Source organism: Streptomyces sp. NPDC058701, assembly GCF_042715295.1.
Lineage (GTDB): Bacteria > Actinomycetota > Actinomycetes > Streptomycetales > Streptomycetaceae > Streptomyces.
This window is the reverse complement of record NZ_JBHXSY010000039.1, coordinates 1-55,508: the sequence shown is the minus strand read 5'-3', so window position 1 is coordinate 55,508 and position 55,508 is coordinate 1. Positions and strand designations below refer to the sequence as shown.

Annotated in this window: 55 protein-coding genes and 3 pseudogenes (1 of these 58 running past the window's edge); 22 read left to right on the top strand and 36 right to left on the bottom strand. The window is 72.4% G+C overall.

The genetic code is table 11. From position 1 onward, the window contains the following. A protein-coding gene (locus tag ACFWW8_RS30375; RefSeq protein WP_386533750.1) for an ATP-grasp domain-containing protein crosses the window boundary here: on the bottom strand, nt 1–282 show its 5' portion. It extends 963 nt beyond the left edge of the window; 282 of the gene's 1,245 nt are visible here — the first part of the coding sequence; it begins with the start codon at nt 280–282; its stop codon lies beyond the left edge, outside the window. Between the two features lie 136 nt (nt 283–418). Here ACFWW8_RS30375 and ACFWW8_RS30370 point away from each other — a divergent pair, with 136 nt between their 5' ends. After that, nucleotides 419–1,489, top strand: a complete 1,071-nt coding sequence (locus tag ACFWW8_RS30370; protein ID WP_386533748.1) for a LuxR C-terminal-related transcriptional regulator — start codon at nt 419–421, stop codon at nt 1,487–1,489. Here ACFWW8_RS30370 and ACFWW8_RS30365 read toward each other — a convergent pair. After that, on the bottom strand, nt 1,461–2,399 hold the full coding sequence (locus ACFWW8_RS30365) for a LysR family transcriptional regulator (protein WP_386533787.1): 939 nt from the start codon (nt 2,397–2,399) through the stop codon (nt 1,461–1,463). The genes ACFWW8_RS30370 and ACFWW8_RS30365 overlap by 29 nt on opposite strands. A 98-nt stretch (nt 2,400–2,497) precedes the next feature. Here ACFWW8_RS30365 and ACFWW8_RS30360 point away from each other — a divergent pair, with 98 nt between their 5' ends. From ACFWW8_RS30360 to ACFWW8_RS30350, 3 genes are all read left to right on the top strand, one after another. Beyond that, nucleotides 2,498–3,850 carry an MFS transporter gene (locus ACFWW8_RS30360; RefSeq protein ID WP_386533745.1) on the top strand — a complete coding sequence of 451 codons (1,353 nt, stop codon included), beginning with the start codon at nt 2,498–2,500 and terminating at the stop codon, nt 3,848–3,850. Nucleotides 3,851–3,941: 91 nt separating this feature from the next. Then, complete coding sequence (locus ACFWW8_RS30355) at nt 3,942–4,649, top strand: L,D-transpeptidase family protein (RefSeq protein WP_386533743.1); 708 nt, start codon at nt 3,942–3,944, stop codon at nt 4,647–4,649. Between the two features lie 75 nt (nt 4,650–4,724). Further along, on the top strand, nt 4,725–5,711 hold the full coding sequence (locus ACFWW8_RS30350; protein WP_386533740.1) for a sigma-70 family RNA polymerase sigma factor: 987 nt from the start codon (nt 4,725–4,727) through the stop codon (nt 5,709–5,711). 298 nt (nt 5,712–6,009) lie between these two features. Here the strand turns inward: ACFWW8_RS30350 and ACFWW8_RS30345 are convergent, their stop codons facing one another. From ACFWW8_RS30345 to ACFWW8_RS30290, 12 genes and pseudogenes are all read right to left on the bottom strand, one after another. Continuing rightward, nucleotides 6,010–6,600 (bottom strand): Uma2 family endonuclease, encoded by a 591-nt coding sequence (locus ACFWW8_RS30345; RefSeq protein ID WP_386533739.1) that lies wholly within the window; start codon nt 6,598–6,600, stop codon nt 6,010–6,012. Between the two features lie 94 nt (nt 6,601–6,694). After that, the gene (locus ACFWW8_RS30340; protein ID WP_386533736.1) at nt 6,695–7,972 is read right to left on the bottom strand and encodes a thymidine phosphorylase; all 1,278 of its coding nucleotides are present in this window, start codon (nt 7,970–7,972) and stop codon (nt 6,695–6,697) included. 101 nt (nt 7,973–8,073) lie between these two features. Continuing rightward, a complete protein-coding gene (locus ACFWW8_RS30335) occupies nt 8,074–8,481 on the bottom strand; it encodes a cytidine deaminase (protein ID WP_386533734.1) in 408 nt (135 codons plus the stop codon). Further along, nucleotides 8,478–9,740, bottom strand: coding sequence for an ABC transporter permease (locus ACFWW8_RS30330; protein WP_386533731.1), 1,263 nt, complete (start codon nt 9,738–9,740; stop codon nt 8,478–8,480). Before ACFWW8_RS30330 ends, ACFWW8_RS30335 begins: the two co-directional genes overlap by 4 nt. Next, nucleotides 9,737–10,852, bottom strand: coding sequence for an ABC transporter permease (locus ACFWW8_RS30325; RefSeq protein WP_386533728.1), 1,116 nt, complete (start codon nt 10,850–10,852; stop codon nt 9,737–9,739). Before ACFWW8_RS30325 ends, ACFWW8_RS30330 begins: the two co-directional genes overlap by 4 nt. Next, nucleotides 10,849–12,552, bottom strand: coding sequence for an ABC transporter ATP-binding protein (locus tag ACFWW8_RS30320; RefSeq protein ID WP_386533785.1), 1,704 nt, complete (start codon nt 12,550–12,552; stop codon nt 10,849–10,851). Before ACFWW8_RS30320 ends, ACFWW8_RS30325 begins: the two co-directional genes overlap by 4 nt. A 222-nt stretch (nt 12,553–12,774) precedes the next feature. Then, complete coding sequence (locus ACFWW8_RS30315) at nt 12,775–13,845, bottom strand: BMP family protein (RefSeq protein WP_386533726.1); 1,071 nt, start codon at nt 13,843–13,845, stop codon at nt 12,775–12,777. Between the two features lie 229 nt (nt 13,846–14,074). After that, nucleotides 14,075–15,319, bottom strand: coding sequence for an amidohydrolase (locus ACFWW8_RS30310; RefSeq protein WP_386533782.1), 1,245 nt, complete (start codon nt 15,317–15,319; stop codon nt 14,075–14,077). Between the two features lie 137 nt (nt 15,320–15,456). Beyond that, complete coding sequence (locus ACFWW8_RS30305; protein ID WP_386533779.1) at nt 15,457–16,650, bottom strand: hypothetical protein; 1,194 nt, start codon at nt 16,648–16,650, stop codon at nt 15,457–15,459. Nucleotides 16,651–16,741: 91 nt separating this feature from the next. Next, on the bottom strand, nt 16,742–17,656 hold the full coding sequence (locus tag ACFWW8_RS30300; RefSeq protein WP_386533777.1) for an N-acetylneuraminate synthase family protein: 915 nt from the start codon (nt 17,654–17,656) through the stop codon (nt 16,742–16,744). 456 nt (nt 17,657–18,112) lie between these two features. Then, a pseudogene (locus ACFWW8_RS30295) lies at nt 18,113–18,484 on the bottom strand (cytidylyltransferase domain-containing protein); the annotation flags it as partial. Nucleotides 18,485–18,510: 26 nt separating this feature from the next. Further along, nucleotides 18,511–19,887, bottom strand: a complete 1,377-nt coding sequence (locus tag ACFWW8_RS30290; RefSeq protein ID WP_386533723.1) for a DUF6716 putative glycosyltransferase — start codon at nt 19,885–19,887, stop codon at nt 18,511–18,513. 176 nt (nt 19,888–20,063) lie between these two features. On the opposite strand from ACFWW8_RS30290, the gene ACFWW8_RS30285 reads away from it, so the two are divergent. Beyond that, entirely contained in the window at nt 20,064–21,059 is a 996-nt protein-coding gene (locus ACFWW8_RS30285) for a glycosyltransferase family 2 protein (protein ID WP_386533720.1), read from the top strand. Then, nucleotides 21,059–22,483 (top strand): polysialyltransferase family glycosyltransferase, encoded by a 1,425-nt coding sequence (locus tag ACFWW8_RS30280; protein ID WP_386533717.1) that lies wholly within the window; start codon nt 21,059–21,061, stop codon nt 22,481–22,483. The genes ACFWW8_RS30285 and ACFWW8_RS30280 overlap by 1 nt, the downstream gene beginning before the upstream one ends. Here the strand turns inward: ACFWW8_RS30280 and leuE are convergent. Further along, nucleotides 22,476–23,126, bottom strand: coding sequence for a leucine efflux protein LeuE (gene leuE / locus ACFWW8_RS30275; protein ID WP_386533715.1), 651 nt, complete (start codon nt 23,124–23,126; stop codon nt 22,476–22,478). The genes ACFWW8_RS30280 and leuE overlap by 8 nt on opposite strands. 554 nt (nt 23,127–23,680) lie before the next feature. Here leuE and ACFWW8_RS30270 point away from each other — a divergent pair. Then, a complete protein-coding gene (locus ACFWW8_RS30270; RefSeq protein WP_386533712.1) occupies nt 23,681–24,529 on the top strand; it encodes a peptidoglycan-binding protein in 849 nt (282 codons plus the stop codon). Nucleotides 24,530–24,743: 214 nt separating this feature from the next. On the opposite strand, the gene ACFWW8_RS30265 is transcribed toward ACFWW8_RS30270, so the two are convergent. Together ACFWW8_RS30265 and ACFWW8_RS30260 are read right to left on the bottom strand one after the other, a co-directional pair. After that, entirely contained in the window at nt 24,744–25,838 is a 1,095-nt protein-coding gene (locus ACFWW8_RS30265) for a hypothetical protein (protein ID WP_386533710.1), read from the bottom strand. Further along, nucleotides 25,838–26,602 carry an RNA polymerase sigma factor gene (locus tag ACFWW8_RS30260; protein ID WP_386533774.1) on the bottom strand — a complete coding sequence of 255 codons (765 nt, stop codon included), beginning with the start codon at nt 26,600–26,602 and terminating at the stop codon, nt 25,838–25,840. The genes ACFWW8_RS30265 and ACFWW8_RS30260 overlap by 1 nt, the downstream gene beginning before the upstream one ends. Nucleotides 26,603–26,987: 385 nt before the next feature. On the opposite strand from ACFWW8_RS30260, the gene ACFWW8_RS30255 reads away from it, so the two are divergent. The 9 genes from ACFWW8_RS30255 (at nt 26,988) to ACFWW8_RS30215 (ending at nt 33,789) form a co-directional block, all read left to right on the top strand. Further along, nucleotides 26,988–27,620 (top strand): 2-oxo-4-hydroxy-4-carboxy-5-ureidoimidazoline decarboxylase, encoded by a 633-nt coding sequence (locus ACFWW8_RS30255; RefSeq protein ID WP_386533707.1) that lies wholly within the window; start codon nt 26,988–26,990, stop codon nt 27,618–27,620. A gap of 152 nt (nt 27,621–27,772) precedes the next feature. Then, nucleotides 27,773–28,153 carry a succinate dehydrogenase, cytochrome b556 subunit gene (sdhC, locus tag ACFWW8_RS30250; RefSeq protein WP_078892868.1) on the top strand — a complete coding sequence of 127 codons (381 nt, stop codon included), beginning with the start codon at nt 27,773–27,775 and terminating at the stop codon, nt 28,151–28,153. 5 nt (nt 28,154–28,158) lie between these two features. Then, complete coding sequence (locus ACFWW8_RS30245; protein ID WP_386533704.1) at nt 28,159–28,641, top strand: succinate dehydrogenase hydrophobic membrane anchor subunit; 483 nt, start codon at nt 28,159–28,161, stop codon at nt 28,639–28,641. Between the two features lie 23 nt (nt 28,642–28,664). Beyond that, nucleotides 28,665–30,419, top strand: coding sequence for a succinate dehydrogenase flavoprotein subunit (gene sdhA, locus ACFWW8_RS30240; protein ID WP_386533703.1), 1,755 nt, complete (start codon nt 28,665–28,667; stop codon nt 30,417–30,419). Then, complete coding sequence (locus tag ACFWW8_RS30235; RefSeq protein WP_267723222.1) at nt 30,419–31,186, top strand: succinate dehydrogenase iron-sulfur subunit; 768 nt, start codon at nt 30,419–30,421, stop codon at nt 31,184–31,186. Before sdhA ends, ACFWW8_RS30235 begins: the two co-directional genes overlap by 1 nt. Before the next feature lie 154 nt (nt 31,187–31,340). Then, nucleotides 31,341–31,883: a hypothetical protein gene (locus ACFWW8_RS30230; RefSeq protein WP_386533700.1), complete on the top strand. Its 543-nt coding sequence runs from the start codon at nt 31,341–31,343 to the stop codon at nt 31,881–31,883. A gap of 304 nt (nt 31,884–32,187) precedes the next feature. Next, the gene (locus ACFWW8_RS30225) at nt 32,188–32,592 is read left to right on the top strand and encodes a hypothetical protein (RefSeq protein WP_351272302.1); all 405 of its coding nucleotides are present in this window, start codon (nt 32,188–32,190) and stop codon (nt 32,590–32,592) included. Nucleotides 32,593–32,614: 22 nt separating this feature from the next. Next, the gene (locus ACFWW8_RS30220; RefSeq protein ID WP_386533698.1) at nt 32,615–33,043 is read left to right on the top strand and encodes a thiol-disulfide oxidoreductase DCC family protein; all 429 of its coding nucleotides are present in this window, start codon (nt 32,615–32,617) and stop codon (nt 33,041–33,043) included. Between the two features lie 11 nt (nt 33,044–33,054). Further along, the gene (locus ACFWW8_RS30215) at nt 33,055–33,789 is read left to right on the top strand and encodes a TetR family transcriptional regulator (protein ID WP_386533695.1); all 735 of its coding nucleotides are present in this window, start codon (nt 33,055–33,057) and stop codon (nt 33,787–33,789) included. Between the two features lie 121 nt (nt 33,790–33,910). Here the strand turns inward: ACFWW8_RS30215 and ACFWW8_RS30210 are convergent, their stop codons facing one another. Both ACFWW8_RS30210 and ACFWW8_RS30205 read right to left on the bottom strand, forming a co-directional pair. Then, nucleotides 33,911–35,218: a metallophosphoesterase gene (locus ACFWW8_RS30210; RefSeq protein WP_386533692.1), complete on the bottom strand. Its 1,308-nt coding sequence runs from the start codon at nt 35,216–35,218 to the stop codon at nt 33,911–33,913. Between the two features lie 119 nt (nt 35,219–35,337). After that, nucleotides 35,338–35,571 (bottom strand): annotated as a pseudogene (locus ACFWW8_RS30205) (SCO4848 family membrane protein); the annotation flags it as partial. A 121-nt stretch (nt 35,572–35,692) separates the two neighbouring features. On the opposite strand from ACFWW8_RS30205, the gene ACFWW8_RS30200 reads away from it, so the two are divergent. Next, a complete protein-coding gene (locus ACFWW8_RS30200) occupies nt 35,693–36,934 on the top strand; it encodes a D-alanyl-D-alanine carboxypeptidase family protein (protein ID WP_386533689.1) in 1,242 nt (413 codons plus the stop codon). Nucleotides 36,935–37,026: 92 nt separating this feature from the next. Here ACFWW8_RS30200 and ACFWW8_RS30195 read toward each other — a convergent pair whose 3' ends face one another. From ACFWW8_RS30195 to glyA, 4 genes are all read right to left on the bottom strand, one after another. Continuing rightward, on the bottom strand, nt 37,027–37,980 hold the full coding sequence (locus ACFWW8_RS30195) for a YihY/virulence factor BrkB family protein (RefSeq protein ID WP_386533687.1): 954 nt from the start codon (nt 37,978–37,980) through the stop codon (nt 37,027–37,029). A gap of 157 nt (nt 37,981–38,137) precedes the next feature. Next, the gene (locus tag ACFWW8_RS30190) at nt 38,138–38,734 is read right to left on the bottom strand and encodes a 2'-5' RNA ligase family protein (protein ID WP_386533684.1); all 597 of its coding nucleotides are present in this window, start codon (nt 38,732–38,734) and stop codon (nt 38,138–38,140) included. Nucleotides 38,735–38,819: 85 nt separating this feature from the next. Continuing rightward, entirely contained in the window at nt 38,820–39,833 is a 1,014-nt protein-coding gene (gene trpS, locus ACFWW8_RS30185) for a tryptophan--tRNA ligase (protein WP_386533681.1), read from the bottom strand. Between the two features lie 227 nt (nt 39,834–40,060). Then, complete coding sequence (gene glyA / locus ACFWW8_RS30180; RefSeq protein WP_386533678.1) at nt 40,061–41,329, bottom strand: serine hydroxymethyltransferase; 1,269 nt, start codon at nt 41,327–41,329, stop codon at nt 40,061–40,063. Nucleotides 41,330–41,573: 244 nt separating this feature from the next. On the opposite strand from glyA, the gene rocD reads away from it, so the two are divergent. Further along, entirely contained in the window at nt 41,574–42,779 is a 1,206-nt protein-coding gene (gene rocD / locus ACFWW8_RS30175; RefSeq protein ID WP_386533675.1) for an ornithine--oxo-acid transaminase, read from the top strand. Nucleotides 42,780–42,789: 10 nt separating this feature from the next. Here rocD and ACFWW8_RS30170 read toward each other — a convergent pair whose 3' ends face one another. Together ACFWW8_RS30170 and ACFWW8_RS30165 are read right to left on the bottom strand one after the other, a co-directional pair. Beyond that, nucleotides 42,790–43,992: a glutathionylspermidine synthase family protein gene (locus ACFWW8_RS30170; RefSeq protein WP_386533672.1), complete on the bottom strand. Its 1,203-nt coding sequence runs from the start codon at nt 43,990–43,992 to the stop codon at nt 42,790–42,792. A 13-nt stretch (nt 43,993–44,005) separates the two neighbouring features. After that, the gene (locus ACFWW8_RS30165; RefSeq protein ID WP_386533670.1) at nt 44,006–44,305 is read right to left on the bottom strand and encodes a hypothetical protein; all 300 of its coding nucleotides are present in this window, start codon (nt 44,303–44,305) and stop codon (nt 44,006–44,008) included. A 112-nt stretch (nt 44,306–44,417) separates the two neighbouring features. Between ACFWW8_RS30165 and ACFWW8_RS30160 the strand changes: the two genes are divergently transcribed. After that, a complete protein-coding gene (locus ACFWW8_RS30160; protein ID WP_386533772.1) occupies nt 44,418–45,257 on the top strand; it encodes a hypothetical protein in 840 nt (279 codons plus the stop codon). On the opposite strand, the gene ACFWW8_RS30155 is transcribed toward ACFWW8_RS30160, so the two are convergent. Genes ACFWW8_RS30155 through ACFWW8_RS30140 form a run of 4 tightly spaced genes read right to left on the bottom strand, consistent with a single transcriptional unit; the run spans nt 45,241 to nt 46,669 of the window. Further along, complete coding sequence (locus ACFWW8_RS30155; protein WP_386533668.1) at nt 45,241–45,429, bottom strand: DUF397 domain-containing protein; 189 nt, start codon at nt 45,427–45,429, stop codon at nt 45,241–45,243. The two genes, ACFWW8_RS30160 and ACFWW8_RS30155, sit on opposite strands and share 17 nt — an antisense overlap. Beyond that, nucleotides 45,426–45,608 (bottom strand): DUF397 domain-containing protein, encoded by a 183-nt coding sequence (locus ACFWW8_RS30150; protein WP_386533665.1) that lies wholly within the window; start codon nt 45,606–45,608, stop codon nt 45,426–45,428. The genes ACFWW8_RS30155 and ACFWW8_RS30150 overlap by 4 nt, the downstream gene beginning before the upstream one ends. A gap of 36 nt (nt 45,609–45,644) precedes the next feature. Further along, a complete protein-coding gene (locus tag ACFWW8_RS30145; protein WP_386533662.1) occupies nt 45,645–45,845 on the bottom strand; it encodes a DUF397 domain-containing protein in 201 nt (66 codons plus the stop codon). Then, on the bottom strand, nt 45,842–46,669 hold the full coding sequence (locus ACFWW8_RS30140) for a helix-turn-helix domain-containing protein (protein WP_386533660.1): 828 nt from the start codon (nt 46,667–46,669) through the stop codon (nt 45,842–45,844). Before ACFWW8_RS30140 ends, ACFWW8_RS30145 begins: the two co-directional genes overlap by 4 nt. A 108-nt stretch (nt 46,670–46,777) precedes the next feature. On the opposite strand from ACFWW8_RS30140, the gene ACFWW8_RS30135 reads away from it, so the two are divergent. Then, nucleotides 46,778–47,224, top strand: a complete 447-nt coding sequence (locus ACFWW8_RS30135; RefSeq protein WP_386533658.1) for an ATP-binding protein — start codon at nt 46,778–46,780, stop codon at nt 47,222–47,224. Here ACFWW8_RS30135 and ACFWW8_RS30130 read toward each other — a convergent pair. Then, a complete protein-coding gene (locus ACFWW8_RS30130; protein ID WP_386533656.1) occupies nt 47,205–48,608 on the bottom strand; it encodes a PLP-dependent aminotransferase family protein in 1,404 nt (467 codons plus the stop codon). The genes ACFWW8_RS30135 and ACFWW8_RS30130 overlap by 20 nt on opposite strands. Before the next feature lie 47 nt (nt 48,609–48,655). Here ACFWW8_RS30130 and ACFWW8_RS30125 point away from each other — a divergent pair, with 47 nt between their 5' ends. Then, nucleotides 48,656–49,174, top strand: coding sequence for a carboxymuconolactone decarboxylase family protein (locus ACFWW8_RS30125; protein WP_386533653.1), 519 nt, complete (start codon nt 48,656–48,658; stop codon nt 49,172–49,174). Here the strand turns inward: ACFWW8_RS30125 and ACFWW8_RS30120 are convergent, their stop codons facing one another. The 6 genes from ACFWW8_RS30120 to ACFWW8_RS30095 form a co-directional block, all read right to left on the bottom strand. Continuing rightward, complete coding sequence (locus tag ACFWW8_RS30120) at nt 49,175–50,044, bottom strand: hypothetical protein (protein WP_386533650.1); 870 nt, start codon at nt 50,042–50,044, stop codon at nt 49,175–49,177. A gap of 2 nt (nt 50,045–50,046) precedes the next feature. Next, nucleotides 50,047–50,463 carry a hypothetical protein gene (locus tag ACFWW8_RS30115; protein WP_386533648.1) on the bottom strand — a complete coding sequence of 139 codons (417 nt, stop codon included), beginning with the start codon at nt 50,461–50,463 and terminating at the stop codon, nt 50,047–50,049. Next, nucleotides 50,453–52,186, bottom strand: a complete 1,734-nt coding sequence (locus ACFWW8_RS30110) for a hypothetical protein (RefSeq protein ID WP_386533645.1) — start codon at nt 52,184–52,186, stop codon at nt 50,453–50,455. The genes ACFWW8_RS30115 and ACFWW8_RS30110 overlap by 11 nt, the downstream gene beginning before the upstream one ends. 141 nt (nt 52,187–52,327) lie before the next feature. Continuing rightward, nucleotides 52,328–53,317 carry a malate dehydrogenase gene (locus ACFWW8_RS30105; RefSeq protein ID WP_267723196.1) on the bottom strand — a complete coding sequence of 330 codons (990 nt, stop codon included), beginning with the start codon at nt 53,315–53,317 and terminating at the stop codon, nt 52,328–52,330. A gap of 247 nt (nt 53,318–53,564) precedes the next feature. Further along, nucleotides 53,565–54,137 carry a DUF3017 domain-containing protein gene (locus ACFWW8_RS30100; RefSeq protein ID WP_386533642.1) on the bottom strand — a complete coding sequence of 191 codons (573 nt, stop codon included), beginning with the start codon at nt 54,135–54,137 and terminating at the stop codon, nt 53,565–53,567. Next, complete coding sequence (locus tag ACFWW8_RS30095; protein WP_386533639.1) at nt 54,127–54,987, bottom strand: bifunctional methylenetetrahydrofolate dehydrogenase/methenyltetrahydrofolate cyclohydrolase; 861 nt, start codon at nt 54,985–54,987, stop codon at nt 54,127–54,129. The genes ACFWW8_RS30100 and ACFWW8_RS30095 overlap by 11 nt, the downstream gene beginning before the upstream one ends. Before the next feature lie 244 nt (nt 54,988–55,231). Between ACFWW8_RS30095 and ACFWW8_RS30090 the strand changes: the two are divergent. Next, nucleotides 55,232–55,508: pseudogene (locus tag ACFWW8_RS30090) on the top strand (hypothetical protein); the annotation flags it as partial.

The following is a 55,508-nucleotide window of genomic DNA, read 5'->3' as shown; positions in this document are numbered from 1 at the left end:
GCGGGCGGCCGCCAGGGCCGAGGCCGCGTCGAAGCCGAAGACGGCGGCGCGGCCCTCGCGGACCTCCTCCATCCGGCCGACGGCGCCGACGAGGCGGCGGTGGTCGCGCCAGTCCGCCCGTACCCGCCGCTCCGCCCCCTCACGGTCGGACGGCACCGGTGGAACCGGCGCGACCACCACGGTGCGCGCTCCCGCGCGGCGGGCGGCCGCCACCACGGCGGGTCGAGGGCTCAGCAGGACGGCAACGGGCTCCCGCCCCTCGATGGGTGTCCGCTGCCGCATACCGCGCTCCCCCTCACGCCGTGCGACCACTGTGCCGCTTCGGCATATGCCGGTAGCGGCCGGGCACGCGTCGTCTTGCCGCCTTGCGGGAACACGAGGGGTTTACAAACGGACACACCCCGGGACGAATACGCATATGCCAGCCGACCCACCCGGAGAGCACGAGGAGCTGAGCCCCACGGCCCGGCGCCTCTACGCGTACGCCGTCGAGCGGCACGACTTCGGCGCCGCCGAGGCGACCGAGGCCCTCGGCGTGCGCGCGGCCGCCGCGATCACCGAGCTGGCGGCCGCGCACCTGCTCCAGCGGGCGCCCGGCGGCGCGCCCGACCGGTGGAGCGCGGTCGCGCCCCGCGCGGCGGCGGCCCGGGCGCTGGCCCCGCTGGCCCTGCTCGTACGGGAGACCCACGACGAGATGGACCGGCTGCGGGGGCGGCTGGAGGCCCTGGTTCCGGCGTACGAGGCGGGGGCCGCGCACCGGGACCCGAGCGGTGGTTCGGGGCGGCTGGAGCTGGTGACCGACCTGGGCGCCGTACGGGGTCTGATCGCGGAGCTGGTCGCCTCCTGCGAGCGGGAGCTGCTGACCTCCCAGCCGGGCGGCGGCCGGCCGCTGGAGACGCTGGAGGAGTCGATCGGGCGGGACGAGTCGCTGCTGGCGCGCGGGGTCCGGATGCGGACCATCTACCAGCACACGGCGCGCTACTCGCGGCCCACGGCGGCGTACGTGGAGCGGGTGACGGCGCTGGGCGCGCAGGTGCGGACGCTCGGCGACGGGCTGATGCGGATGCTGGTCTTCGACGCGCACACGGGCCTGATGGCGGTGCCGGACCGCAGCGGGGCGGCGCTGGTGGTGCGGGAGCCGAGCGTCGTGCACTTCATGACGGCGGCGTTCGAGCGGTCCTGGCTGGGGGCCCAGCCGTTCCCGGTGACGGTGAGCCCGGAGGCGGCCCGGTCGATCTCCGACGAGCTGCGGCAGACGATCGTGCGGCTGCTGTCGGAGGGGCTGGAGGACAAGGTGATCGCCCGGCGGCTCGGCATGTCCGAGCGGACGTGCCAGCGGCACATCGCGGAGATCATGCGGGCGGTGGGGGCCAAGTCCCGCTTCCAGGCGGGATTCCTGCTGTCCGCGCACCCGGTGCCGGATCCGGAGCGGGAGCGGGAGCGGGAAGGGGGGACGGAACCTACGCCGGTGGCTCCAGCTCCGGGATGAGGCGGCCGCGGCGGGACAGCAGGAAACGCTTGAACTCGGCCACCGGCGGGGTGTCCGGGTGGCCGTCGAGCCAGGCGACGCCGATCTCGCGGACCGCGCGCGGGGCGGTGACCGTCAGCTCGACGACTCCCGGGCGGGCCACGGCCGGGGGCGGCAGCAGGGCCACGCCGAGTCCGGCGGCGACCAGGCCGCGCAGGGTCTCGGCCTCCTCGCCCTCGAAGGCGACCCGGGGCGTGAAGCCGGCCTCGGCGCACAGGTCGTCGGTGATGCGGCGCAGGCCGTAGCCGGGCTCCAGGGTGACGAAGGTTTCCTCGGCGGCCTCGGCGAGGCGGATGCGCTTGCGCCCGGCGAGGCGGTGGTCGTCGGGGACGACCAGGCGCAGCCGCTGCTCGTCCAGGCGGCGGGCGACGAGGTCGGGGGCGTCGGGGAGGGGCGAGGTCAGGCAGAGGTCGAGCTCGCCGGCGCGCAGCCGCTCCAGCATGGCCTCGCCGTAGTTCTGGACGAGCGAGAAGCGGATGCGGGGGTGGTCGGCGCGGAAGGCGCGGATCAGGCCGGGCACGGTCTCGGAGCCCAGGGTGTGCAGGAAGCCGAAGGCCACCTTGCCGGCGGTGGGGTCGGCGTCCTGCTGGACGGACTCGGCGGCGCGGGCGATCCCGTCGAGGGCCCGCTCGGCGGAGGCGAGGAAGGTGTGGCCCGCGGTGGTGAGGGCGACCGTACGGCCCTTGCGGGCGAACAGCGCGACGCCGAGGTCCTGTTCGAGCCGGACCATGGCCCGCGACAGGGTCGACTGGGGGACGCCGAGCTCGTGCGCGGCGCGGGTGACGTGCTCGTGCCGGGCCACGGCCGCGAAGTACGCGAGGCGCGGGGCCAGCAGGCGTGTCATCGCCATGTCTTCTTCGTAACGGTTCATCGACATGCGCCGTCCTGAGCTGTGCTGATGCGTGAGTGGAACGATTATCACGAATCCGTGCATTGGACGCATGAAAACCACGGGCCTACCTTCGACGTATGCCTCCCGCTCATACCGGGGCACCCGTCATCCCGGGTGCCTCCACCTCGTCGTTCGCCGAACCCGCGCCGGAGCCGGCGCCCGCATCCGCGCCGCGGTCCGCGCCGCGGTCGGCGCCGCCCGCCGCCGCCCCCGAGGGCCGCGAGCCCGGCCGCCCCGGTTACCGCCGCATGAGCCTCGCGCTCTTCGCCGCCGGCCTCGCCACCTTCGCGCTCCTCTACTCCACGCAGGCGCTGCTGCCCGCCGTCTCCGCGGGCTTCGGCGTGACGGCGGGTCAGGCCAGCTGGACGGTGTCCGCGGCCACCGGCGCGCTCGCGCTGTTCGTCCTGCCGCTGAGCGCGCTGTCCGAGCGGTTCGGACGCACCCGGATGATGACCTGGTCGATGGTGGTGGCCGTGGCCGTGGGCCTGCTGGTGCCGTTCGCGCCGAGCCTGGAGTGGCTGGTCGTCCTGCGCGGCGTCCAGGGCGCGGCGATCGCCGGCATCCCGGCCTCCGCGATGGCGTACCTCGCGGAGGAGGTGAAGCCGAAGGCGCTCGTCGGCGCGATCGGCCTGTTCGTCGCGGGCAACTCCATCGGCGGCATGAGCGGCCGTCTCGTCACGGGCTGGGGGGCGCAGCTGGGCGGCTGGCGGGTGGGCCTGCTGTCCGTGGGCCTGTTGTCGCTGGCCTGCGCGGCGGCCTTCCTGGTGCTGCTGCCCCGGGCCCGGTTCTTCCGGCCGGCGTCGCTGAACCCACGCGCGGTGGGCCGTACGGTCTCCGGGCACCTGCGGGACCCGCTGCTGCTGCGGCTGTACGGGATCGGCGCGCTGTTCATGACCGTCTTCGGGGCCGTGTACACCGTGATCGGCTACCGGCTCGTCGACGAGCCGTTCTCGCTGGGCCAGGGCGTGATCGGGTCGATCTTCCTGATCTACCTGGTCGGCACGGTCTCCTCGGCCGCCGCCGGCCGGCTCGTGGCCCGTGCGGGGCGGCGCGGCGCGCTGTACCTGGCGGTGACCACCACCGCGCTCGGGCTGCTGTTCTCCCTGGCCGACTCCCTAACCCTGATCCTCGCCGGGCTGGTGCTGATCACGGCGGGCTTCTTCGCGGGCCACGCCGTGGCGTCCGCCGCCGTGAGCCGTACGGCGAAGACGGGCCGGGCGCAGGCCTCCGCGCTCTACCAGTCGGCGTACTACCTGGGCTCCAGCGCCGGCGGCACGCTGGGCGCGCTCGCCTACCACTCCGCCGGGTGGGCGGCGACGGTGGGCATCGCGCTGCTGGCCGTGCTGGGCGTCGTGTCGATCACGCTGTACGGGTCGCACGCGGCCCGCGCGGAGCGCCGGACGATGACGGCCGCGGCCGTCGCGCGCTGAGGGAATCTACGCATCCCCTCCAGGTAACCCGTGGTTGTTTTCCGGGCATTGAACCGGTAGGACAGCAGTCCGAGGACAAGGGGAGGACCTGATGGGGGAGAAGCGCACGCGCGTGAGGCGGCGGGCGGCGGTGGTGTTCGCGGCGGCGGCTGCGATGGCCGTACCGGTGGTGGTCGCGGGGGGCGGCGCGGCGCAGGCCGCCTCGTGCAACCTGACGACCGGGCCGTACCAGCGGCAGGTGGAGCAGTTCCTGGGGCGGCCGGTGGACGGGATCCAGTCGGCGGCCGACTGCAATGCCATCAAGGCGTTCCAGGCCACCCACGGGATAACCCCGACGCAGGGGTACGCCGGGCCGCTGACCTGGCAGACGATGAGCCTGATCCTGACCCAGTGGTCGGTCGGACCCAATCCGAACAAGGACGGCAGCTGTCCGACGAACCGGGGGCGGATCGCCTGCGTCGACCTGACGCGGCAGATCAGCTGGATACAGGACGGCTCCACCGTGAAGTACGCCCCGGTGCCCGTGCGCACCGGCAAGGACGGCACCGAGACCCGGACCGGCCTGAAGTCGATCTACTACCGCAGCATCAACCACTGGTCGACGATCTACAACGTCTCGATGCCGTACTCGCAGTTCTTCGACGGCGGGATCGCCTTCCACTCGACCACCAAGAGCATGTGGAACCCGCCGGGCTCGGGGGGCTGCGTGAACATGCGGACCGCCGACGCCAAGGCGTACTGGAACATGCTGGGCAACGGGAACTCCGTCTACGTCTACGGGCGCAAGCCCGGCACGTAGACGCCTCCGGCTGCCGTTGTCGGACCCCTCGGGTAGTTTCCGGAGTATCGGAAGCCACCTGGGGGAACGACAGCCATGAGCGACCTCGCGACGACACCGCCGGAACCGGATCTGGACACCGCGATGGACCGGTACCGCATCGAGCTCACCGGTTACTGCTACCGCATGCTCGGCTCCGCCTTCGACGCCGAGGACGCGGTGCAGGAGACGTACATCCGCGCCTGGCGCGCCCGGGAGAAGTTCGAGGGCCGCTCGTCGCTGCGCTCGTGGCTGTACCGGATCGCCACCAACGTCTGCCTGGACCTGCTGAAGGCCGGGAACAAGCGGGCCCGCCCCATGGACCTCACCGCCCCGCAGCACCAGGCCTCGGCCGTGCTGAACGAGCGGTCGGAGGTGACCTGGCTGGAGCCCGTGCCGGACGGCCGGGTGCTGCCGCAGACCGCCGATCCCGCCGAGACGGCGCTGGCCAAGGAGTCCGTGCGGCTGGCGTTCGTCGCCGCGCTCCAGCACCTGCCGGCGAAGCAGCGGGCCGTGCTCATCCTGCGGGAGGTGCTGGCCTGGAAGGCCGACGAGGTCGCGCAGCTCCTGGACACCACCACGGCCTCGGTCAACAGCGCCCTCCAGCGGGCGCGGGCGACGCTCGCGGGCCACGCGCTGCGCGAGAGCGACCCGGCGGATCCGCTGGACGCGGAGCAGGCGAAGCTGCTGGAGCGCTACCTGGCGGCGTTCGAGGCGTACGACATCTCCCGGCTGACCGCGCTGCTGCACGAGGACGCGGTGCTGTCGATGCCGCCGTTCGACCTGTGGCTCCGGGGCCACGAGGACATCGCCGCCTGGCACCTGAACCAGGGCATCGGCTGCAAGGGATCCCGGCTCGTCCCGACGACGGCGAACGGCATGCCGGCCTTCGGGCAGTACCGGCCGGCGGCCTCCGGGAAGGGTCACACCCCGTGGGCGCTCCAGGTGCTGGAGATCTCAGACGGGAAGATCGTCGGGCTCAACGCCTTCCTGGACACCGCCCGGTGGTTCCCGCTCTTCGGCCTCCCCGAGCAGCTCCCCTAGTCCCACGAGCTCCAGCAGACCGAGCAGACCGGGCGCGGCCCGCACCCGGAGGGGGACGCCGAGGCGCCGGGCGGTCAGTGCGGCCCGCGCGAGGGCCTGGACGGTCGCGAGCGTGGGCGCTGCGACCGCTCCCGCGTCGAGCACGATCCCGACGGGCCCGTCACGGCACATTTCGTACACGCGCGCGCACAGCTCGGCCGTATCCGGCTCCGGTCCCTCCACCGCCAGGGTTCTGGTCTCCACACGAGGCAGACCCCCGGCCCCACCCGAACTCATCGGCGGGGCGGGGAGGCACCGCCTACGGGCGGGGGAAGGCGAAGGAGTCGAGGATCAGGTCGAACGGCTCGGGCAGGTGGAAGGCCTCGCCGAACTTGGCGGCCGCCAGGACCCGGTACGTCCCGTCGCTGGGCTCGCCGTACAGGTGGATGGTCGGGATGCCGGACGAGTGCGGGTCGATGAGGAGGTAGAGCGGGGCGCCTGCCGCGGCGTAACCCTGGAGTTTGGCGACGCGGTCGTTCACGGCGTTCGACTTCGAGGTGATCTCGACGACGAGCTCGGCGACGGCTGCGGGAGCGAAGTTCTCTCCCTTGGGAACCGCGTCCCTCGGCACGACCGCGAGGTCCGGGATGTAGAGACCGCCGCGGCTCGGCACAGCCAGATTGAGGGTCTGGAAGACACCCCAGTCATCGGGGATCGCGGTGTAGAGACGCCTCTGTACCAGCTCGGCGATCAGGTTGTGGTTGTTGACGGGCGGTGGTGCCACGGTGACGATCCCCTGGATGATCTCCACCTTGCAGCCCTCCGGCGCGTCCAACTCCTCCCGGAGGTGGACGACCGAATCCCAGTCGTCACCGCTCGGAGGCTGGTGCTCGACTGCGAGTGCGCCCATGGTGTGCTCCTATCGCTTCGCCACCGATCCCAGCGTGCCGAACGGGACCGGTGGGCGTCCACCGGTCCCGTTCAGCCGTACGAGTGAGTACAGGTCAGGCGATGCGGTCCAGCACGATCGGCGTGGCGGCGAAGGACGTGCCCGCCGGGGCCACGTCGTAGGAACCGTCCAGCGCGGAGAGGGCGTACTCGAACTTCTCCGGGGTGTCCGTGTGCAGCGTCATCAGCGGCTGGCCGGCCGTGACCGTGTCGCCCGGCTTGGCGTGCAGCTCGATGCCGGCGCCCGCCTGCACCGGGTCCTCCTTGCGCGCGCGGCCCGCGCCGAGGCGCCAGGCGCCGACGCCGACGCCGTACGCGTCGAGGCGGGTCAGGACGCCCGAGGACGGGGCGGTGACGACGTGCTGCTCGCGGGCGACCGGCAGGGCCGCGTCCGGGTCGCCGCCCTGGGCCGCGATCATCCGGCGCCACACGTCCATCGCGGAGCCGTCGGCCAAGGCCTTTTCCGGGTCGGCGCCCTTGATGCCCGCGGCGTCCAGCATCTCGCGGGCCAGGGCCAGGGTCAGCTCGACGACGTCGGAGGGGCCGCCGCCGGCCAGGACCTCGACGGACTCGCGGATCTCCAGCGCGTTGCCGGCGGTGAGGCCGAGCGGCGTGGACATGTCCGTGAGCAGGGCGATCGTCTTGACGCCGCTGTCGGTACCGAGGGCGACCATGGTCGAGGCGAGCTCGCGCGCGTCCTCGATGTTCTTCATGAAGGCGCCGGAGCCGACCTTGACGTCGAGGACGAGGGAGCCGGTGCCCTCGGCGATCTTCTTCGACATGATCGAGGACGCGATCAGCGGGATGGCCTCGACGGTGCCGGTGACGTCGCGCAGGGCGTAGAGCTTCTTGTCGGCGGGGGCCAGGCCGTCGCCCGCCGCGCAGATGACGGCGCCGGTGGTGTCCAGGACGTGCAGCATCTCCTCGTTGGAGAGCAGCGCGCGCCAGCCCGGGATGGACTCCAGCTTGTCGAGCGTGCCGCCGGTGTGGCCGAGGCCGCGGCCGGAGAGCTGCGGCACGGCCGCGCCGCAGGCGGCGACGAGCGGGGCCAGCGGGAGGGTGATCTTGTCGCCGACGCCGCCGGTGGAGTGCTTGTCGGCGGTCGGCCGCGAGAGGGAGTCGAAGTTCATGCGCTCGCCCGAGGCGATCATCGCGGCGGTCCAGCGGGCGATCTCGGTGCGGTTCATCCCGTTCAGCAGGATGGACATCGCCAGCGCCGACATCTGCTCGTCGGCGACGACACCGCGCGTGTACGCGTCGATGACCCAGTCGATCTGCTCGGGGCTCAGCTCGCCGCGGTCCCGCTTGGTCCGGATGACGGAGATGACGTCCATGGGTGACTTCCTTCTACGCGCATAGAGAGAGGGGGTACGGAGGGGGAGGGAGGAAGACGACGGCCCTCCGCCCGGGAGGGGGCGGAGGGCCGTCGGCACGGCTATCTCAGGTGGTCGGGCCCGAAGGCCTGGGGCAGCATCGCGGACAGCGGCAGGATCCCGTCGGGGGTCTCCACCAGCAGTTCCGGGCCGCCGAACTCGAACAGCAGCTGTCGGCAGCGGCCGCAGGGGACGAGGATGTCGCCCTTGCCGTCCACGCAGGTGAAGTGCGTGAGCCGGCCGCCGCCGGTGGCCTGGAGCGAGGACACCAGTCCGCACTCGGCGCACAGGCCGAGTCCGTAGCTCGCGTTCTCCACGTTGCAGCCGGTCACGACCCGGCCGTCGTCGACGCGGGCGGCGACCCCGACCGGGAAGCCCGAGTACGGCGCGTACGCGTGGGACATGGCCTCCCGCGCCGCGACGCGCAGGGCCTCCCAGTCGACGGCCGCGGCCGTGGCCGGGCTCGTCACTTGCCCTGGCCCTTGCGGTACGGCATGCCGTCCGCCTTGGGCATCCGCAGCCGCTGTGCGGAGAGCGCGAGGACGAGCAGGGTGGTGACGTACGGGGCCGCGTCCACGAACTGGCTGGGCACCGAATCGGTCAGGGCGTACCAGACGAACAGCAGGACGGCGCAGAGCGCGGAGATGCCGGCCTGGACGTACTTCTTCTTGTACAGCTGCCAGGCGAAGACCAGGACCAGCAGGATCGCGATCAGCAGCAGCATGGCGTGGACGTTCTCGGCGCCGCCGCGGAGCTTGAGGCTGTCGATGAAGCCGAAGAGGCCCGCGCCGAGCGCCGTGCCGCCGGGCATCCAGTTGCCGAAGATCATCGCGGCGAGGCCGATGTAGCCGCGGCCGCCGGTCTGGCCCTCCTGGTAGATGCCGGTGGTGATCGCGAGGAAGGCGCCGCCGAAGCCGGCCAGCCCGCCCGAGACAATCACGGCGATGTACTTGTACTTGTAGACGTTGACGCCGAGGGACTCCGCCGCGATCGGGTTCTCGCCGCAGGAGCGCAGGCGCAGGCCGAAGGCGGTCCGCCACAGCACCCACCAGGTGCCGGGGATCAGCAGCAGGGCGATGAGGGTCAGCGGCGAGAGGTTGGTGACCACTCCGCCGATGACGCCCGCGAGGTCCGAGATGAAGAACCAGTGCTTGCCCTGGAGGTCCGACAGCGCGTCCGAGAGCCCGCCCAGGTTGATCCGTGGGATGTCCTCGATGCGCGGGGACTGCTTGGAGGAGCCGCCCGGCGCCTCGGCGAACGTGAAGTTCGACAGGTACTGGGTGAAGCCCAGCGCCAGGATGTTGATGGCCACGCCGGAGACGATGTGGTTCACGTTGAACGTGACCGTGATGATCGCGTGCAGCAGGCCGCCGAGGGCGCCGCCGAGGATGCCGACGAGGACGCCGGTCCAGGGACCCCACTGGTAGCCGGCCCAGGCACCGAACCAGGTGCCGAGGATGAGCATGCCCTCGAGGCCGATGTTGACGACGCCCGCGCGCTCGGCCCACAGGCCGCCGAGGCCGGCGAGGCCGATCGGTACGGCGAGCTGGAGCGCGCCGGAGACCTGGCCGACGGAGGTCAGGTCGTTGGCCCCGCTGATCAGGCGGACCAGCGAGACCAGCGCGAGGCCGCCCGCGATGATCAGCAGGATCCAGGGCAGGGTGAGCTTTCGGCGGCCGTCCGACTTCTTCGGGGCCGCGCTCGCCGCGGAGACGGTGCTGGTGCTCACGCCGCGACCTCCTTGTCGGTCTTGATGGCGCCGCCGGCGGCGAGTTCCTCGCCGACCTTCTGCTGCTGGCGGCGGATGCCGTAGCGGCCTACGAGCTCATAGGAGACGACGACCGCGATCACGATCAGACCCTTCATGATCGTGCCGATCTCCTTGGCGTACCCGGCCGTGTCGAGCGAGGCCGAGGCCTTGTCGATGAAGGCCATGAGCAGTGCCGCGAAGAAGATGCCGACCGGGCTGTTGCGGCCGAGCAGGGCGATGGTGATGCCCGTGAAGCCGATGCCGACCGGGAAGGACAGGCTGTACGTGTGGCTCTCGCCCAGCAGCACGGGCATGCCCGCGAGGCCGGCGACGGCGCCGGAGATGAGCATCGAGGTGATGATCATCTTCTTGGCGTCCACACCGGAGGCCTGGGCCGCGGACTCGCTGGCGCCGGTGGCGCGCAGGTCGAAGCCGAAGCGGGTCCGGTTGAGGACGAACCAGTAGACGATGCCGAGGGCGAAGGCCACGAAGGTGAAGCCGTAGATCTCCAGGCCGTCACCGAGGTCGACCGCCGGGAACCAGCCCGACTGGGCGATCTCGCCGGTGTTCAGGTCGTTGGAGCCCTCGGGCTGGACGCCGAGGTTCTTCGGGAGGATCAGGTAGGCGATCAGGCTGGTGGCGATCGCGTTCAGCATGATCGTGGAGACGACCTCGCTGACGCCCCGCTTGGCCTTCAGGACGCCGGCGATGCCGGACCAGAAGGCGCCCACCATCATCGCGACGAGCACGATCAGCAGGATGTGCAGCGGGCCCGGCAGGGTGACGGCCGTGCCGACCACCGCGGACACCATCGCCGCGAGGCGGTACTGACCGTCGACGCCGATGTTGAAGAGGTTCATCCGGAAGCCGATGGCCACGGCCAGGGCTGCCAGGTAGTACGTACCGGCCTGGTTCACGATGAGGACCTGGACGTCCTCGTAACCCGCGTTCTCCACCATGATCTGCAGCGGGTCGATCGGGTCCACACCCGTCGCCGCCAGCACGATCATGGTCAGCACGAACGCGGTGACCAGTGCGAGCGCGGGCCCGGCGAAGGCGAGGAGCAGCCGGTCCTTGTCGAATTTCTTCATCGGGCCTCGTCCTCCGGTGAATCGGCACCAGCGTCGGTACCGGCGGAGTGGTTGTCGGTGGCTTCCAGGTGCCCGGAGGCGGCGCCCGTCATGGCGGTGCCGAGCTCTTCCGGGGTGACGGTCGCGGGGTCGGCGTCCGCGACAAGGCGGCCGCGGTAGATCACGCGCAGGGTGTCGGACAGGCCGATCAGCTCGTCCAGGTCGGCGGAGATCAGGAGCACGGCCAGGCCTTCGCGGCGGGCCTCGCGGATCGCGTCCCAGATCTGCGCCTGCGCGCCGACGTCCACACCGCGGGTGGGGTGGGCGGCGATGAGGAACTTGGGGTTGTGGCTCATCTCGCGGCCGACGATCAGCTTCTGCTGGTTGCCGCCGGAGAGCGAGGCCGCGGTGACCTCGATGCCGGGCGTGCGGACGTCGTACTCGCGCACGATCCGCTCGGTGTCCTTGCGGGCCGCCTTCAGGTCGAGGATGCCGCGCCTGGAGTTGGGCGCCTCGGTGACGTGGCCCAGGATGCGGTTCTCCCACAGCGGGGATTCCAGCAGCAGGCCGTGGCGGTGGCGGTCCTCGGGGATGTACCCGATGCCGCCCTCGCGGCGCTCGCGCACCGGCGCCTTGGTGATGTCCCTGCCGTCCAGCGTGATCACGCCCGCGTCGGCGGAGCTCATGCCCATCAGGGCTTCGATCAGTTCGGTCTGACCGTTGCCCTCGACGCCCGCGATGCCGAGGATCTCGCCCTTGTGGATCGTGAAGTTGACGTCGTCGAGCAGCAGGCGGCCGCCCGACGCCGGCTCGCGCACGAAGGTGTCCGAGGACTCCGGCGTCCGCGCGGTGTCCTCGGTGGCGACGGGCCCGAGGCCGCCCTCGGCGACGGTGAGTCCCGTCACCTGCAGCATCGGGACGTCCGTCACGGTCGACTCGCGGGTCTCCGGCGAAGGCAGCTCCGCGCCGACCATCAGCTCGGCGAGCTGCTTGGGCGTGGTGTTGCGCGGGTCGGCGGTGCCGACCGTGGTGCCGCGGCGGATGACGGTGATGTCGTCGGCGACCTTCAGGACCTCGCCCAGCTTGTGCGAGATGAAGATGACGGTCAGGCCCTCGGACTTGAGCTCGCGCAGGTTGTCGAAGAGGGCGTCCACCTCCTGCGGCACGAGCACCGCGGTCGGCTCGTCCAGGATGAGGATCTTGGCGCCGCGGTAGAGGACCTTGAGGATCTCCACGCGCTGGCGGTCGGCGACCCCGAGGTCCTCGACCAGGGCGTCGGGGCGCACGCCGAGGCCGTACGCGTCCGAGATCTCCCTGATCTTCTTGCGGGCCTTGGCACCGATGCCGTACAGCTTCTCGCCGCCGAGAACCACGTTCTCCAGGACGGTGAGGTTGTCGGCCAGCATGAAGTGCTGGTGCACCATGCCGATGCCGCGGGCGATGGCGTCGCCGGGGCTGGTGAAGGAGACCTGCTCCCCGTCGATGGCGATGGTGCCCTCGTCCGGCTTCTGCATGCCGTAGAGGATCTTCATCAGAGTCGACTTGCCGGCGCCGTTCTCACCGACGAGGGCGTGGACCGTGCCCTTGCGGACGGTGATCGCGATGTCCTTGTTGGCTACGACGCCGGGGAAGCGCTTGGTGATGCCGTGCAGTTCCACGGCGGGGGGCGGGCTGGACGCGTTGATGACGCACTCTCCTTGGCGCGGAAGGAGCGGAGGCAGGGGGGAGACAGGGCGGGACTCGGCCGGGCGGGTGGGCGGGAGCAGGACGGTACCGCGTCCACGATGCCTCTACGCGCGTAGCACTGTCGAAAGTGAAAACTTGCGGCCAAGTGGCCACAACCAGTCACGGGGTGACGGTTCACGAGACGCGGCTCGGGGTCCGGGAGCGGCACTGACCGCTCCCCGGACCCCGGAGACCACGACTACATGTCGGACTCGGCCTTACGGCGCGGTCTTGACAGTGATCTTCTTGGCGATGATGTCGGCCTTGGCCTTCTCCACCGCGGCGATGACGTCGGCCATCTTCTTGTACTCGGGGTTGGAGTCGGCGAGGCCGACGCCGTCCTTGTCCAGGCCGTAGCGGATCTCACCGTTCTCCGGCTTGCCGTCCTTGACCGACTTGATCAGGTTGTAGACGGAGTCCGAGACGTCCTTGGTGACCGAGGTCAGGATCTTGTCCTTGTACTTGGACAGACCCGCCTGGTTGTACTGGTCGGAGTCGACACCGATCGCCCACTTGCCGGCCGCGTGGGCCGCCTCGATGGCACCGGAACCGGCCAGGCCGGCCGCGGCGTACACCACGTCGGCGCCGCCCGCGCTCAGCTGGCCCTGCGCGGCCGCCTTGCCGAGGTCGGGCTTGGAGAAACCGTCGAAGTTCGGCGGCTGCGTCAGGTAGGCGGACAGCACCTTGGCGTTCGGGTTGGTGTCCTTGACGCCCTGGGTGAAGCCGGCCTCGAACTTCTTGATCAGCGGCACCTCGACGCCACCGATGAAGCCGACCGTGCCGGTCTTGGACACCTTGGCGGCGGCGACGCCGGCCAGGTAGGAGCCCTGCTCCTCGTTGAAGACGAGGTTGGCGATGTTCGGGCCGGTCACCGAGGTGTCGTCGATGATGCCGAACGTGGTCTCCGGGAACTTAGGAGCGACCTTCTTGATGGCCGGGGCGTAGGCGAAGCCGACGCCGATGACCGGGTTGTTGCCCTTGCGGGCAAGCTCGGTGAGGCGCTGGACCTTGTCGGCCTCGCCCTCACCGTCGGTGGGCTCGGCCTCGGCGCCCTTGATCTTGAGGTCCGTCTCGGCCTTCTGGAGGCCCGCGTAGGCGGCGTCGTTGAACGACTGGTCGCCGCGGCCACCGATGTCGTACGCGATGGCGGCGCTGGCAGCCTTCGCGTCGCCCGAGGCGGAGGACGAGGACGAGGCGTCCGACGAGTTCTTTCCACCACAGGCGGTGGCCGAGAGGGCGAGCGCAGCGGACGCGAGGCCCACGGTGGCGATCCTGGTGATCCGGCGCAAGGGAAGGCTCCTTCAAAACCTGACCGAAGCGCCACGACCGGCGCTGGTTTCGCGGCGATCGTAACGCGCGTAGATGTCAGTTAAAGGCCCGTTCATGAGTCGTTATCGGATCGTCGCGAACCGGACAGTGACCGGTTGGTGACTGCACACCCGTCCAACCCTTGTGTACCAAGGGTTGGACAGCCCCGCGGGAAGAACGGTGAATGTTGTACGGAAGTTTGCCCGGGCCCTACTGGGGGGAAGTGGACCGCCGGCCGTCCAGCAGGGCTGCGGCCGTGAAGAACTCCACGCCGACCCCGATCGCGGACTCGTCGACGTCGAAGTCGCCCCGGTGCAGGTCCCTCTTGGCGGTGTCGCCCGGGGTGCGGACGCCCAGCCGGGCCATGGCGCCCGGGACGTGCTCCAGGTACCAGGAGAAGTCCTCCCCGCCCAGGCTCTGCTCGGTGTCCTCGACGGAATCGGCGCCGCGGCGCGCACCCATGGCCTCGCGGAGCAGTTCGGTGACCACCGGGTCGTTGACGACCGGCGGGACCCCGCGCACCTGGTTGATCTCGAACTTGGCCCCGTGCATCGTGGCGATCTCGTCGATCGCCGCGTGGATCATGTCGGGCGCCTCGTGCCAGGCGGCCAGGTCCAGGCAGCGCACGGTCCCGGACAGCTCGGCGTGCATCGGGATGACGTTGCAGGCGTGGCCCGCCTCGATCCGGCCCCAGGTGACCGCCATGCCCGAGCGGGCGTCCATCCGGCGGGAGAGCACCGCGGGCAGGTCGATCGCCACCCGGGCGGCCGCCGTCACCAGGTCGGTGGTCAGGTGCGGCCGGGCGGTGTGCCCGCCGGGGCCGGAGAGGCTGACCTCCAGCCGGTCGCAGGCCGAGGTGATGGCGCCGGACCGCAGCCCGATGCGGCCCGAGTCGACCCGGGGATCGCAGTGCACGGCGATGATCTTGCCGACCCCGTCCAGGACCCCGGCCTCGATGGCGTCGGTGGCTCCGCCGGGGAGCACCTCCTCGGCCGGCTGGAAGAGCAGCCGCACCGGACGGGGCAGCAGGCCCTGCCGGTCGAGGTCGGCGAGGACCAGGCCCGCGCCGAGGACGACGGTGGTGTGCACGTCGTGACCGCAGGCGTGGGCCCGGTCCGGGACCGTCGAGCGGTACGCGGCGTGCGTCTTGGCGTCCGGGATGGGCAGGGCGTCGATGTCCGCGCGGAGCGCCAGCATGGGCCGTACGCCGTCCCAGGAGCCCACGTCACAGACCAGACCGGTGCCCGACTTCAGCACCCGTGGTCGCAGGCCGGCTCGTTCCAGCCGGGCCTTGATCGCTGCCGTGGTACGGAACTCCTGGTGCCCGAGCTCGGGATGCATGTGCAAGTCCCGGCGGAAGGCGATCAGTTCGGCACGCAGGTGGTCCGGAAGCTTGCCGGGCAGCTCGGGCCGGTCGGACGCGGCGGGCTGGGCGGTCTGGGATTCGCGGGACATCAACTGGTTCACCCGTTGAAGGGTAGGCGCATCGACCGGCCAACTGGCTGGAGATCACAAAAAGTTCATGCCGTTAGGGTAAAGAAACCCGGCCTCTGGACGCATGGCCGGATGCGTCCGGGGGTAAACTCGCGCGCTCATCCGGCCGCCCCGGCCGTCTGGGCAGGGAGTCTGCGCACATCACGGGCGCTTTCCGTGACCCCCGCGAGGAAACCGCGGGCGCGCGGCGACGCGGATCCGGTGAGCCAGGCGGGGTCCACATCGCATACGGCGACGGTGACACCGGTCCCTCCCAGGGCGTACGGCAGCGTGTGGACGACCGTGGAGGGGAAGCTGACCACCGTGTGCCCCACCGGGCCGCGCCGGGCGATCAGCTCCAGCGGCAGGTCCGGCCGTACGATCTCCAGCCCGGTCGCCGCGCTCAGCGCGCGCAGCTTCTCGGGGGACTCCCGGCGGTGTGCGAAGTAGCGGGTCGCCCCGTGCTCCGCGGTCAGCGCGCGCACCGCGTCGAGGTAGCGGGCCGGGTCCACCACGCCGGTCTCCACGAGCGAGGTCCCGACCAGGTCGGTTCCCCTGGTCAGACGGGGCGGGCCGAAGCGGGCGCGGGTCCAGGCGAAGTCGTTGACCCGCAGGGTGGTGCTGCCGTGGACGGTGACCGGCATCGAGCTGAACAGCTCCACGGCGCGCGTCCCGGAGGGCGTAAACCGGCGCCGGGCGGTGGCCGAGACCGGCGCGTACGCCAGCTCCCGGACCCGGCCGGGCAGCCCCCCGGCGCCGACCCGGTGCCAGCGCACCAGGCGCTCGCCGCGGGCGGTCTGGGCGACGAACTCCATGGTGGCCGTTCCGTCGTCGACCACAACGAGCCGGTCGGCGCGCACCAGGGTGAGCAGCAGCTGCACGTACCGGGAGAACGGGTCGCCCACGACGACGGTGCGGGCGGCCCGGACGTCGCCGACGAGCGCCGCGAGCGCCTTCAGTGGCGCGAGCCCGCCACCGCGCGCCTCCTGCCACCGGACGTCGTGACCCTCGTCACGTGCCAGGGCGGCCATCCGGCGCAGCTGGCCGCGGGACATCGGGTCGGTGGGGGGCAGGACGACGATCCGCAGCGGCCCGGCGGCGGGCGCGTCCGCGGCGGTGGGCGGCGGGGCGGGCGCGCCGGCCTCGCGGCCCTGGCGCGGGATGCCGCCGAGCAGCGGGGCGGGGACCGCCGGGCCCGGGGCGGCGGCGTCGGGACCCGCGGGGTCGGCGGGCCGGGCGTACGCCCACTCCAGGACGTTCAGGAGTTGGACCGGGCTCTCGACGAACGCCAGGGCGGAGGCGGAAGGGGGCACCACGGACACCACGTACTCCTCGTCTGGGGCGGCACTTCGTCTGGGGGCGGCACTCGTACGCGCCGGACCCGGGGTCGGACGGCCGGGACGGTCAGACGGCCACCGGCGTGCCCTGCACCCGGCGGAGCTTCTTCATGGGGCCGAGCTCGGAGGCGTAGACCCGCTTGACCCCGTCGCCGAGGGCGGTCTCGATGGTGCGGATGTCGCGGACGAGGCGGGTCAGGCCGCCCGGCTCGACGGAGGCCGCCTGGTCGGAGCCCCACATCGCGCGGTCGAGGGTGATGTGCCGCTCGACGAACGCGGCGCCGAGGGCGACGGCGGCGAGGGTGGTCTGCAGGCCCGTCTCGTGGCCGGAGTAGCCGATGGGGACGTTGGGGTACTCCTCCCGGAGGGTGTTGATCACCCGCAGGTTGAGCTCCTCGGCCTTGGCCGGGTAGGTCGAGGTCGCGTGGCAGAGCAGGATGTTGTCGCTGCCGAGCACCTCCACCGCGTGCCGGATCTGCTTCGGGGTGGACATGCCCGTGGAGAGGACGACGGTGCGGCCGGTGGCGCGCAGGGCGCGCAGCAGCTCGTCGTCGGTGAGCGAGGCGGAGGCCACCTTGTGGGCGGGGACGTCGAACTTCTCCAGGAAGGCGACGGCCTCGGTGTCCCACGGGGAGGCGAACCAGTCGATGCCGCGCTGGGCGCAGTGGGTGTCGATGGCGCGGTACTCGTCCTCGCCGAACTCGACGCGGTGGCGGTAGTCGATGTACGTCATGCGGCCCCAGGGGGTGTCGCGCTCGATGTCCCACTGGTCGCGCGGGGTGCAGATCTCCGGGGTGCGCTTCTGGAACTTCACGGCGTCGCAGCCGGCTTCGGCGGCCGCGTCGATCAGGGCGAAGGCGGTGCCGAGGTCGCCGTTGTGGTTGATGCCGATCTCTCCGACGACGTAGACGGGGTGGCCGGGTCCGGCGGTGCGCGATCCGAAGGTGCGCAGGCGGGCGGCGACGTGGGGGGTGGCGGTCATGGCGGGCGACGTCCTTCGCGTGGGTACGGGGTGTGCGGGGGGTGCGGGGAGCTCGGGGTGCGGGGTGTTCGCGGGGTGTGCGGGGAGCTCGGGGTGCGAGGTGGGCTCGGGGGGTGCCGGTGCGGGGGCCGCGAGCCCGGGGTGCGGGGTCAGGGGGTCGAGGAGCGGGGCGAGGAGCCGGGCCCGGGCCAGGTCGTGCGGGTCGTCGATCTCCAGCACCCGTGCCGGGTCGGTGGCGACGGGCAGGACCCGGCCGAAGAACCGGTGGCCGGCGGCGCGGAAGCCCGCGGCGTCCATGGCGTAGGCGGCGCCGGTCTCCAGCAGGTCCCGCGGGCGGTCCTGGCGCCTGGGGCGGTACGCCTCGTCGTGGTTGACCCCGGCCGCGGACCCGTCGGGGCGTTCCCGCCAGAGGAAACCGTGGAAGGGGGCCGCGGTCAGGGCCGAGTCGGCCTCCCCGGAGGCGACGGCGGCGGCGACGGACTCGACGTCGGAGGCGGTGAGGAAGGGGCTCGTGCACTGGACCAGGAGGACCACGTCCACGGTGGCTCCGTGCAGCTCCTCGAAGGCGGCCAGCGCGTGCAGGACCGCGGCCTCGCTGCTCGCCGTGTCGCCGGAGATCGCCCGGGGGCGGGTGACCGGCTCGGCGCCGGCGTCGCGGGCGGCCGCGGCGATCGCGGCGGAGTCGGTGGACACCACCACGTCGGTGACGGTCGGCGCGGCCAGGCAGGCCCGTACGGCACGGGCGACGAGCGGCACCCCGGCCACCTCGGCGAGGTTCTTCCCGGGCACCCCCTTGGAGCCGCCCCGGGCGGGTACGACGGCCAGCACCCGCGGCGCCCCGGTCCGCGGCGCGGTCACAGCTCCCCCAGGCGGCGGATCAGCGGGGCCACGCGCTGGACTCCGTGGCGGTACGCCCCGCGGGCGGCTCCGCGCAGGTGGGCGCGCAGGCGGCGGCGCAGCCGGGACTCCCCCGCTGCCCGGCGCACGGCGCCGGGCAGCGGGGTGCCGTCGGGGGCCAGGCGGTGGCGGGCCAGGATGCCGGGCAGGTAACCGGGGGCGGTGGTGAGCGTGTAGTACGGGTCCGGGGAGGGCAGCAGCTCCTCGGCGGCCAGCGCGGCGACCCGCTCCCGGGCGGCCGCGTAGGCGTCGTCCAGGGGAGCGTGGTCGGCGTCGTCGGAGGGCGCGCCCGCGGTGGCGTCCCCGGCCGCAGGGCGGACCCCCTGGGCGCGCAGCCAGTCCTGATCGCCCCGCGGGAGCAGCCCGGCGTCCAGCTCGTCCCAGGAGGCCAGGCAGCCCGAGCCGAGGAAGTGGTGGTTCCCGAGGGCCTCGCGGATGCCGAGGTCGGTGAGGACCGCGGTCGGCACGGAGCGGTGCAGGGACTCCAGGGCGGCCGTGGACGAGACGGTGACCAGCAGGTCGGCGGTGTCCAGTACCTCGCCCATGTTCCCGTACACGAGGCGACAGTTGGGCGGGAGTCCGCCCGGCAGCCGCTGCGCGAGCCGCTGGTAGGGGTGCTCCTCCAGGTGCGTGGTGTGCTCCCCGGGGCGGCTGCGGAGCTTGATCAGCACCTCCCGGCCGGGGTGCAGCCGCGCGTGCCGCGCCGCCCGCTCCAGCAGGTACGCGCGGTCCGCGCGGCTCTCGGGGACGGAGGGCTGCACGGCGAAGACCACCCGGTGCGCGGGTCCGGCGGCGCCGCCGGACCCGGCCGGCGGGACGTACCGCGCGCCGCCCAGGAACGGCAGGGCCGTCTCGGTCACGGCGCCGGCGTCCGCGCCGACCCCCTCGTACACGGCGCGGAACCGCTCGGCGTCGTGGCGGGAGTTGGCGAGGACGAGGTCGGCCCCGTGCCGCAGCAGCAGCCCGTCGGCGAGCTTCTCGTAGACGACGCCCACGTAGCCCGTGACGAGTACGGGCCGCTCGGCCGGGGCGGGCCACAGGGCGCGGGTCCCGTGCAGGACGGCCTGGACGGCGCCGCCGACGAGAGCGAGGACGACCACGTCGTAGCGCTCGCGCCCGAGTCCGTCGAGGAACTCGGCGCAGGACACCTCGGTCAGCCGGTCGGCGCCGACCCCCACCTCGCCGAGCTGGCGGTCGGTGGGCGTGGCCCGGCCGCGCAGCAGGTATCCGGTGAGCTGGTGGTCGGGCACGAGACGGCGGGCGGTGAGAGCGCCCCATTTCCATCGCGTATCGGAATCGGCGAGCACGGCGACGCGCAGCTTGCTTTCTGGCACGCGGCAGAAACTATTCCGCGGCGCGGCCGACCGGCCCAACGACCGCACAACAGCGGGTTAACAACCAGTCGACGACATGCGAAAGCGTACGGGTTTACGCGCCCGCCCCGCGCCGTTCACATGGAATACGCACGGGAGCCACGGTGAATGCCGGGCGGACGCCTACCGTCCGGTGGGTGCCCAAGCTCTCTGTTGTCGTGCCGTTCTACAACGTGCGGACGTACGCACCGGATGCCCTGAGGAGCCTCGAAGCCAACGCCCGGGACGATTTCGAATTCCTGCTCGTCGACGACTGCTCGACGGACGGGACGGGCGAACTGCTGGAGCGGGCGGCCCGCACGCTGCCCGGCGCGGTCCTCCTCCCCCACGGGCAGAACGGCGGCCTGGCCACCGCACGGAACACCGGACTGGACGCGGCCCGCGGCGAGTACCTCGCCTTCCTGGACGGGGACGACTGGCTGGCCCCCGGCCACCTGGCCGGGACGCTGGCCGCCATCGAGGCCCTGGGCTGCGACTTCGTCCGTACCGACCACGTGCAGTGCACCGGCAGGGCGCGGAGCGTGCAGCGCGTCCCGTACGGGCCGCAGTCGCTCGTCGCCGATCCGCGCACGGCGATCCTGCCCTCGGACCGGGCCACCTCGGTGGACTATCCGTACGCCTGGGCCGGCATGTACCACCGGCGGCTGCTGGACCGCGGGGTGCTGCGCTTCACCGACGGGCTGCGGACGGCGGAGGACCGGCCGTGGATCTGGCGGCTGCACCGGGAGGCGGAATCCTTCGCGGCCGTCGGAATGCCCGGAATCTTCTACCGTCGCGGGATTTCCACGTCGCTGACGCAGATCGGGGACGAACGGCAGCTCGATTTCATCCGTGCATTTGATCAAGTTCTCGCGGAAACCGCGGCGGACCGCGAATCGGACCGGCTGATGCCGAAAGCCGTCCGAACATATTGCGCGATCATCGCCCACCATTTCGGATCCATCGAAAGGTACGAACCGGCCGTGGCCAGGAAACTCCGCTCGATGAGCGCGGCCGCGCTCGGACGCATGCCCCGGGACGTGCTGGACCGCGCCCTGGACTCGATGGACGCGGATCGCTCCGCCCTGCTGCGCCGCGTCCGCCGGGCGCACCGTCCGCTCGGCCGCCGCACCGCACGGGGAGCGGCCGCCTGATGCCCACCCAGATCTTCCTGGCCTCGACCCTCTACGGCGCCGCCACCCTCGCGGCGGGCATCGACGCGGGCGTCTTCCCGGCCGTCGGCCGCCGGATCCTGCTGACCAGCAACCACGCCGTGACCGCCGAGGTCACCCCCGGTCTCGCGGACATGCCGGGCTTCGCCGTGCTGCGCGGCCGCTTCGACGAGGTGCTCGACTGGAACGCCGTCATCGCACCGCAGCACCCGAGCACCTGGGCCCCGCGCCCGGAGGACGTCCCTCTGTGGGAACGGCAGTTGCGCGCCCTGTGGGGTCTCGGCGACGACCGCGTCGAGCTGGTCGTGGAGTCGCTCCAGGTGCCGCCCGCCCAGACCCTGTGCCGGCTCTTCCCCGGCGCGGCCGTGGACGTCTACGCCGACGGGCTGATGAGTTACGGGCCCACCCGCTTCCGGCTCGACCCCCAGCTCGGGATGCGGGTGCGGCGGGTGCTCCACCCGGACCTGGTGCCGGGTCTGGAGCCGCTGCTGCTGACGGAGTTCGGGGTGCGGGCCGAGCCGCTGCCCCCGGAGCCCCTGCTGAAGGTCCTCGCGGAGGTCGCCGAACTCCCGGACCCCGCGGGCCCCGAAGGTCTCGGAGGCCTCGGAGGCCTCGGAGGCCTTACCCGCGACACCGGCCCCGGCCCCGGCCCGGCCGGCCGCCCGGCGCTCCTCCTCGGCCAGTACCTCTCCGCGCTCGACCTCATGACCCCCGCCGAGGAGGAGCGGCTGCACGCGGACATGGTCCGCGGCGCGCACGCCCTCGGCCACCGCGAGCTGGTCTTCAAACCGCACCCCGGCGCCCCGGCCGCGTACGCGCACGAAGCCGAGCGGGAGGCCGCCCGGCTCGGTGTCCGGCTGACCGTGGCGGCCGCCCCGGTGCTGGCCGAGACGCTCTACCAGCGGCTGCGCCCCGCGCTGGTCGTCGGCTGCTTCTCCACGGGCCTGCTGACCGCCGCCACCCTGTACGGGCTGCCCGTCGCCCGCACCGGTACGGGCGCGGTGCTGGCCCGCCTGACCCCGTACGCGAACAGCAACCGCGTCCCGCTGGCCCTGGTCGACGCCCTGCTCCCCGACCTGGCCGACCCGGACGCGGTCCGCGCCTGGACGCCCCCCGGCCCCGAGCGGGTCCGCGCCGAGCTGGCCGGGCTCCTGACCGCGGTCGGGTTCACGATGCAGCCGCGGATCCTGGCGGCGCGCCGGGCGGAGGCGGAGGCCCACCTCGCCGGGCGGTCCGGCCCCGGCGCCCTGCGGTACGTCACCCGGCGCCGGCTGACCGTCCTGGGACTGCCGGGCGGCATTCCCGCCCGGCTCGCGTTCCTGCCGCGCAGCCCGCGGGTGCGCCGGGCCGTGCGCCGGATCGTGCGGCTGCGGCGCACGGGCCGCTCCGGCCGCCCGCTCAGCTGACGGCGAGCTTGGCCGCGAAGCCCAGGAACAGCACGCCGGCCGCCGAAGTCGCCCACGCGGACAACCGCTTGCGGCGGCGGAAGGCGGCCGACAGCCGGGTCCCCGTGAAGATCAGGGTGGACAGGTAGAGGAAGCTCACCAGCTGCGACACCGTGCCGAGCAGCAGGAACGACAGCGCCGGGTAGGCGTACCCGGGGTCGACGAACTGCACGAAGAACGACAGCAGGAACAGGATGGCCTTCGGGTTGACCAGGCTCACCAGGAGCGCCCGGCGGTAGGGCCGCCCGGTGCCGCCCTCCGGCTCCGCGCCGGTCAGCAACTCCTCCTGCGTGGCCCTGCGGTCGCGCCACATGGCCCGGGCGGTCCGCATCATCCCCACGGCCAGCCAGGCCAGGTAGCCGGCGCCGAGGAACTTCACCACGCCGAACAGCAGCGGGCTCGCCTGGAGCAGCGCGCCCGCGCCGGCGGCGGTCAGCACCATCAGGACCGCGTCGCCGGTGAACACCCCGGAGGCGGCCTTGTAGCCCTCCCTCACTCCGCCGCGCGCGGCCACGGACAGCACGTAGAGCGAGTTCGGACCCGGCAGCAGCACCATCAGCACCAGGCCGGCGAGGTACGTCGGAAGATCTGTCACACCCAGCATGCGCAGGAGTGTCCCACAGGGTTGCACCTGTCGCGCCACCCCGTTTCGCCTACTGGAACCGGCCCCGTCCGCAGCGCCCCGGAGCACCGCGCGACACCGGGGGACCCCGCCCGTCAACCGGCCGCCCGCGCACCGCCGCGCACCCTGCCGCACGGTCCGGGACGCGGCCCGGACCCGCTGTTCGCAAACCCGGGTGAATGCCCTGGACATCTGGAAAACACCCCGGATCGCCCGGGCGGGCCGCCGGGTCCCGTCCCGTCAGGCCGCGGGCCCCGCGTACCGGTTCGGCCGGAATTCCGGCCGCGGCGCGCGCCGTCGGACGTCCCTGCGTGGAACAGCCGGGTCCGGGACTGATAGAACCTTCCCCGGCTACCGCCGGGTGTGGCCCCCGCCGCGCACTCCTTCGCACGGCTGCGGGCGCCCCCGGTCACAAAGGCGCAACATCCCGGGACTCAGCGCAACTGTCCGCGCGCCCCAGGCATCACCTACTTACACGACGTAGAAAACGGGGGACAGCAATGCAACGCCAGAGAGTCATAATCCGCACGCTTGGGGTGGTCACCGCCGTCGCGCTCGCCGCGACCGCCTGCGGACCGCAGAAGTCGGGGGCCGCGGGCTCCCCTTCGTCGGTTTCCGCCTCGCCCACGGCGGGCGCCTCCCCCGATGCCTCCCCGACCACCGACGACAAGCCGGGCGAGCCCTCCGCCTCGGCGTCGCCGTCCCCCTCGAAGTCGGCCTCGCCGACCGCCTCCGCCTCGCCGTCGCCGACGGTGCAGCAGGTCATGGCCAACGGCGACGACAGCGAGCAGGTGCGCGAGCTCCAGGCCCGGCTGAAGCAGCTGAAGCTGATGTCGGTCGCGCCGACCGGCTTCTACGGCTCGAAGACGACCTCCGCGGTCAAGTCCTTCCAGTCGAAGAACGGCCTGACCCCGACCGGATCGGTCGACGAGCCCACCTGGAAGAAGATCCAGGCCGCCACCAAGAAGCCCACCGCCGACGAGCTGCGCCCGCCCACGGTCAACGAGCCGGACGCCCCGGACGCGCGCTGCATGGAGGGCCGGGTGATGTGCATCAGCAAGGAGAGCCGCACCCTCGCCTGGATGATCGACGGCAAGGTCATGTCCACCATGGACGTGCGCTTCGGCTCGGAGAACACCCCGACCCGCGAAGGCGTGTTCAACGTGGGCTGGAAGGCCAAGGAGTGGACGTCGACGATCTACCACACGCCCATGCCGTACGCGATGTTCTTCAGCGGCGGCCAGGCGGTGCACTACTCGGCCGACTTCGCGGCCCGCGGCTACGCCGGCGCTTCGCACGGCTGCGTCAACGTCCGGGACAAGGGCAAGCTGTCCGCGCTGTTCGACCAGGTCCAGGTCGGCGACAAGGTCGTCGTCTACTGGTGACGCCCGCGGCGGCCGGTGGGGGTCCGCCGGCCGCGGTGGCGGTCCGGACGTAAAGGGCGCGGGCAGGGCCGGGGGAACGTGCCCCGCCCGCGCCGGTTGCGCAGAGCCCAGGGGTACGGGGGGAACCCCGGCTCATGCGCGGCCGATGACCAGTCGGCTCGATACGTACTGCGTCACCGGTTCGAAAAGTGTTACAGGCAGGTCAGCACACCGATCAGCGGCGGTCGCGCAGGCCCGATCCGCCCGACAGTGCCGGGGACGGGGCCGGGGCCGGGATGACGCCGTCGCCGCCGCTGCCGTCCGCACCGCCGGACGCGCTCGTCCCGCCCGAGCGGCCGGGTGCGCCCGCGGCGTCGCCCGGCAGGCCGCCGGAGTCGGTGACCCCGTCCAGCAGCGCCTCGCAGTAGCGCGGGATGCGGGCGAGCCCCCGGGCCAGGTTCGACAGCTTCTCGCGGCGGTCCTTGTCGAGGTGCCCCGCCCGGTAGTCCTCGCAGAGGGTCGCCGCCCGGCGCTTCGCCCGGTCGTGGTCGCGTTCCCTGCTGCCGCCGTTGGCGAACGTGTTCCCGTTGCCCTCGGTCTCCACTTCGTCGTCCTTGCCCCCGGCGGTGCCCTGGGCACTGCCCCGGAGATCCTTGCCGGTGCCGCCGGCGGCGAACCCTCCGGTGGAGGTTCCGGTTCCGGCGGTGGCCGCGGCGCCGGGCTCCGTACGTCCGTCCGGTTCCCGCGTCGCCGTGGCGCCGCCCGGGTCCGGCTGGACGGTCGGGCCGCCCCGCAGCGGGGCGGGGGGCAGCTGCGGGGCGAGGGTGGGCAGGGAGCCGTCTGCGTCCGGGGCCGCGTCGTCGTCGGCGCTGACCGACAGCGCCGGTACGGGTCCCGCGCTGTCGAAGCGGTCCTGGTCCAGCAGCCCGGCTCCCGCCGCGGCGGCCAGCCCGCCCACGGCGACGCTCGCCAGGGCGGCCGCGAGGCCGAACCGGACGTGCCGCCGGGGGTGGCGCGCCGTGACGGGCGCGACGCGGCAGAGGTCGACCAGGGCGTCCCGGGAGGCGGCGGCCGGCGGCCGGGAGGCGGCCGCACCACGGGCGGCGCGCGCCACCTGCGCGGTACGGAAGGCGGCGACCGCCGCGGCCTCGCCGGGCAGCTCCCCGCGGGCCGGCTCCCGCTGCGCCAGGGAGTCGAGGGCCGCGCGCAGGCGTGCGGCCTCTCGCCGTGCGTGCGGATCGGCGGACGGTCCCACAGGTTCCGCCGGTTCCCCGCGCAGCAGTCTGTCCGCCGCGGCTTTGTCCAGCCACCTGTCGCGCTCGTCGGCCATCACATGTCCTTCTGCGTCCGCCAACGTGAATGCGTCACACCGGTTTGTTCTACGAGGCCCCCGCCACGGCCGCGTTGTGCGGGTACGGCGTCGAGATCCCTCCCGCCCCCGCCGTCCCGCGCCTGGCCACCGGCATTATGGCCGACCGGGGCCCGCTCGTCCGAGTCCGGTTCCGGTTCCGTTTCCCGGCCCGGCGCGAAGTCGCCCGTCACGCCCTGCGCGCCGAGCAGCTCCGCCAGCCTCTTCAGGCCCCGGTGCGCGGCGGTGCGGACCGCGCCGGGACGCTTGCCGAGGGTCTCGGCGGCGGTCTTGGCGTCGAGTCCGACGACGACGCGCAGGACGACGGCCTCCGCCTGGTCCTGGGGCAGCTGGGCGATCAGGGCCATGGTCGAGCCGGTGGCGAGCGACTCCATGGCGGCGCTGGCGGTGTCGCATTCGGCGGCCCAGCCGGTGAGCTCCGTGTCGTCGCCGCCGATGGCGGGGCGGCGGCCGCGCATGCGGATGTGGTCCAGGGCCCGGTTGCGGGCGATCCGGGCGGCCCAGCCGCGGAAGCGGTCGGCGTCGCCGGTGAAGGAGTCGAGGTCGCGGGCGATCTGCAGCCAGGCCTCGGACGTCACGTCCTCCGCGTCGCCGTCCCCGACGAGCGTGCGTACGTATCCGAGCAGGCGCGGGTGCACGGCGCGGTACACAGCACGGAACGCGTTCTCGTCGCCGTCCTGTGCCGCGAGCACCGCGGCGGTCAGCTCCGCGTCGTCCCCCAGCAAAGTCCCCAACCCGTTCACTGTCCTGTAGCTCTGGCGCAAATCAGCACGTTACGGCTTTCAAGCACCTTCGTCCACGAGTTGTACAACCAGCAACCAACCCTGCGCGGAGCGAGGTGTGACACAAAACGCACTCGGGGCGCTGACAGGGGTACGGGCTTGTCGCACGAGCCCGTGACGGACGGCGACCGGGGCCTCTCCTGTGGGGGGTGGCGGCCTCGGTCGTCTTCCCCTTCCCGCCCCGTCCGCGCCGGTCCGCGCGGACGGGCCCGCATGCCGTCCGAACGGCTGCCCCACACTCCGTACCAGGCGTCCACGTCATCCTTTCGGCTCTCTTCCGGGTGATTTCCCCGTGGGAGTACGACACACCCGACCCCACGTCGCTAGCGTGGCGGTACACCCGCGCCACGCCCCGAGGAGCCCCCCGCTGTCCAGCCATCTTCCGGCACAGGCCGCCGGGGGCACCTCCCGGACGCAGTCCGGGGGAAGCTCCGATCCCGTACACGGCTCCGGGCTGACGCGGTTCAACGCCCTCTCCCCCGAGGCGGCCCACGCCGCCCTGCTGCACTGCTGCGGAAGCCGCCGCTGGGCCCACCGGCTGGCCGTGCACCGCCCGTACCCCGACGCCGGCGTCCTGCTCGCCGCGGCCGACGAGGCCTCGTACGACCTCTCCCAGGCGGACCTGACGGAGGCGCTGGCCGCCGAGAGCTCGGCGGAACTGGAGCACGGCGCCTCGTACGCCGCGCTGCTCGCCCTCGACGCGGCCCACGCGGAGTACGAACGCACGTTCGGCCACGCCTTCGTGATCTGCCTCGACGGACACCCCCCGGAGGAGCAGGCCGACCAGCTGCTGTCGGCGATCCGGCGGCGGATGGGGCACGAGGTGGACGAGGAGCGCTCGATCTCCGCGGACGAGCTGCGCCGGGTCGCGCAGGGCCGGCTGCTGGACCTGACACGCTGGCTCACCTCGGCCGATGGGCTGACTGCGGAGGAATTCGGGCTATTTGCCCCTGTGGGATAGTCCGTCCGTGCCTGTTTGATCACACCGATGACCCCCGCGCAAGGGAACCGACAAAGCGTCGCTACGATGTCCGGGGCCGGAGGACCGTACCCGGCCGGGCCCGACCGACAAAGAAGCCGGCTGGCCCCCACCCCGCTTCCGGAGGGTTTTCCGTGCCGGCTGGAACGTTGTACCGCGGCCGGGAAGGAATGTGGTCCTGGGTGGCTCATCGAGTCACCGGCGTCCTCATTTTCTTCTTCCTGTTCGTACACGTCCTTGACACCGCTCTCGTCCGCGTCTCCCCCGAGGCGTACGACGACGTGGTGGCTACCTACAAGACTCCGATCGTCGCGCTGCTGGAGTACGGCCTCGTCGCCGCAATCCTGTTCCACGCGCTCAACGGTCTCCGCGTCATCGCCGTGGACTTCTGGTCCAAGGGCCCGCGCTACCAGAAGCAGATGCTCTGGACCGTCGTGGGCATCTGGATCGTGCTGATGGTCGGGGCTCTCTACCCCGTACTCGGCCACGCCTACCTTGAACTGTTCGGGAAGTGACACGCATGTCTTCTGACACTTCTTCCCCCAAGGTCATCGGCGACGTCGAGGGCGTGTCCCTCTACGACGTCGACAACCCGGCCCCGTACATCGAGGCCCCGCGCAAGCGGACCGGCAAGACCCCGCGCTCGACCCGCGGCAACTTCGAGATGGTGGCATGGCTCTTCATGCGCCTCTCGGGCATCGTCCTGGTCGTGCTCGTGATCGGCCACCTCCTGATCCAGCTGGTGCTGGACGGCGGCGTCTCCAAGATCGGCTTCGCCTTCGTGGCCGGCCGCTGGGCGTCCCCGTTCTGGCAGGTCTGGGACCTGCTGATGCTGTGGCTGGCCATGCTGCACGGCGGCAACGGTCTGCGTACGGTCATCAACGACTACGCGGAGCGCGCCAACACGCGGCTGTGGCTGAAGGGCCTGCTCTACACCGCCACGGTGTTCACCATCCTTCTGGGCACGCTGGTGATCTTCACCTTCGACCCGAACATCCGCTAGGCAACGGGGCTGAGGCGTAACCAATGAAGATCCACAAGTACGACACCGTCATCGTCGGCGCGGGCGGCGCGGGCATGCGCGCCGCCATCGAGTCGACGAAGCGCAGCCGCACCGCCGTGCTGACGAAGCTCTACCCCACCCGCTCCCACACGGGCGCCGCGCAGGGCGGCATGGCCGCCGCGCTGGCCAACGTGGAAGAGGACAACTGGGAGTGGCACACCTTCGACACGGTCAAGGGCGGTGACTACCTGGTCGACCAGGACGCCGCCGAGATCCTTGCGAAGGAGGCCATCGACGCCGTCCTCGACCTGGAGAAGATGGGCCTGCCGTTCAACCGCACCCCGGACGGCACCATCGACCAGCGCCGCTTCGGCGGCCACTCGCGCAACCACGGCGAGGCGCCGGTCCGCCGGTCCTGCTACGCCGCGGACCGCACGGGCCACATGATCCTCCAGACGCTCTACCAGAACTGCGTCAAGGAGGGCGTGGAGTTCTTCAACGAGTTCTACGTCCTGGACCAGCTCCTGGTCGAGGAGGACGGCGTCACGAAGTCGGCCGGTGTGGTCGCGTACGAGCTCGCCACCGGCGAGATCCACGTGTTCCAGGCCAAGTCCGTCATCTACGCCTCCGGCGGCACCGGCAAGTTCTTCAAGGTGACCTCCAACGCGCACACCCTCACCGGCGACGGCCAGGCGGCCTGCTACCGGCGCGGCCTGCCGCTGGAGGACATGGAGTTCTTCCAGTTCCACCCGACGGGCATCTGGCGCATGGGCATCCTGCTGACGGAGGGTGCCCGCGGTGAGGGCGGCATCCTCCGCAACAAGGACGGCGAGCGCTTCATGGAGAAGTACGCGCCGGTCATGAAGGACCTCGCGTCCCGTGACGTCGTCTCGCGCTCCATCTACACCGAGATCCGCGAGGGCCGCGGCTGCGGTCCGGCCGGGGACCACGTGTACCTGGACCTGACGCACCTGCCGCCGGAGCAGCTCGACGCCAAGCTGCCGGACATCACCGAGTTCGCCCGTACGTACCTCGGCATCGAGCCGTACACGGACCCGATCCCGATCCAGCCCACCGCGCACTACGCCATGGGCGGTATCCCGACCAACGTCGAGGGTGAGGTCCTGCGCGACAACACCACCGTCGTCCCGGGCCTGTACGCGGCCGGCGAGGTCGCGTGCGTGTCGGTGCACGGCGCGAACCGCCTGGGCACCAACTCGCTGCTGGACATCAACGTCTTCGGCAAGCGCTCGGGCATCGCCGCGGCGGCGTACGCCCACGCGCACGACTTCGTCGAGCTGCCGGAGAACCCGGCGCAGCAGGTCGTCGACCTCGTCGAGCGGCTGCGCAACTCCACGGGCCACGAGCGGGTCGCCGACCTGCGTCTGGAGCTCCAGGAGACGATGGACGCCTGCGTGATGGTGTTCCGTACGGAGCAGACCATCAAGACCGCGGTCGACAAGATCGCGGAGCTGCGCGAGCGCTACCGCAACGTGTCCGTCCAGGACAAGGGCAAGCGCTTCAACACGGACCTGCTGGAGGCCATCGAGCTGGGCAACCTGCTCGACCTGGCCGAGGTCATGGCCGTGTCCGCGCTGGCGCGCAAGGAGTCCCGCGGCGGTCACTACCGCGAGGACTACCCGAACCGCGACGACGTCAACTTCATGCGCCACACCATGGCGTACCGCGAGGTGGACGCCGACGGCAAGGACTCCGTCCGGCTGGACTACAAGCCCGTCGTCGTCACCCGCTACCAGCCGATGGAGCGTAAGTACTGATGGCCACCCCGACCCTGTCCAAGACGGACCAGATGGAGGCCGCGGCGGCCGCCTCGCCCTTCATCACCGTCACCTTCCGGATCCGCCGCTTCAACCCGGAGATCTCGGAAGAGTCGACCTGGCAGGACTTCCAGGTCGAGATCGACCCGAAGGAGCGCGTGCTCGACGGTCTCCACAAGATCAAGTGGGACCTCGACGGCACGCTGACCTTCCGCCGCTCGTGCGCGCACGGCATCTGCGGCTCCGACGCGATGCGGATCAACGGCAAGAACAGGCTCGCCTGCAAGACGCTGATCAAGGACATCAACCCGGAGAAGCCGATCACCGTCGAGGCCATCAAGGGCCTCACGGTGATGAAGGACCTCATCGTCGACATGGAGCCGTTCTTCCAGGCCTACCGCGACGTGATGCCCTTCCTCGTCACCAAGGGCAACGAGCCGACGCGCGAGCGCCTGCAGTCCGCCGAGGACCGCGAGCGCTTCGACGACACCACCAAGTGCATCCTGTGCGCCGCGTGCACGTCCTCGTGCCCGGTGTTCTGGAACGACGGGCAGTACTTCGGCCCGGCGGCGATCGTCAACGCGCACCGCTTCATCTTCGACTCGCGCGACGAGGCCGGCGAGCAGCGGCTGGAGATCCTGAACGACAAGGACGGCGTGTGGCGTTGCCGCACGACGTTCAACTGCACCGACGCGTGCCCCCGCGGCATCGAGGTCACGAAGGCGATCCAGGAAGTCAAGCGCGCCCTCATCACGCGCCGCTTCTGATCCGGACTTCGCAGCAGTAGCCGTACGGAGCCCCGTGCCCCGGACCACCGTCCGGGACACGGGGCTCCGGCGTGCGGGGCTCCGGCGTGCGGGAAGCGTCCGTTCTGCGCACGTGGGGTACGGGGGCGGGCGTGCCTGTGGAAGGATCGGCCGCATGAGCGAGCAGCAGCCGAACCCCTACGCGAGCGACCCGAGTCAGGGCGGCCAGCCCGGCCAGTCCGGCCAGGGCGACTACAGATGGGGGCCGGGCGAGGCCAGTTACGGCTACCCGCAGCCCTATCCGGCAGCCTCCGCCTACCAGCCGACCATCGGCGGCGCGGGCTTCCCCGTACCGGCGTACGGCCCGGGCGGCGGGGGCGCGATGCTGTCCCTCGGCGACATCAGCGTCGTCGGCGACCAGATCATCACCCCGTCGGGCTCGATGCCGCTCCAGGGCTCGATGTGGAACGCGACGGACTTCTCGCGCACCGAGGAGAAGATTCCGACCCACGCCATCGTGCTGGCGGTCGTCTTCGCGGTGTTCTGCCTGCTGGGCCTGCTCTTCCTCCTGATGAAGGAGAAGGTCACGACGGGCTACATCCAGGTCACGGTCACCAGCGGCGGCCGCCACCACTCCACGATGATTCCGGCGGCCGACGCGCACGCGTACGCCTGGGTCATGAACCAGGTCAACTACGCCCGCTCTCTGAGCTTCTGAGCTTCTGAGCTTCTGAGCATCTGAGGGACGGTCCGGGCCGGCTGCCGCCCCCGGACCCCCCACCCCGCCGCGCGGGCCACCCGCGGCTGCGGGGGCCGCGTGGCCTTCGCCGACCGGCCGTGCGCGAGCAGTCCGTGCCGGCGCGGGTCGGCCATGGCCCGGTACGCCCATGCCCCGCCCACGTCGAGCACCGGCTCCGTGAGCAGCCCCAGGGACCGGCGAACATTCGCTTGAACTTGTTCAAAAAACGCCCTAGAGTCAGCCATGCCAAGCATTTGAACACGTTCAAGGGGGCTTGAGGGCTATGGACCTCACCGTGGTCGCGTACGTCATCTACCTGCTCATCAGCATCGGCCTCACCGTCTGGGTGGCCCGCACCCTCAGCCGCAACGGCCGCGTCTTCATCGGCGACGTCCTCCAGGGGAACGAGAAGCTCGCCGACGCCGTCAACCACCTCCTGGTGGTCGGCTTCTACCTCGTGAACATCGGCTTCGTGACCCTCTACCTGCGCTCGGGCGAGACGATCCTCGACGCCCGCGGCCTCTTCGAGGCGCTGTCGCTCAAGCTCGGCGTCGTCCTGCTCGTCCTCGGGGTCATGCACCTCGGGAACGTCTGGGTGCTGAACAAGATGCGCCGCCGGGGCATCATGGAGCGTCAGCACACCCCGCCGGTCGCCCCCCAGGGGTGGACCGCGCCGGCCGGGGCCTGAGCCGGTGACGGCCCCGGGAGCGGTGCGCGCACTGACCGTCCTGTACGACGCCGGCTGCCCGGTCTGCGTCCACATCAGGCACTGGCTGACCGGGCAGCGCTGCCTGATCCGCATGGACCTGGTGCCCGCGGCGTCCTACGAGGCGCAGCGGCGGTTCCCGCGGCTCGACCACGCCTCGACGCTCAAGGAGATCACCGTCGTCGGGGACTCGGGTCAGGTGTGGACGGGGACCGACGCCTTCATCGTGTGCCTGTGGGCGCTGGCCGAGCACCGGCCGAAGGCCAACTGGCTCGCCACCCCGGCGGGCCGCCCCTTCGCCCGGGCCGCCCTGTACACCGCCTCCGCCTGGCGGCAGGCCGTACGGACGGAAAGCGGCCCGCCGGGGGCGGGGAACGACCCCGCGCGGGTGGAGGCACCGGTCTGTGACGACCGGTGCTCCGTCCCCGGATAGGCTCGTACACCGTGACTGATCAGAAGGCTCCCAAGAGCGAGCAGACCCGCACGCTCATCCTCGAAACCGCGCTCCGGCTCTTCCAGGAGCGCGGTTTCGACAAGACGACCATGCGGGGCATCGCCAAGGAGGCCGGTGTCTCGGTCGGCAACGCCTACTACTACTTCGAGTCGAAGGAACACCTGGTCCAGGGCTTCTACGACCGGATCGGCGCCGCCCACCAGGCGGCGGTCCGGCCCATCCTGGACAACGAGACCGACCTGCAGAAGCGGCTCGCCGGCGTACTGACCAGCTGGATGGACATCGCGGCCCCGTACCACGAGTTCGCCTCCCAGTTCTTCAAGAACGCGGCGGACCCGGAGAGCCCGCTCAGCCCGTTCTCCCCGGAGTCGGAGCCCGCCCGCAAGGCGGCGATCGACATCCACCGCGAGGTGCTGGCGGGCGCGAAGACCAAGGTTCCGGCGGAACTGGCCGACGTACTGCCGGAGTTGATGTGGCTCTCGCAGATGGGTCTGGTCCTGTACTGGGTCTTCGACCGCTCGCCGGACAGTCAGAAGACCCGTGGTCTCGCCGAGCGCGGCGCGCAGCTGACGACGCGGGGCATCGTCCTGGCCCGGTTCCGGGTGCTGCGGCCGCTGGTGCGGGAGGTCCACGAGCTGTTCGCGGACTTCCTGCCGGGCATGGCGCAGACGGTGGCGTCGAAGAAGCGGGCCTCGGACCCCGACCCCGCCGGGGACGGTTCCTAGGCGTTCGGCGCCGGCGGCGGCCCCGTCCGGCCGCGGCCGCCTGGATGCGCGGCAGGATCTCCTCGTACCGCCATACGCCCGGTCCGCCGGAATCCGACGGGCCGCGGGCGGATGGAGGCGCTCAGGCCTGGTACGAGGCGAGTTCCACGACGGTGATGTCGGACGGCGCGCCCACCCGGACCGGGGGCCCCCAGGCTCCGGCTCCGCGCGAGACGTACAGCTGGGTGTCCCCGTAGCGCTCCAGGCCGGCGACGGTGGGGTTGGCGAGCTCGGCGAGGTAGTTGCCCGGCCAGAGCTGGCCGCCGTGGGTGTGCCCGGACAGCTGGAGGTCCACGCCGTGCCGGACCGCGTCGTGGATGACGACGGGCTGGTGGGCGAGGAGCACCGCGGCGCGGGCCCGGTCGCGGTCGCCGAGGGCGGCCCGGAAGTCGGGGCCCTGGCCCTCGCTCTCGCCCGCGATGTCGTTCACCCCGGCGAGGTCGAAGTACGGCAGCGCGCGGCGGGCGTTCTCCAGCGGGGTCAGGCCGAGCTCCCGGACGTGGTCGACCCACTGCGCGGCGCCGGAGAAGTACTCGTGGTTGCCGGTGACGAAGTACGAGCCGTGGCGCGCCCGCAGCTCGCGCAGCGGCTCGGCGGCCGGCCCGAGGTCGTGCACGTTCCCGTCGACGAGGTCTCCGACGATGGCGATGACGTCGGGCTGCGTGCGGTTGACGGCGTCGACGATGCGCCGGGTGTGGGCGCGGCCGAGGACCGGGCCGAGGTGGACGTCGCTGACGACGGCGATCCGGAACCCGTGCGCCCCGCGGGGCAGCTTGGCCAGCGGCACCGTGACCCGCTTGACCGCCGGACCCCGCAGCACCCCGTGGGCGCCGTTCGCAACGGTCCCCACGGCCACGGCGGCGGCCGCGCCGCCGACGGCGCGTGCGAGCGTACGGCGGCTCGGCCCGCGGACGACCGGCCCGCCCGGCGCCCCGGCGGGGGCCGGGGCGGGGGCCGGGGCGGGGGCCGGGGCCGGAGCGGCGGCGGCCGCCGGGGTGGCCGCGGCGGCGTTCACGGCGGCCGCCGCGGGGGCGCCCGACGCGGCGGGTACCGCCTCGGAGGGCGCCCGGTGGGCCAGACGGCGGAGCAACAGCGCGCGGATCGGCTCCGCGACCAGCATCGTCAGGGTCAGGTACAGGAGCACCGCGAGCCAGAGGAACCCGGGCCAGGCGACCGCCTGCTGGAGCCAGAACGGGGCCCCGGCGCGGCCGGCGGTCAGGGCGGCCACAGAGAGGAGGGGCAGGGCGATGGCCAACGACGTGCCGATGCGGCGGGGCAGGCCGCCGGGGGCCGTGGTGTCCCGGACGAGGCGGATCCACAGCCAGCGGTGCACCAGGACCAGCAGGGCGAGGACCGCCAGTGCGACGAGGGCGAAGACCACGATCATCATGCGCCCGGCCCCGATCCGGCGTCCGGCCCGGTGCGCGGACCCGCGGCGGGGCCCGGCCCCGTGCCCGCGTCCCTGCCCGCGCGCGTGCCCGCGTCCGCGTCCGTCCCCGGGCGTGATCCGCGCCGCAGCGCCCGGACCCCGCGCAACCCGATCACTCCGACGGCCGTCCCCAGGAGAAGGGACGACACCGCGAGGGTCAGGTGGACCCAGAAGTAGGAAGTGGGATCGCCCGCCGCGTCAAACGCCAGGCCACTGCCGTTCTTCCACAGGTTCCGGACGAAAGACACCCAGATGAACCAGCTCCACACTCCGAAGACGAGTAGGAACCAGGCGGAGGAACGGCTGAGTTTCATGACCTCAGTATCGGATTCGTCCTCGGAACGGACGCGCCGGGGTGGGCTGTCCCGGCGGTGGTTCCTTCGAATTGGCCGGTCAGGAGGGGCATGCAGTACATCGGGATGTACTTTCACCTGCGTGTCTGCAAAGAAGACCGCGCTGACGGTCCTTTCCGCCGCGCTGCTGATCCCCTCGGCCCTCGGGGTCCCCGCGCACGCCGCGCCCTCCCCGCCGGCCGACGGGAAGGGCGGGCCCGCCAAGGCGCCGTCGGCGGCCGCGCCGCCCGCGTCCATGTCCACGGTCGGCGGTGCCCTGCTGGGCCAGCCGGGGACCCAGGTGAACCTGCTGCCCGGCGCCCCCTCGCTCCCCGCGAACCTGTCGGGTCGGTCGTGGGTCGTGGCCGACGCCGAGTCGGGCGAGATCCTGGCCGCGCACAACGCGCACTGGCGCCTGCCCCCGGCCTCCACCATGAAGATGCTCTTCGCGGACACCGTGCTGCCGAGCCTGCCCAAGGACCGGGTCCACCTGGTCACCGAGGAGGAGCTCTCCGGCGTCGGTTCGGGCAGCAGCCTGGTGGGCGTCAAGGAGGACCACGAGTACTCGGTCCACGATCTGTGGCTGGGCGTGTTCCTGATGTCCGGCAACGACGCCGTGCACGTGCTGTCCGCGATGAACGGCGGCGTCGAGAAGACCGTCAGGGACATGCAGGCGCACGCCGAGGAGCTCCAGGCGCTGGACACCCACGTGGTGTCCCCCGACGGCTACGACTCACCGGAGCAGGTGTCGAGCGCGTACGACCTCACGCTCATCGCCCGCTCCGGACTGCAGAAGCAGGACTTCCGGGAGTACTGCGGCACGGCGACCGCCCAGTTCCCCGGCAAGCAGCACGGCGGGAAGGCCCGCGAGTCCTTCGGCATCACGAACACCAACCGGCTGATGACGGGCGCGCACGGCGTGGCCCCGTACAAGGGCATCGCGGGCGTCAAGAACGGCACCACCACGATGGCCGGGTCCACGTTCACCGGCGTGGCGCAGCAGGGGTCGAGGAAGCTGCTGGTCACGGTGATGAACCCGAGCGCCGGCGGCGGCAACGCCGTCTACGAGGAGACCTCCGCGCTCTTCGACTGGGGTTTCGCGGCGGCCGGGAAGGTCAAGCCGGTGGGTGAGCTGGTGCCGCCGAAGAGCGAGGACACCTCTTCGTACGGCTCCCCCGCCCAGTCCCACGAGGGCGGCCCGGCGGCGGCCGGTGCCGGCGGGGCCGGCGGCGGTGTGGGCACCGCCCTCGCTGTCGCGGGCGGAGCGCTGGCAGCGCTCGCGGGCGGCGCCTTCGTGGTGAACCGGCGCTGGCCGCGCGGCCGCCGCGGCACGGGCCGCGGCTGACCCGGAGCGGCTGCCCCCGAGCGGCCGGGACGGCCTGAGGGCTGTTCCGCAATCCCTGGCGGGCGCGCGGCGCCGGGGATTGCGGACAGCCCTCAGGAGCGCGCGGGCTCCGGGCCAGGGGCCGGGCCGGACCCCGGCGCCGTGTCCGGGGCGGAGTCCGGGGTGCGGTCCGGGTCCTGCGCGCCGTCACCGTCCGCGTCGGCGCGCGTGGCGGTCCAGGACGACACGTAGAGCAGCAGCTTCGCCGTGAAGTTGATCCACAGCAGCAGGGCGATCGGCACGCCGAAGGCCCCGTACATGCTCTTGGCCGCCACCCCCCGCATGTAGCCGCTGAGCAGCAGCTTCAGCAGTTCGAAGCCCACCGCGCCGATGAGCGCCGCCTGGATCAGGCGGCCGCGCGGCGGTTCGACCCCGGGCAGCAGGGTCAGGACGTAGAGCAGCAGCAGGAACGCCGCCAGGACGCCGACGAGGAACGCGCCGGACCGCAGGAGCGCGCCGCCCGCGCCGTCGCGCGGGATGCCCAGCCACTCGGCGGACTTCCCGACCGCGCTGGACCCCAGGGTCGAGGCCGCGGCCGAGGCCAGCCCCACCCCGCCGAGGCCGAGGAGCACCAGGGCGTCCTTGCCCTTGCGGGCGAAGGGGTTCCCCTCGTCCTCGTCGTCCTTGTCCCACACCGCGCGCAGGCAGTCCCGCATGGCGCCGACCCACCCGATGCCGGTGAACAGCAGGATCGCGCCGGCGACGAGGCCGATCGTGCCCGCGTTGGCGACGAGCGCGTCGAGGTCGAGCTGGTCGGAGATGCCGGGGACCTGTTCGGCGAGGTTCTTCTGGAGGGTGGCCAGCTGCTCCTTGCTGAGCAGCGCCGCGCCCACGGCGGCGGCCACCGTGATCAGCGGGAAGAGCGCGAGGAAGCTGAGGAAGGTGATCGCGGCGGCGAGCCGGGTCCAGTGCACGCGGTCGAGGCGCTCGTACGAACGCCACGCGTGGGTGCGCATCAGACGGGCCACCAGCGGCCCGATCACCGGGAGTTTCGTCAGCCAGTCCATGGAGTCACCGTAATTGAGCCGCAGGAAATAGCCGGGATTGCGGCTTTCGGGGACTACGGTCGTCGATTGTGACTTTTCGCCCGAAGGCCCGCCCGTTCCACTCCCTCGTCCTGCGCGGGCTCAGGTTCCGCACGCACCGGGCCCTGCGGCCGCTCCGTCAGGAGGGCCGTACGGTCGGTCCGGCGGCCGCGTCGGTCGGCGAGCCGCACTGCGCCGGGACGCCGGTCGGACCTGTCCCGAAGGGGTACTCGCGCAGCTTGCGCCAGACCCCGTCCGAGCCCTGCTCGTAGAGGGCGAAGCCTTCGCAGAGCCACTCGGCCGCGTAGTCGGCGAGCGCCTCGAACGCCACGTCCATCGCCTCCTCGGAGATCCCGTGGGCGACCGTCACGTGCGGGTGGTACGGGAACGCCAGCTCGCGGCTGAGCGGCCCCGACGGGTCGCGGACCTCACCCTGGAGGCGGGTGCAGCCCGGGGCGCCCTCCACGATCCGGACGAAGACCACGGGCGAGAGGGGGCGGAAGGTCCCCGTCCCGGACAGCCGCATCGCGAAGGCGCGGAAGGCGGCCGCGACCTCGGCCAGGTGGGCCCGGATCTGCGGCAGCCGGTCCGCCTCGACCTCGGTCGGCGGCACGAGGGTGACGTGCGTGGGGATGCCGTGCGCGGCAGCGTCCCCGAAGCCGGCGCGCAGCTGCTGGAGCTGGCTGCCGTACGGCTCCGGGACCGCGATCGAAACGCCGAGCGTAACGGTCCCCACGTGTCTCTCCTCCGTGTGTCTGATTGGACTGCTGCCGCCCAGTGTGGCGGCAGCACCCCCCATCTCGCCAGGGCCCTCGGTCCGGTCAGTGCTTGGCGGGCAGGAAACCGAGGCGGTCGTACGTCTGGGCGAGGGTCTCGGCGGCGACCGCGCGGGCCTTCTCCGCGCCCTTGGCCAGGAGGGAGTCCAGGGTTTCCGGGTCGTCCAGGTACTCCTGGGTGCGCTGCTTGAACGGTGTGACGAAATCGACCATGACGTCGGCCAGATCGGTCTTCAGCGCGCCGTACCCCTTGCCCTCGTACTTGTCTTCGAGGGACGGGATCGTCTCGCCGGTGAGGGTGGAGTAGATCGTGAGCAGGTTGCTGACGCCGGGCTTCTCCTGGACGTCGAAGCGGACCTCGGCCTCGGTGTCCGTCACCGCGCTCTTGATCTTCTTCGCGGTGGCCTTCGGCTCGTCGAGGAGGTTGATGAGGCCCTTGGGCGAGGAGGCCGACTTCGACATCTTGACCGACGGGTCCTGGAGGTCGTAGATCTTCGCGACCTCCTTGACGATGTGCGCGGCGGGGAGGGTGAAGGTCTGGCCGAAGCGCTGGTTGAAGCGCTCGGCCAGGTCGCGGGTCAGCTCGATGTGCTGGCGCTGGTCCTCGCCGACCGGGACGGCGTTCGCCTGGTACAGCAGGATGTCGGCGACCTGGAGGATCGGGTACGTGAACAGGCCGACGGTGGCGTTGTTCGCACCCTGCTTCGCGGACTTGTCCTTGAACTGGGTCATCCGGCTCGCCTCGCCGAAACCGGTGATGCAGTTCATGACCCAGCCCAGCTGCGCGTGCTCCGGCACGTGGCTCTGGACGAACAGCGTGCAGCGCTCGGGGTCCAGGCCGGCGGCGAGCAGCTGCGCGGCGGAGAGCCGGGTGTTCGCGCGGAGGTCCTTCGGGTCCTGCGGCATGGTGATCGCGTGCAGGTCGACGACCATGTAGAAGGCGTCGTGCGTCTCCTGCAACGCGACGTACTGGCGGATGGCTCCGAGATAGTTCCCGAGGTGGAACGAACCGGAGGTGGGCTGGATGCCGGAGAGCGCGCGAGGACGATCAGAAGCCATGCCGCCATTCTCTCAGGTGCGGGGGCGGGCTCCGGTCCGCCGCTGGCCGGAACCTCCCGGGTCGCCCCGCTCCCCCGCCCGGCCCCGCACGGGTACCGGGCGGTAGTGCGGCGGCCGGATCCCGCCCCGGCCGAGCGACCGCTTTGCGCCGGGCGAGGCTGATGTCAGCCCCGCCGGCGTTCGAGGCGCGGGGTCCGGGGCGGCGCCCCCGGCAACGGCTCCGCGGGTCAGGACAGCGGCAGGCCGGGGGCCGGGAATTCCGCCATCAACGACGCGACCTCGGCGCGGACGGCGCCGAGCGCCGGCTCGTCGCCCTTGGCGGCGGCGTCCACGGCTCGGGAGATCCAGTCCGCCACCGCCGGCATGTGCGCGGCGGTCAGCCCGCGGGAGGTCAGCGACGGCGTGCCGATCCGCACTCCCGAGGGGTCGAACGGCTTGCGCGGGTCGAAGGGGACGGTGTTGTGGTTGACGACGATGCCCGCCCGGTCCAGCGCCTTGGCGGCGACCTTGCCGGGAACGCCCCGCGAGGTGAGGTCCATCAGGATCAGGTGGTTGTCGGTGCCGCCCGAGACCAGGTCGAAGCCGCGCTCCAGCAGGGCCGCGGCCAGTGCCTTCGCGTTGGCGACGACCGTGTGCGCGTACGCCGTGAAGGAGGGCTGCGCGGCCTCGTGGAGGGCGACGGCGATGCCGGCCGTCGTCTGGTTGTGCGGACCGCCCTGGAGGCCGGGGAAGACGGCCTTGTCGATGGCCTTGGCGTGCTCCTGGCGGCACATCAGCATCGCGCCGCGCGGGCCCCGCAGGGTCTTGTGCGTGGTCGTGGAGATCACGTCGGCGTGGTCCGCCGGCGACGGGTGCGCGCCGCCCGCGATCAGGCCCGCGATGTGGGCGACGTCCGCGACCAGGACCGAGCCGGCCTCCTCGGCGATCGAGGCGAAGGCGGCGAAGTCGATCGTGCGGGGCAGCGCGGTGCCGCCGCAGAAGATCAGCTTCGGCCGCTCGGCGAGCGCCAGCTCCCGTACGGCGTCGTAGTCGATCAGCCCGGTGTCGGGGCGCACCCCGTACTGGACGCCGCGGAACCACGAGCCGGTCGCCGAGACGCCCCAGCCGTGGGTGAGGTGCCCGCCCATGGGGAGGGCCATGCCCATGACGGTGTCGCCGGGCTTCGCGAAGGCGAGGTAGACGGCCAGGTTGGCCGGGGAGCCGGAGTACGGCTGGACGTTGGCGTGGTCCACCCCGAACAGGCCCTTGGCCCGCTCGACGGCGAGGGCCTCGACGCGGTCGATGTTCTGCTGGCCCTCGTAGTAGCGGCGGCCGGGGTAGCCCTCGCTGTACTTGTTCTGCAGCACGGTCCCGGAGGCTTCCAGGACGGCCGCGGACACGTAGTTCTCGCTGGGGATCAGGCGCAGGGTCTCCGCCTGGAGGACTTCCTCCGCGGCGACGAAGGACGCCAGTTCGGGGTCGGTCGCGGACAGGGCGGGATGGCGGCTCGCGGTCATGCGGGCTCCTCCGGGGTCGATGGGAATCGGTACCCCGCGAGGCCCAGGCGAGCGGCCCTGTGTGCGGATCTGCCCGCACGACTCCCCCGGAGTCGCTTCTCCGTGCGCCAGTCGCCGTGCGTACCGCACACCTTAGCGGGCGCGCCGCACGGGAGGTTTCCGCGTCCGGAATACGAGCGACGATAAGACTGTGACGCCACCCTCGTCACACGCTCACCCGGCAAGACGGACGATCGGAGACCCCGTGTCGACAACTGCTGATGCCATCCGCTCCGCCGAGGCGCACAGCGCGCACACCTACCACCCGCTGCCCGTCGTCGTCGCCTCCGCGGAAGGCGCGTGGATGACCGACGTGGAGGGGCGCCGTTACCTCGACCTGCTCGCCGGCTATTCGGCGCTCAACTTCGGCCACGGCAACCGCCGTCTGCTCGACGCGGCACGCGCGCAGCTGGAGCGGGTCACGCTGACCTCCCGCGCCTTCCACCACGACCGCTTCGCCGACTTCTGTACCGAACTGGCCGCGCTGTGCGGCAAGGACATGGTGCTGCCCATGAACACGGGCGCGGAGGCCGTCGAGACGGCGGTGAAGACCGCCCGCAAGTGGGGGTACGAGGTCAAGGGCGTGCCGGACGGGCACGCCAAGATCGTGGTGTGCGCCGACAACTTCCACGGCCGGACCACGACGATCGTCTCGTTCTCCACCGACCACGACGCCCGCGACCACTTCGGGCCGTACACGCCGGGCTTCGAGATCGTCCCGTACGGGGACCTCACCGCGCTCGCCGCGGCCGTCACCGAGAACACCGTCGCCGTGCTGCTGGAGCCGATCCAGGGCGAGGCGGGGGTGCTGGTGCCGCCGGCCGGCTACCTCCAGGGCGTACGCGAGCTGACCCGCGAGCGGAACGTGCTGTTCATCGCGGACGAGATCCAGTCGGGCCTGGGCCGGACCGGCAGGACCTTCGCGTGCGAGCACGAGGGCGTCGTCCCCGACGTGTACCTCCTGGGCAAGGCGCTGGGCGGCGGCGTGGTGCCCGTCTCGGCCGTCGTCGCCGACCGGGACGTGCTCGGGGTGTTCCGGCCCGGGGAGCACGGCTCGACGTTCGGCGGCAACCCGCTGGCCTGCGCGGTGGCGCTGGAGGTCGTCGCGATGCTGCGGACCGGCGAGTACCAGCAGCGGGCCACCGAACTCGGCGACCACCTGCACCGGGAGTTGAACGTGCTGGTCGGCGGCGGTGCGGTGACCGCCGTACGGGGGCGCGGGCTGTGGGCGGGCGTGGACATCGACCCGTCGCGCGGGACCGGCCGGGAGATCTCCGAGAAGATGATGGAGCGGGGGGTGCTGGTGAAGGACACCCACGGGTCGACGATCCGGATCGCCCCGCCGCTGGTGATCTCCAAGGAGGACCTGGACTGGGGGCTGGAGCAGCTCCGGTCCGTCCTGGCCGGCTAGCGGGCCGCGGTCAGAGGATCACGTGGGGCAGGAAGCGGGCGTACTCGTCCGTGACCGGCCCCGCGGATTCGCGGATGCCGAGTCCCGCCGCCTCGTCCTCGACGACCCACGCGCCGAGCACCACCCGGTTGCCGTCGAAGTCGGGCAGCGGGGCCAGGCCCTGGAAGCAGTACCGCTCGCCCTCCTCCGGTACGAAGGGCTCCCCGTCCCCGCCCGGCAGGTGGAGGGTGACCCCGGCGCCCTCGCGGCCGAGCAGCGGCTTGGCCACGTACCCGTCCGATCCGGGTCCGGCCAGCTCACGGGGGCCGTCGAGGTAGGCGGGCAGCAGGTTCGGGTGCTCCGGGAACAGCTCCCACAGGACGGCGAGCAGCGCCTTGTTGGAGAGCAGCATCTTCCACGCCGGCTCGATCCAGCAGGTGCTGCCGGTGCCGCCGCCGTGGTCGTAGGTGCCGATGACCTGCGGGCCGAACTCGTCCGCGGCCAGCCACTCCCACGGGTAGAGCTTGAAGCAGCTGCGGATGAAGCGGAGCTTCTCGTCCACGAACCGGCCGGACAGGCTGTCCCAGCCGATCTGCTCGACGGACAGCGCCTGCGTGTCGATGCCGGCCTGCTCGGCGGTCTCCTGGAGGTAGGCGACCGTCATCAGGTCCTCGCCGAGCTCGTCGGTCTCGGAGTGCGCGAAGTGCAGCGGGCCGGGCGGCAGCAGCTCCGCCTGCCGGCGCCAGGCCTCGACGAGCCGCTCGTGGAGGGAGTTCCACTGGTCGGCGCCGGGGAAGCGCTCCTCCATCCAGAACCACTGCGGGCTGGCAGCCTCCACCAGGGAGGTGGGGGTGTCGGCGTTGTACTCCAGCATCTTGGCCGGGCCGCCGGCGCCGTCGTAGCGCAGGTCGAAGCGTCCGTAGAGGGACGGCTGGTCGGCGCGGCGGCGCCAGGACTCGGCGACCAGCGCGACCACCTTCGGGTCCGTGATGCCGAGGTCGGCGAAGCGGTCGTGCTCCACGATGTGCGCGGCCGCGGCCAGGCACATCGCGTGCAGCTCCTCGACGACGTTCTCCAGCGCCTCCACCTCGGGGAGCGTGAAGGAGTAGTACGCGCTCTCGTCCCAGTAGGGGCGCAGCGAGTCGTCGGGGTAGCGCGTGAGGGGGTAGATCAGACCCTGTTCCTCGACGGTCTTCTGCCAGTCGGGGCGGGGTTCGATGGTGTGCCGCTTCATCGTTCTGGGCTCCTCAGCCGCCGCTGGTGCCGGACTTGCTGCCGCCGATGCCGCCCCGGGTGACGGCCGACTTGTCGAAGCTGCCGCCGGAGACCTTGCCGGCGACGACGGTGCCGCCGTAGTAGTACGCGCCGTGGCCCCCGCTCTTGCACTCCTTGTTGTTCAGCTTCTCCAGCGTGGAGCGGGACGCGCACCGCTTGTCGGGCTCGTCGCTGCTGCCGCAGGCCACGAGCGTGGCCGCGAGGAGGCCCATGCCGCCGAGGGCGACGACTCCGGAGCGCATGCGGCGCTGGTTGGTGCTGCTGCTGTCCATGTGGCTGCTCCCCCTGGGTGGCGTACTGCCGACAGAGTAGAGCGGGCCCCCCGGGGGATGGAATCCGGCCGCCGTGAGATCTGTGACCTAGAGTCACTTCGTGCTAATTGGGATGATTTGCGCGCTCGGGGCCGCGCTGTGCTTCGGTACGGCCTCGGTCCTCCAGGCGGTCGCGGCGCGGGCGGCGGAGCCGGGGACCGGGTCCGGCGTGGACCCGGCGCTGTTCCTGCGGGCCGTCCGGCAGTGGCGCTACGTGGCCGGTCTGGGACTGGACGGAGTCGGCTTCGTGCTCCAGATCATCGCCCTGAGCCACGTCCCGATCTACGCGGTGGGGGCCGCGCTGGCCGCCAGCCTCGCCGTGACGGCCGTGGTCGCGGCGCGGCTCATGGGGGTACGGCTGTCCCGGACCGAGTGGGCCGCGGTGGGGGTGGTGTGCGCGGGGCTGCTGATGCTCGGGCTGGCCTCCGGGGAGGAGGGCTCGGGAACCGGCTCCGACGCGCTGCGGTACGGGCTGCTCGGCGTGGCGGTGCTGGTGCTGCTCGTCGGCGCGGCCGCCGGGCGGCTCCCGGACGGGCCCCGCGCGCTGACCCTCGGCCTGGCGGCGGGCACGGGCTTCGGGGTGGTGGAGGTCGCCGTCCGCCTGATCGACGGCTTCTCGTGGAGCGAGCTCGCCAACCCGGCGCTGTACGCGCTGCTGCTGGGCGGCGCCGCGGGCTTCCTGCTGCTGACCTCGGCGCTCCAGCGCGGCTCCGTCACGGCGGCGACGGCCGGCCTGGTGCTCGGCGAGACGATCGGTCCCGCGCTGGTGGGGGTGGTGTGGCTGGGCGACCGCACCCGCGACGGCCTGGCCTGGCTCGCCGTCCTGGGCTTCACGGTGGCGGTGGCGGGCGCCCTCGCGCTCGCCCGCTTCGGCGAACCAGAACCACCCCCGCCGCCTACCGCCGCCCGCTAACCCCGTCGAGAAACACGGCGAAGGCTCGCGGGGCGAAGGCCAGCTCCGGCCCGCCGGGGTTCTTCGAGTCCCGAACCGGGACGACACCGGCGAGGTTGACGGCGACCTGGACGCAGTTGCCACCGTTGTCGCTGTACGAGGACTTGAACCAGCGGGGGCTTTCGGCCGTCACCGCTTGACCCCCGCAACGAAGGCGGCGAACGCCCCCGGGGTGAAGCCCAGCTCCGGGCCGCCAGGGTTCTTCGAGTCCCGAACCGGGACGACACCGACCAGGTTGGTGGCTACCTCGACACAATCGCCACCGTTGGAGCTGTACGAGGACGTGAACCAACGGGGGGATTCTGTCGTCACGGGGTGCCCCTTCGTCGCTGCGGGAGAGTGCCGGACCTACTTGGCCTGGATACCCGCCACGAACGTCGCGAACACCCCCGCCGCGAAGTCCAGCACGGGCCCTCCAGGACGCTTGGAATCGCGAACCGGAACCACCCCGCGCGAAGCGATCAAGTTCGTGGCGACCTCGATGCAGTTGCCACCGTTGTTGCTGTAAGAGGACTTGAACCAGCGGGGGGAATCGGTGCGGGTCGTCACGGGGAGCCCTTTCGTACCGCATTGATCATGGCGACTGATGCCGTTTGGGAGAGCGCTTCGGCCTGTAGCTGATGGTAGGCCGTAAGCATGGGCAGGACCGAGACGGTTTCTCGGTCCAGGTGCCCCTGCGCCTGTGACTCGGCGTACGCGACGACGGATCGATCGGCAAGGGTCAGCAAGTTGACCGGCAGGTCGAACGGCCGGCGCTCCCCGATGTCGAAGGGTGCCACCTGCAGAACCGTGTGGGCACGTGCAGCGAACTCGACCAACCGGTCCAGCTGGGCTTCCATGACCTCTGGGCCGCCGACGGGCCGACGAATGCAGCTTTCGTCCATCACGACGAACACCATGGGTGGTCGATCCCGCTCCAACGCCTCTTGGCGCTCGGCAAGGAACGCCACGCGCTCCGCCGCGTACGCGGGAGTGATGGCGCCGCGTTGCACCGCGCTGTTCGCCAACGCCTTCGCGTACTCGGGCGTCTGCAACAAGCCGGGAACGATGCCGATCTCAAACAGGCGGAGCTCCACCGCCCGACCTTCGTATCCCACGTACTCCGGGAAGCCTTCCAGCAGCGCACCGTGCCGAATCTCCAGGGACTGGCGCTCGAACGCATCGCCGGTCCCGAACGCGACGTCCACACTCCGCGAAAACCGCAAGGTCGGCACCTTCCGACCAGTTTCCACGGACGAGATGTGCGTACTCGAATACCCCATCCGCTCGCCCAGTTCGTCCTGGGTCCACCCCTGCGTCTTCCGCGAGCTGCGCAGGCGGGCGCCGAACGCGGCCTGCGGAGAGCTCTCCGGATTCAGCTCCTTGACGTTCACGCTGCACGCACCAACCTTTCGTCCTCCCCTGACACGTTGAATGCTTCCCTGTGTGCGGCCACGCTGAACCTCGCCGGTAGCGGAACGACTACACAGAGGAGCGGCGCCATGCCCAACGCAGGCAACGAGTGGCGGCAGCGGTTCAGCAGTACCCGGCGGGGCGCGCGGCTGGCGCGGGAGCTGGCGCTGCTGGAACTGGCCCGGTGGGGCTATCCGTTGGGCGGGGGTGACAGCGAGCGGGTCGCGCAGGTCGTCGCCGAGCTGGCGGCCAACGCCGTGGCGCACGGCGGCGTGCCGGGGCGGGACTTCGAGCTCGGGCTGCGGGAACTGGACGGCGTGCTGCGGGTGGAGGTCTCCGACGCGCGGGCGGGACAGCAGCCCCGGGTCCGGCCGGGGCCGGTCGAGGCCAACGAGCACGGTCACGGGCTGCGGATCGTCGAGGCGCTCTGCCTCGCCTGGGGCGTCTCCGGGCGGCTGGTCGGCAAGACCGTCTGGGCCGAGGTGGCCACGCGGGCGGCGGCCCCGCGGACCGCGGCTACGGCAGCGCGGCCGTGAGCGCCGCCAGGGTCGGCGACCACGCGCTGGCGGCCGGGCTCCCGTAGCTCACGACCAGCGCGTCGCGCGCCGGCAGCTCCGCCTCCGGGTGCCGGAAGGCGGCGAGGCCTTCCACGGCCAGGTCCTGCCAGGCCGCGGACCGGACCACCGCGCGTTCCGTCCCCTCCGGGAGGTCCAACACCGCGTGCAGCCCCGCCGCGATGCCGCAGACGCCCACCCGGCCGGCCACGGCCGCGACGAGCTCGTCCCGGCGGCGCCGGTACCGCAGCCGCATCCCGCGCACGTGCCGGTCGTACGCCCCCGAGGTGATGAACTGCGCCAGCGTCAGCTGGTCCAGCGCGCCGGAGGTCGCGTCGCCCGCGGTCCGCACCGCCATCACCTCGTCCAGCAGTCCCGGCGGGAGCACCATCCAGCCCATCCGCAGCCCCGGGGCGAGGGACTTGCTGGCCGTGCCCAGGTACACGACCCGGTCGGGGTCCAGCCCCTGGAGCGCCCCGACCGGCTGGCGGTCGTAGCGGAACTCCCCGTCGTAGTCGTCCTCCAGGACCAGCCCGCCCGTGGACCCGGCCCAGTCGACCGCGGCCGCCCGGCGGGCCGGGGTCAGGGCCGCCCCGGTCGGGAACTGGTGCGCCGGGGTCAGCAGGACCGCGCCGGGACCGGCGGTCAGCCCGCCCGTACGGGCCCCGTCCGCGTCCACCTCCAGCGGCCGCGTCCGCAGGCCCGCCCGTTCCAGCAGGTTCCGGTGGATGTCCAGCCCGTACCCCTCGACCGCCACCTCCCGTACGCGCCGCGCCCGCAGCACGCGCGCGAGCAGCGCCAGCGCGTGCGCGAAGCCCCCGCACAGCACGATCCGCTCCGGGTCCGCGTACACCCCGCGCGCCCGGGCCAGGTACCCGGCCAGCGCCTCCCGCAGCTCGATCCGGCCGCGCCCGTCGCCGTAGCCGAAGGCCTCGCCCGGCGCGTCGGTCAGCGCCCGCCGGGCGGCCGCCAGCCAGGCCGTACGGGGGAAGCCGCCCACGTCCGGGGAGCCCGGCATCAGGCTGTACGCGAGCCCCCGGCGCGCGGGGTGCCGTACCCGGGGCGCCGCGGCGGGGCGCCGGGGCCTGGCCCGTTCGGCCACCCGGGTCCCGGAGCCCTGCCGGGCCGTCAGCCAGCCCTCGGCGACGAGTTCGGCGTACGCATGGGCCACCGTGTTCCGGGCGATCCCGAGGTCGGCGGCGAACGCGCGCGACGACGGCAGCCGGGTCCCGGCCGGGAGCCGCCCGCTGCGCGCGGCCTCGCGCAGCGCCTCGGTGAGACCGGCCCGCAGCCCGCGCCCGGAGACGGGGTCCAGACGGAGGTCCAGATGGAGGTCCGCGCCGAAAGTGGCCCCCGATTCCGTCATGAACATGGACCATAGCGGTGGGCTACCCGGCCCCTAGGGTGGAGCGCATGGCAACCACGTCGGAACACCCGCACGCCCACGACCGCGCCCCCGAGCACCCCCCGCGCCTCCAGCTCGCGAAGCTCGCGCCCGAGGCCTACAAGGCCGTCCTGGCCCTGGAGATCGCCTCGAAGAAGGACCTGGACCCGGTCCTGGTCGAGCTGGTCAAGATCCGTGCCTCGCAGCTCAACCACTGCGCCTTCTGCCTCGACATGCACACCAAGGACGCCCTCGCCGCGGGCGAGAGCGTGGAGCGGATCGTCCAGCTCAGCGCCTGGGAGGAGTCGCGGCACTTCTACACGGAGCGGGAGCTCGCCGCGATCGAGCTGGCCGAGGCCGTGACGGTGCTGACGGACGGCTTCGTGCCGGACGAGGTGTGGGAGAGGGCCGCGAAGCAGTTCGAGGAGCGCGAGCTCGCCCAGCTCGTCACCGTGATCGCGACGATCAACGTCTGGAACCGCTTCGCCGTGGCCACCCGCATGGCCCCCGGCCACTACACGCCCGGCATGTACAACACCAAGGGCTGATCAGTCGGTCCGGAACGACTCCACGGCGGCCGTCAGGTGGGCGCGGACCACCTCCGGGGCGGCCGCCGGTCCGGCCGCCAGCAGCGCCCAGCGCCGGCCGTCGGGGGCGACGACGATCCGCTCGATGCCCCGGCGGCGGCCGCCCGCCTCGGCGCTGTCGTACTCGTAGACCAGCTCGCAGGAGCCGGCGGACAGCTCGCCGACGGACACCTCCCGGTAGCCCGGGTTCCCGTCGTCCAGGCCCCGCGAAGAGGTCCGCAGCAGCTCGCAGGAGCCGATGCCCGCGGGTTCGGTGATCCGGAAGACCTGGAGCAGCGCGGTGCGGTCGCCGGGCGGCCGGTAGAAGGAGCCGCTCCCGGTCTCGCCGGTGCTGGGCCGCCAGCCCGCGGGCACGGCGACCGAGAAGCCGTTGTCGTTGTGGACCACCGCGTACGACGGGTCCGGCGTGGCGGGTGTCGGGGACGGACTCGGGCTCGGGCTCGTCTCCCCCGTGGGTGGGGCCGTCGCCGGGCCGGAGCGCGCACCGGAGGACCCGGACGCCGACGGGGGTGCGGCCGGGGTCTTCGGGTCGTCGTCGTCGGCGAGCGCGAGCCAGCCCGCCACCGCGGCCCCGCTCACCACCGCCGAACAGAGGGCCACCAGCAGCGGCGTCCGCCAGGGCCGCTGCGGACCGGGGCCCCGGCCGGGTCCGGGCGCGTAGCCGGAGTCGGCGCCGACCGGGGCGTCGTGGCCGGTCCCCTCCGGCTGCCATCGCGGCGGCACCGGCGGGAGCGGCGGAGGCGTACGGGGCAGCGGGGGCTGCTGCCCCGCCTCCGGTCCCGACTCCCAGCGCTGCGCGTCCGGGTTCCAGCGCGCGCCGCCCGAGGCCACCGTCAGGCCCCCAGCGTGGCGAGCAGCCCGCCGAGCGCCGCGGCCGCGTTCACCGACTCCACCAGCGGTGCCCAGCGTTCCAGGGTGCCGCGCAGCCGGGCGGGGAGGCCGGGCCGGATCTCCCCGGCCTCCTCCAGCTCCCCGGCGGCCTCGTCCAGTTCGCCGTCGAGCGCCGTGCGGTCGGCGCCCCTGGGCAGCCGTACGAGGGCGGCGCGCAGCTCCTGTACGGCCTCCAGCAGTTCCGCCGCGCCGGGGCCGTCCGCCCCCGTGCCGCCGTAGTGGACGGTGGTGGTGTGGGCGGTGTTGGTGTTGTTGCTGCCGCCGATGCTGAAGGCGCCGCCCTGCACGGTCCCGATGCGGACCTGCCCGGGGCCGGTGCCCGTACCGTCGGCGGCCGCCCCGGTTGCCTCATCTGCCACTGCCGTTGCTCCCGTTCGTGTGCGTGTGATGGCTGGTGCGATTGCTGTTGCCGCTGCCGCCGACGCTGAAGGCGCTGTGGTTCACCGACTGGATGAACACCCCGCCCTCGGCGACGTGGACCAGGCGCTGGTCGAACTCGTCGGTGTGCCACCCGGCTTCGTGCAGGGTCTCCTTGACCCCGCCGGCCACCCGCTCCTGAATGGTCTTCAGGTACCGGTCGAGGTCCATGAGGTGGAAGAGCGATCCGTCGGGCTGCGCGGCGATCTCCCGGACGGACAGCCCCGGCCCGGCCGGCAGCGCCCCCCGGTGGCCCGCCGTGGCCACCCGCCACACGCTCGCGGTGCCCCCGAAGAGCGTCGCCAGCGAGGCGCCGAGCGAGCGGGGCGTGCGCCCCACGGCCGAGACCGCCTTCGCGAACGCATTGTTGTTCCGGTGCCGCAGGGCGAAGTCGTCGGCCGCCTGGAACGCCTCGTCGACCGGCAGCAGCACGTGCGGCGCCACCTCCAGCATCAGCATCCGGCCCTGGGTGTGGACCCGTACGAACACGGTCACGACGAGGTTCTCGTCCCAGCCGCCGACCCGGATGCGCAGGAAGTGCCGCCGCTGCTCGCCACCCTCCTCGACCGCGTCCGCGCGGTGCTCCTCGTACACCTCCGGGCGGAACAGCTCCGGGATCCGGCCGGGGAGTCCCGCGGCGGGCAGGAACACGCACTCGTCGACGACGAGTTCGCGCAGCCGGTCCCGTACGGCGGCCTGGGCCCGCGGCGATCCGTGCGGCGTCGGCAGCCGCAGGCCCTCCAGCCGCGGCCGGATCCGGTCCAGGATCCGGGCGTTGTCGACGAGTTCCGGCGGTTCGGCGGCGCCGCGGTCGCTGCGCGGGCGCAGTTCCACGGCCAGGTGCCAGGGCCGGTACGGCAGTCCCGCACCGCAGAACGGGTCGTCGAACCCGTACATGACCAGCCGGGAGTGCTGCTCGTCGCGGATGCGTTCCCGGGCGCGGGCGAAGCGGACGCCGTCGGCCTGTTCGGCGGGGTCGGAATCGAGGCGGGCGTACGCGGTCCGGTCCAGGTCGTGCAGGATCACCCGAGCGACGTGGCCGCGCTGGAGGCCGACGACGGTGGCCACGGCGGCGAACGCGGCCAGCACCCCCAGGCCGGTCCAGCTCTCCAGGAGGCCGTCGCCGCTGACGTACAGGAGCGGGGCCAGGCCCAGCGCGTCCAGCAGCCAGAACAGCGGCCGCAGGAACACCAGGACCTGTACGCCGCTGCCGAGGGCGGCGACGGCGAGCACGAGGAGCAGCAGCCACGCCCAGAGCCTGATCAGCGCGCCGGCGATCCGGCTGAGCACCCCGACGGCCCCCCGGCCCCGCGAGGTGAGCCAGCCGGCGATACCGAGCAGCAGGAACGGCACCGCCAGCACCAGCAGCGCGCCGCCGGTGAGCAGCACGCCGGCGAACCAGGCGAAGACGACTCCGGCGGCCCAGCCCAGCTCCGCCCGGCGGGCGCGCAGGGCGTGGGCGAGGACCCGGGCGGCGTCGAACCCGTAGGAGGGCGCGACGATGCGTTCCTCGTGGACGTACAGCTCCTCGATCACCCGGTCCCGGTAGGCCGAGTCGAGGTAGGTGCCGGCGCACAGCAGGCGGCCCGCCTCACTGAGCGACGGGTGGACGGGCGCCCTGTCGTCCGAGGTCGCGCCCGTGCCCGTGGTGGTGCTGGTGGTCACCGAATCCCCCTGCGGTGTGACGAGGGGCAACGGTAGGGGAGGTCGCGGCCGCCCGACAGGGGCAAACGAGCCAAAAGGCCCCGGCGCGCGGGGCGCCGGGGCCTTTCGGGTCGAACGGGTGCTGCGGGTGGTGCGGGGCGGTCAGATCAGACCGAGCTCGCGGACCGCGTCGCGCTCCTCGACCAGCTCCGCCACGGACGCGTCGATGCGCGCACGGGAAAACTCGTTGATGTCCAGGCCCTGGACGATCTCGTACTTTCCGTCCTTGGTGGTGACGGGGAAGGACGAGATGATGCCCTCCGGGACGCCGTAGGAGCCGTCCGACGGGATGCCCATCGAGGTCCAGTCGCCCGCGGCGGTGCCGTTGACCCACGTGTGCACGTGGTCGATGGCGGCGTTCGCGGCGGAGGCGGCGGAGGACGCGCCACGGGCCTCGATGATCGCGGCGCCGCGCTTGGCGACGGTCGGGATGAAGGTCTCGGCGAGCCACAGCTCGTCGCTGACGACCTCGGCGGCGTTCTTGCCGGCGATCTCCGCGTGGAAGATGTCCGGGTACTGGGTGGCCGAGTGGTTGCCCCAGATGGTCAGGCGCTTGATGTCGGTGACGTCGGCGCCGGTCTTCTTGGCGAGCTGCGAGATCGCCCGGTTGTGGTCCAGGCGGGTCATCGCGGTGAAGCGCTCGGCCGGTACGTCCGGGGCCGCTGCCTGCGCGATGAGCGCGTTGGTGTTGGCCGGGTTGCCGACGACGAGGACCTTGATGTCGTCCGCGGCGTGGTCGTTGATGGCCTTGCCCTGCGGCTTGAAGATGCCGCCGTTGGCGGAGAGCAGGTCGCCGCGCTCCATGCCCTTGGTGCGCGGGCGGGCGCCCACGAGCAGCGCGACGTTGGCACCCTCGAAGCCCTGGTTCGGGTCGTCGAAGATGTCGATGCCCTTGAGCAGCGGGAAGGCGCAGTCGTCGAGCTCCATGGCGGTGCCCTCGGCGGCCTTCATGCCCTGGGGGATCTCCAGAAGACGGAGCTTGACCGGCACGTCCGCGCCGAGCAGGTGACCGGACGCGATGCGGAAGAGCAGCGCGTAGCCGATCTGGCCTGCGGCGCCGGTGACGGTGACATTCACGGGAGTGCGGGTCATGGCCTTCTCCGTTAGACAGCTGGCGGTGGGGCGTCCCTGCCCCATGTGCTGGGAGGACGCCGCTCCCCGGCCCTGTGAATCTTGACGTGAAGAGACATCCGCCGTCAGGCTATCCGACCCGGGAGGGGCCCAATCCCCCGGTCCCTGTGGTCCGTGGCACACGTACGGGCGATCCGCGGCGCCGAAGCCCTGGATCCGAACGCCCGGCGGGGCCGCCGGTGCCCCGTTCCGCGGCTCCTGGGAGCCGTCAGCGGACCGTGAAGCGGACCGCCGTCTCCAGGAAGGGGATCTCCAGCCACGGCTTGGGCTCGATGACCAGCGCCAGCAGGGTGATCGCCGTGCCCAGCAGTCCGTACGTGGCCACGTCCGTGAACCGGGAGCGCACGGCGAGCATGCCCACCGACGGCAGCAGCTGACGCATCGCGGAGGCGGCGATCAGGGCGACGCCCATCGCCAGGCAGCCGACCTTCGGGTGACCCAGCGCCGTGATCAGCAGGCCGGCCGCGGTCGCGGCGAGCACGCTGAGCATCGGCCACTGCCGGACCGGCGCGGACACCGCCCCGGGGACGGCGCGGCCGCTGCCCTCGGGGCGCGCGGTGTCCCGGGTGACGGACGGGAAGCGGCGGGACCTGGCCTGGGCCCGCTCGGGGACCGGGGCGGCCTCCGAGGCGGCTTCGGCGGCGGCCGGTACCGGTTCCGCGGCAGGCCCCGGGGCGGTCCCCTCCGACACGGCGGACGCGGGCTGCGGCTCCGGCGCGGGCTCCGCCCCCGGCGCGGGCTCCGGGGCGGCCGCGGCCTCCGCGCCCGGGTCAGCCTTCACCGGTGGTCCGTTCCGCCGCCTCGACCACGTTGACCAGCAGCTGGGCGCGGGTCATCGGGCCGACGCCGCCCGGGTTCGGGGAGATCCAGCCGGCCACCTCGGCCACGCCCGGGTGGACGTCGCCGACGATCTTCCCGGCCTCGTCGCGGCTGACGCCGACGTCGAGCACGGCCGCGCCCGGCTTCACGTCCTCCGGCTTGACCAGGTGCGGCACCCCGGCCGCCGCGACGACGATGTCCGCCCGGCGCAGCAGCCCCGCGAGGTCGCGCGTACCGGTGTGGCAGAGCGTCACGGTGGCGTTCTCGGACTTGCGGGTCAGCAGCAGGCCGATGGAACGCCCCACGGTGATGCCGCGTCCGAGGACGACGACGTGCGCCCCGTCGATGGCGACTCCGTGGTGGCGCAGCAGTTCGACGATCCCGTACGGGGTACAGGGCAGCGGGCCCGGCTCGTTCAGGACGAGCTTGCCGAGCGACATGGGGTGCAGGCCGTCGGCGTCCTTGGCCGGATCCATCAGCTCCAGCACCCGGTTGGTGTCGATGCCCTTGGGGAGCGGGAGTTGCACGATGTAACCCGTGCACTGCGGGTTCGCGTTGAGTTCGCGGACGACCTCCTCGATGTCCTCCTGGGAGGCCGTCGCGGGCAGTTCGCGCTGGAGGGAGGCGATGCCGACCTCGGCGCAGTCCTTGTGCTTGCCGTTCACGTACCAGCGGCTGCCCGGGTCGTCGCCGACCAGCAGGGTGCCGAGGCCGGGCGTGATGCCCCGGGCCTTCAGGGCCGCCACGCGGACGGACAGTTCGGACTTGATCGCGGCGGCGGTGGCCTTGCCATCGAGAATCTGGGCAGTCATGAACCCATACTCCCGGATGGAGTGGCCCCGGTTCCACTCAAGGCGTTCACCGGAGCACGCGGTTCATTGCACTTGCACAACAAGTCACGGAGCACTTGGGAACCGGCTGGACAAGTCGTCGCCCGGCCGAGGACGATGCAGTGATAAAGAGTGCCGCGGGCAGTGCCGGGGGGCGGACCGCAAATCCCGTATTCCTCCGTGCGTATGCCGTGCGTCCCCGCACTTCCACGGAGGAACACCCCAGATGAGTTTCGGCGACCCGAACAACCCGTACGGACAGCAGCCCCAGGCCCCCCAGGGTCAGCCCGGTTACGGCTACCCGCAGCAGGCCCCCCAGGGCGTCCCGCCGCAGGGCGGCTACGGCTACCCGCAGGGCGCCCCCGTCGGCTACCCGGCCGGTCCCGGCGGCTACCCGGGCGGTCCCGTCGAGATGCCGGGCGGTGTCAAGGGCGCGCGGATCATGCTCTTCATCCTCGGTGGCCTGCAGGCCGTCGGCGCGCTGATCACCATGGTCGCGTCCG

Coding starts and splice junctions, on each gene's coding strand:
- ACFWW8_RS30225 (WP_351272302.1), top strand. CDS start 32,188: ATGGACCTCACCGTGGTCGCGTACGTCATCTACCTGCTCATCAGCATC.
- ACFWW8_RS30105 (WP_267723196.1), bottom strand. CDS start 53,317: ATGACCCGCACTCCCGTGAATGTCACCGTCACCGGCGCCGCAGGCCAG.
- ACFWW8_RS30165 (WP_386533670.1), bottom strand. CDS start 44,305: ATGGACAGCAGCAGCACCAACCAGCGCCGCATGCGCTCCGGAGTCGTC.
- ACFWW8_RS30095 (WP_386533639.1), bottom strand. CDS start 54,987: ATGACTGCCCAGATTCTCGATGGCAAGGCCACCGCCGCCGCGATCAAG.
- ACFWW8_RS30135 (WP_386533658.1), top strand. CDS start 46,778: ATGCCCAACGCAGGCAACGAGTGGCGGCAGCGGTTCAGCAGTACCCGG.
- ACFWW8_RS30345 (WP_386533739.1), bottom strand. CDS start 6,600: ATGGGCGCACTCGCAGTCGAGCACCAGCCTCCGAGCGGTGACGACTGG.
- ACFWW8_RS30350 (WP_386533740.1), top strand. CDS start 4,725: ATGAGCGACCTCGCGACGACACCGCCGGAACCGGATCTGGACACCGCG.
- ACFWW8_RS30360 (WP_386533745.1), top strand. CDS start 2,498: ATGCCTCCCGCTCATACCGGGGCACCCGTCATCCCGGGTGCCTCCACC.
- ACFWW8_RS30170 (WP_386533672.1), bottom strand. CDS start 43,992: ATGAAGCGGCACACCATCGAACCCCGCCCCGACTGGCAGAAGACCGTC.
- ACFWW8_RS30230 (WP_386533700.1), top strand. CDS start 31,341: ATGAGCGAGCAGCAGCCGAACCCCTACGCGAGCGACCCGAGTCAGGGC.
- leuE (WP_386533715.1), bottom strand. CDS start 23,126: ATGCTGGGTGTGACAGATCTTCCGACGTACCTCGCCGGCCTGGTGCTG.
- ACFWW8_RS30265 (WP_386533710.1), bottom strand. CDS start 25,838: ATGGCCGACGAGCGCGACAGGTGGCTGGACAAAGCCGCGGCGGACAGA.
- ACFWW8_RS30325 (WP_386533728.1), bottom strand. CDS start 10,852: ATGAAGAAATTCGACAAGGACCGGCTGCTCCTCGCCTTCGCCGGGCCC.
- ACFWW8_RS30355 (WP_386533743.1), top strand. CDS start 3,942: ATGGGGGAGAAGCGCACGCGCGTGAGGCGGCGGGCGGCGGTGGTGTTC.
- ACFWW8_RS30310 (WP_386533782.1), bottom strand. CDS start 15,319: ATGTCCCGCGAATCCCAGACCGCCCAGCCCGCCGCGTCCGACCGGCCC.
- sdhA (WP_386533703.1), top strand. CDS start 28,665: ATGAAGATCCACAAGTACGACACCGTCATCGTCGGCGCGGGCGGCGCG.
- ACFWW8_RS30245 (WP_386533704.1), top strand. CDS start 28,159: ATGTCTTCTGACACTTCTTCCCCCAAGGTCATCGGCGACGTCGAGGGC.
- ACFWW8_RS30210 (WP_386533692.1), bottom strand. CDS start 35,218: ATGATGATCGTGGTCTTCGCCCTCGTCGCACTGGCGGTCCTCGCCCTG.
- ACFWW8_RS30235 (WP_267723222.1), top strand. CDS start 30,419: ATGGCCACCCCGACCCTGTCCAAGACGGACCAGATGGAGGCCGCGGCG.
- ACFWW8_RS30125 (WP_386533653.1), top strand. CDS start 48,656: ATGGCAACCACGTCGGAACACCCGCACGCCCACGACCGCGCCCCCGAG.
- ACFWW8_RS30365 (WP_386533787.1), bottom strand. CDS start 2,399: ATGAACCGTTACGAAGAAGACATGGCGATGACACGCCTGCTGGCCCCG.
- ACFWW8_RS30370 (WP_386533748.1), top strand. CDS start 419: ATGCCAGCCGACCCACCCGGAGAGCACGAGGAGCTGAGCCCCACGGCC.
- ACFWW8_RS30130 (WP_386533656.1), bottom strand. CDS start 48,608: ATGACGGAATCGGGGGCCACTTTCGGCGCGGACCTCCATCTGGACCTC.
- ACFWW8_RS30340 (WP_386533736.1), bottom strand. CDS start 7,972: ATGGACGTCATCTCCGTCATCCGGACCAAGCGGGACCGCGGCGAGCTG.
- trpS (WP_386533681.1), bottom strand. CDS start 39,833: ATGGCTTCTGATCGTCCTCGCGCGCTCTCCGGCATCCAGCCCACCTCC.
- glyA (WP_386533678.1), bottom strand. CDS start 41,329: ATGACCGCGAGCCGCCATCCCGCCCTGTCCGCGACCGACCCCGAACTG.
- ACFWW8_RS30160 (WP_386533772.1), top strand. CDS start 44,418: ATGATTTGCGCGCTCGGGGCCGCGCTGTGCTTCGGTACGGCCTCGGTC.
- ACFWW8_RS30195 (WP_386533687.1), bottom strand. CDS start 37,980: ATGGACTGGCTGACGAAACTCCCGGTGATCGGGCCGCTGGTGGCCCGT.
- ACFWW8_RS30300 (WP_386533777.1), bottom strand. CDS start 17,656: ATGACCGCCACCCCCCACGTCGCCGCCCGCCTGCGCACCTTCGGATCG.
- ACFWW8_RS30280 (WP_386533717.1), top strand. CDS start 21,059: ATGCCCACCCAGATCTTCCTGGCCTCGACCCTCTACGGCGCCGCCACC.